The sequence below is a fragment of the Bacillus sp. JZ39 genome (genome assembly GCF_053903145.1).
Genome location: NZ_CP096389.1, coordinates 3651044 through 3708714, shown reverse-complemented (window position 1 = coordinate 3708714; position 57671 = coordinate 3651044). Strand labels below are relative to the sequence as shown.

Genomic DNA, 57671 nt, shown 5'->3' with positions numbered 1-57671 from the left:
GAATGCCGATTGCATCATGGGCGCTGAATGACGGTGGTAAGCGCAATGCTGATCAGTATCCGCAGCAAATTAAGGAGCTGACCATGTATTTGCATGATTTGGCGGATGACAAACACCGTTTTCCGAATCTGACCGCTGCGCCGCATATTTCAACGGCTCCGGATGTGTGGCTGCTCGGCTCATCTGGAGAAAGCGCGCTTCTCGCAGCTGAATCTGGCGCTGGCTATATGTTTGCCCATTTTATCAATGGAGAGGGCGGAGAGGGTACTGTCAGACAGTATAAGAGGCGATTCAAACCGTCTGTGTTAGGAGATACGCCTCGAGCGGCAGTTGCTGTTTTTGTTCTTTGTGCTGACACGGAGGAGAAGGCAGAGGAGCTTGGGGCTGTGCTTGATTTTACACTTTTGGCGGGAGAGCAGGGTATTCCTTTAGAGGGAGTTCCTTCGTATGAAGCTGTTCGGAAAAATACGTATTCTCCTTATGAACAGAGACGAATTGCTGATAATCGAAATCGAATGATTGTCGGTACGAAAGAACAGGTTAAGGAGCGGCTGTTAGCTTTGAGTAAAGCGTATGAAACAGAGGAAATCATGGTGGTGACCATCACGCATCATTTTGAAGATAAGCTCCGATCGTATCGATTATTGCACGAGGCGTTTGCTGACTGATCTTTAAAAAGCCCTGCCGAATCGGCAGGACTTTTTCTTATTCAACAGTGAAAGGTTCTTCGGTCAAAACCTGGCTTGACTTGCCTTTGTTCGCGGCATATGCGAGCAAGTAATACTCTCCGGCCGGAAGTTTGGTTCCGCCATTAATCGTGCCGTCCCAGTCAAAGTACTGGTAACCTTTATCTTGGTTTTTATAAATGCCGGCTTGGCCTGCGAAATCAAGGTTGCTGTCATAGACGAGGAACGCCAGCTCTTCCGCTCCCGCAGGAAGGTAGGTTTCAATTTGATAGGTACCTTGTACAGACCCTTCGCTGACAGAGACAGATGTGACTCTCGGATAATCGGGCTCTTTCACAATCAGCAATGTAGGTACCTTAGCGACCGTTTTTCCGCCTTCTCTGACGATAACCGTTCCTTCATAGGTGCCAGCTTTTGTTTTCTTCGTATTGACCTTTACTTTTGCAGTGGCTTTCCCGGTTTGATGTGCCGGAATCACAACACGGCTTGTGCCGGATGTGGAAATGCCGCTGCCATTAAATGAGTATTCAAGTGTGTATGACTTTCTAATGGAAGATTGATTTTCAATCGTAAACGTTTCATTTTTTGTTTCGTTTCCGTTTTCCTTCAAGAACGTGCCGTATGAATAGCTTCCAGGTGAGACGAGCGAATCGGCTTTGATTGCGTTCATGATTCTTGCGCTGCCTGCGCCTTGAGCGTTATGCGGATATACTTCCCCATCGCTATCCTTTAAAGTGACAGCGGTATTCATGATGGCGGCTTTAATCTGTTCAACGCTCCACTTTGGTTTGGCTTGTTTAATAACGGCAACCGCTCCGGCAATATGAGGCGATGCCATGCTTGTTCCTTGTTTTGATCCGTAGCCGTATGGATGGTCAGGATCGTGTGTTGGGATCGTGCTCACGATATTGACCCCTGGCGCGGAAATATCAGGCTTAATCATCCACGTATCCATAACAGGGCCGCGTGATGAGAAATCAGCGACTTGTTCACCGAGCGCTTTTGAGACCGTCAACTTGAATGTTGTTTTTGTCTCACCAGCTTTCAGGGCGCTGACGAGTTTTTCGCCGTCTTCTAATGAAAGCTTAATCGTTGGGACAGACATGCCTGGCACATTGGCTTCAATTTCTCCAGAGAGGTTGTTATACACAACCATGCCGATTGCACCGGCTTTTTTAGCGTTATCCGCTTTATCCACAAATGCAATGCTGCCTCGTTTGACAACGGCGACTTTGCCTGTCAGGTCTTTCCCTTCAAAATCCTTTGCTTCGCCGATTCCCGCTTCGACAAGCTCAACTTCTTTGTTATTGAGCGCTTTGACGTCGTCCTCTTTGTTGTAGCCCATCACTTTTGCTGAAGAGTAGGAGCCGAAAGTGACGGCGTATTCATTGAGCGGCAGCTGAGTCGCACCGACAGAAATCGCTTCTCTTGATGTGCCCGGCGATCCGACTGTCCAGCCGTTCGGTCCGCTGTTGCCGTTTGAGGTAACAGCGACAACGCCTTCTGACATGGCCCAGTCAAGCGCTGTGCTTGTCGCCCAGTCCGGGTTGTTTAAAGAGTTTCCGAGAGACAGGTTCATCACATCTGCCCCGTCCTGCACTGCACGTTCCACGCCCGCGATGACGTTTTCCGTTGTGCCGCTTCCGCCAGGCCCTAACACACGATAAGCAAGAAGTGTGGCATCAGGCGCTACGCCTTTAATCGTTCCGTTTGCAGCCACAGTTCCGGCTACGTGTGTGCCATGGTCAGTTGCCTCGCCCCTCGGATCGCCGGTTGGTGTTTCTTTTGGATCGTAATCATTGTCCACAAAATCGTATCCTTTATATTGTCCAAAGTTTTTCTTCAGATCTGGGTGATTGTATTCAACCCCAGTGTCAATAATCGCCACCTTAATCCCTTTTCCTGTGTAGCCTAAATCCCATGCATCGTTTGCTCCGATATAAGGCGCACTGTCATCCATTTGCGGAGATACGGCATCTTCGGAGATTGTGACGTCTTTATCCTTCATATTATCTGTTTTATATGTGACGTTCGGGTACACCGCCTTAACGTCTTTTACCGCGAGAAGTTTTGGAATCTCATTAGCTGGAAGCTTCATAGAGAAGCCTGAGAATACCTGCTCATATTCCCGGTTTACTTTTCCGTTTTTCACCGCTTTGATTGCTTTATTTTTTGCTTTGGTGCGAGCGGTTTTCAGCTTGCTTTTCGATTGGCTTTCTCCCGCTTCCTTCGCTTCTGCCAAGGATTTTTCTTTTAATTCCACTATAACGGTTGTTTTTTTGCTTGTCGTCATGTCGATATCACCGAATACCTCGGCTTTTTCCAAATCAGCCGACGTTTTTGAAAAAGCCGGAGCTGCCTGGACGCCCGTAATACCTGTGGATAACGCAAAAAATAAGACGAAACTGACAAGCAGAAAGCGAATGATCCCCTTTTTCAATGTGTTTCCCCCTTTGTATTTAGAAAAAATGTGAAAGATCTAGTATATATTTCTTGAAAATTCAAAAAAATCCTTGTGTCATTTGGACCATTTATTGGATTTTGTTTGTGTATAACGAAGGAGTTATACACAGAACCCTGTGTATAAGTGAATAAACCTGTGTATATATATAGTTAGGAATATACGTTCGTATACAAAATATAGATAGAGTTTGTGGACATGTGGATATCTCTTGTGATTAAGTTGTTCTTATCTTTGGGATAACTTGTGTATAAAGTTTTCAAAGCGGTTCTCCAATTTTCATTTCAATTCTTTCAGCTTTCAACAAAACTTCTAAAAACTAGTTGGTTTTTTCACTCATATTGTGACAAAGAATTCTCTTTCCACGGTCTATCATAGAGTCATGAGTTTTGCTAGAGCCGCTAGTTTGCGAGAAAAGAAATCGGCCGTCTTTTCTTGCGGGCTGCGGCTGAGAAAACGGGCTGCTAAAAAGGCTGCCTGCCAAAAAGAAGCGGAGGGATGTTTTTCTATGAAACGTTTGCTTGTATCTTTACGGGTGTGGATGGTCTTTTTGATGAACTGGGTGACGCCGGACAGAAAAACTGCGGCTGCCGCGGTCTATTCGGCTCAGCGTACATACCAAAGAAAGGCGGCTGTGCAGGCCGCAGGACTCGTTTCGTTTTATGAGTGGCGGATGGCTGTGAATGAGGAAGAAAAGCAGAAAGCGAAAGCCGCCGCGCTTTATAAAAGAAGATGTTTGCAAGCCTTCAAGGAATCGCCAAAGCAGGAGAGAGCGGGCCCGCATCTTTACATGGCGGTCAAAAGGAGGTAAAATCCCAGTCAAAAGCAAATTGGCGGGAGAGATAACCTCTTGAAAATCTATAAAGTATTAAACAACAATGCGGCTTTAATAAAAGAGGATGATCAGGAAAAAATCGTGATGGGACCGGGAATCGCTTTTCAAAAAAAGAAAAATGATCTCATCCCTATGAATAAAGTGGAAAAGATCTTTGTCGTGCGCGACGAGAATGAAAAGTTCAAACAAATCCTGCAAACACTGCCGGAGGAGCATATAGAAATAGCTGAGGATATCATCAGCTATGCGGAAGGAGAGCTCGCGGCGCCGCTGAGCGATCACATTCATATCGCGCTTTCCGACCATTTGTCCTTTGCGATCGAAAGGATTCAAAATGGGCTGCTTGTGCAGAATAAATTGCTGCATGAGATAAAGGCGCTCTATAAAAAAGAATATGAGATCGGCCTGTGGGCGATCGGACATGTAAAAGAGACATTGGGCGTGTCTCTGCCTGAAGATGAAGCGGGTTATATTGCCCTTCACATCCATACGGCGAAGATGGATGCGGAGAGCATGTATTCAGCGCTGAAGCATACGACCATGATCAAAGAAATGATAGAGAAAATAGAACAATACTTTAATCGAAAGGTGGATGAAAACAGCATTTCCTATCAACGCCTTGTCACGCATTTGCGATACGCGGTCAGCCGGTTGGAATCAAATGAAGCGCTCCATCGTATGGACGAGGAGATGCTTTATTTCATCCAAAAAAAGTATTCATTCGCCTATCAATGTGCGCTGGAGCTGGCGGAGTTTTTGAAAAATGAATATCAATTACATTTGCCGGAATCCGAGGCCGGCTATATCACGCTGCATGTCCAGCGTCTTCAAGATCTCTCGGAATAACCGCTTTGACTTGCAGGGAGTGATCTCTGGAAGTTTTTTTATTGATCAGGATTCAGTGTGTAGTACATCCAGCCCATCATAACTATTCCCGCGGTCAGATTGCCGAGCGTAACGGGGATTAAGTTTCTGACTGCTCCCATCAGTGTCACTGTATCAGGGTGCTCAATCAAAAGCGAGATGGCGAATGTGCACATATTGGCAATGCTGTGTTCAAAGCCGGAAATAAAGAAGCAGAAAACGAAAAGCATCATGGCAAACAGCTTTGCTCCTTCCCCTTTGAGAGACATTGGAATGAAAAAGGCGAGGCACACAAGCCAATTGCACAGCAATCCTCTGAAAAACAGTTCGGAAGCCGGCGGCTCCATTTTGTGCTCCGCCAGATGAATCAAAAAGGAATGTACAGAAGACTCCTCAAATAGTCCTGTCGCGCTGATCAGGATGGCAAACAGAATGGCGCCGATTAGATTGCCGGCATAGCTTGACATCCACAAGTACAGGGTGTCGCGCCAACGGATTTTTTTTCGGAGCGCGGTATAGGTGAAATAAAAGGTGTTGCCGGTAAATAAATCCCCGCCTCCGTAAGCAATCAGCACAATAGCAGCCCCGAAAGTGACAGCGGCTGCCGGAAAGGCAAACGGAGAATCAGCCATAAAGAAATAGCTGCCTGTTTTGCTTGCGGCTGTAATGCCAAAACCAATAAACATACTGGCCAAAATGGACCGAAGCACATAACGGATTTTGCTTGAAGCGAATATGTTTTGTTTTTTCAAAGCATACTGTTCAACCTTTTGTAATGCTTGAGTTTCCATTGTCTTTTCCTGCTTTCTTTCATGATTGAGCATAGTATAGCACGATATTGTGAAGTGTTTCACAATTAATTTTTACGAATTTTTGTCTACATGTTATATCAAACTATTTAACTAAAAAAATAGTTGACGAAAACGCTGTCATGATTTATGATGAAAGCGTATTCTTAATCTGAATAAGCGGGATTGTGACTGGTAAAGCAGGCAAGACCTAAAATTTGCGTAAATGAAAAAGGATCGCTGTGTCCTTTATTCGTTGGCGAATTTTAGGTCTTTTTTGTTTAAATAAAAGGGGGAGAAATAGATGGATTACAAAGAGACTGCAAAACGCCTCATTGAGCTTCTCGGAGGGAAAGAAAATATTATCAGCGCGGCTCATTGTGCAACAAGACTGCGTTTAGTGATGAAAGATGAATCAAAGATAGATCAAGCACAAGTAGAAGAGCTTGATGGCGTTAAAGGGGCTTTCAGCAGCTCTGGCCAGTACCAGATCATTTTCGGAACAGGCCTTGTGAATAAAGTATTCGATGCCTTTTCTAAAGAAGCTGATATCGAGCGTGAAGAACACGTCAATCATCAGGATGCGGCAAAAGAAAAGCTGAATCCCGCTGCGAGATTTGCGAAAACGCTTTCTAATATTTTTGTCCCAATTATCCCGGCTATTGTGGCCAGCGGCCTGTTAATGGGATTGCTGGGTATGATCAATGCGTTTCATTGGATGAGCAAGGATTCTGCAGTTTTTCAGCTGCTTGATATGTTTTCAAGTGCAGCATTCATTTTCTTGCCGATTCTAATCGGAGTAAGCGCTTCAAAAGAATTTGGCAGCAACCCGTACTTGGGAGCGGTCATTGGGGGAATCATGATTCATCCAAACCTTTTGAATCCATGGGGTTTGGCTGAAGCGACACCTGATTATATGCATCTTTTCGGATTTGATATCGCGCTTCTAGGCTATCAGGGAACTGTCATCCCTGTTCTGCTAGCGGTTTATGTAATGAGCAAGGTAGAGAAATGGACAAGAAAAGTGGTTCCGCATGCGGTAGACTTGCTTGTTACACCTTTTGTTACTGTAATTGTCACCGGGTTTGTTGCTTTTATCGCGATTGGCCCTCTGGGAAGAGCGCTTGGCTCCGGGATTACGGTTGCTTTAACTTATGTGTATGACCATGCCGGTTTTGTGGCAGGTTTGATTTTCGGGGGCACGTATTCACTCATCGTGCTGACAGGTGTTCATCACAGCTTCCATGCGATTGAGGCTGGGCTTATTGCAGATATAGGCAAAAACTACTTACTGCCGATCTGGTCAATGGCGAATGTCGCACAGGGCGGGGCAGGTCTTGCCGTCTTCTTTATGGCGAAAAAGGCGAAGACAAAAGAAATCGCGCTTCCGGCAGCATTTTCCGCTTTTCTCGGCATTACTGAGCCCGTCATATTCGGAGTCAATCTTCGCTACCGAAAACCGTTTATCGCTGCGATGATCGGAGGCGCATTGGGTGGGGCATATGTCGTCTTTACACATGTAGCTGCGAACGCTTACGGGTTAACGGGAATTCCGATGATCGCCATTGCGGCTCCGTTTGGCGTCAGCAACTTGATTCACTATCTGATTGGCATGGCGATTGCGGCAGTGTCAGCGTTCATTGCAGCATTTGTCATGAAGATTAATGAGGATGAGGAGAGGAAAAAATGACAGCACATGACCAGGAGCTTCGTCGCCGGGCTTATGAAGAAGTGGAGAAAAAAGAGCCCATCGCTAACAGCGATCCGCACCGCCAGCATTTTCACATCATGCCGCCGGTTGGGCTGCTGAATGACCCGAATGGCGTGATTTATTGGAAGGGCAGCTATCATGTATTCTTTCAGTGGCAGCCGTTTCAGACGGGGCACGGCGCAAAATTTTGGGGGCATTATACGACACAGGATGTTGTGAATTGGAAGCGGGAAGAGATTGCGCTGGCTCCGAGTGATTGGTTTGATAAAAACGGCTGCTACTCGGGCAGCGCTGTCACGAAAGACGATCGGCTCTATCTGTTTTACACAGGAAATGTCAGGGATCAGGATGGAAATCGGGAAACGTATCAATGCCTTGCTGTTTCTGACGACGGGCTGTCTTTTGAGAAAAAGGGTGTTGTCGCCCGCCTTCCGGAAGGATATACGGCGCATTTTCGCGATCCGAAGGTATGGGAGCATGAAGGCACATGGTATATGGTGATTGGTGCGCAAACAGAGAATTTGAAAGGGCAGGCTGTATTGTTTGCTTCTGATAACCTGAGTGAGTGGAGATTTCTTGGCCCGATAACCGGCGCGGGCTTCAACGGGCTGGACGATTTTGGATACATGTGGGAATGCCCTGATTTGTTTTCCCTTCAAGGATCGGACGTGCTGATTGTTTCGCCTCAAGGGCTTGAGGCTGACGGTTTCCGTTATCAGAACGTATATCAATCAGGTTATTTTGTCGGCCGTCTCGATTATAGCAAGCCTGAACTGAAGCATGGTGAATTTACGGAGCTTGATCAAGGTTTTGATTTTTACGCGCCGCAAACACTTGAAGACGATCAGGGAAGGCGGATTTTGTTTGCATGGATGGCGGTGCCTGATCAGGATGAAGGGTCTCATCCGACCATTGACTGCCACTGGATTCACTGCATGACGCTGCCGAGACAGCTGACGCTTTCAGGCCAGAAGCTGATTCAGCAGCCGCTGCCTGAGCTAAAAGCCATGCGTAGAAATGAGAAAAAAATACACATCAACATGCATGGATCATCTGGTGCGCTTCCAGTGGAAAAACCTGAAAGAGCTGAGATTCTGCTGGAAGACATTCATACGGAGTCTGGCTTTTCAATCAGTATCCGCGGAACGGCTACGTTTTCCTTCCATAAAGACGAGGGGATTGTTACGCTGGAACGAAAGAGCTTTGACGGAAAAAGAACAGAAGCGAGACATTGCCGCATCAAGGATTTGCATACCGTACACATGTTTCTCGACGCGTCATCTGTGGAAATCTTTATGAATAACGGAGAAGAGGTCTTTAGTGCGAGATATTTTCCTTTCCCGGGAAATCATGAAGTAACAGCCAGTGCGACCGGGAAATCTGAAATGAATGTCGGAATTTGGACACTTATGTAGTTTCTTTTTTGAAAAATTATAGACACAGGTTTCGAAAAAACCTGCCTAATTTTTAAAAGGCAGTTTTTTTATAAGAGCCTTATGTCAAGTTGAATAGTATCAAGATAATTTTTGATGACTACACTTAATGGAAAAATAAAGAGATTTATCTGTCACTTAAGATTAATTGTAATTAATCACTATATACAACATACATCTATATATTTACATATTAGATATATATTGTATAATAAATTCTAGATTTATAACTTAGGAGGGTTTAAAGTGAAGAAAATTTTAACTGGTTTCTTATTCGTCATTTGTCTGGTATGTTCACCTTCGTTAACACTTGCTAGTTCAATGGATTTTTCACCTCAAAGTTATGGGGATACGAAAGAGGTAGAGGTTAATCTGATTTATCAAAAAATTGAAGATGTCCGTCCTAATTTTTTGTATATTTCCAATAAAGGAGGATGCTGGTATGGAGTTTTGCCGTTATATTCAACCGAGATCCTTACAAATAATCAAATTAAAGCTACATATCACGGTACAGCCACTAATGGTAGTGTACCGTTAGGCACATTTTGTACTCCAGGACTAGTTAATTAAAACTGTTAAATTGTTTTAATCGTAAACTGGCAAATGTCTATTTAACTATATGGTATGTAATGAAAACCTGAATACAAAAAAGATAATGCTTCTTTATTAATTGGTGCTTTGTGGTCTCCTTGTTGTTCCGGAGGAATATAAAAATACTATGTTTTATGTCTTTTCTTGTACGGAACTGTTTTTTAAAGTAGAAAAATAAGAAATTTAGTAAGAAATAATCTAAATTAAATTATCCTTCTATTTTCTTATGTGAAATCTGAGCCATCTGTGCTATTCTTCAACGATAACCTACTATTTTTTTCTGTAAAAGGAGTTGTTTTCTTGAATATACATGAACAGAAGATAACACCGGAATGTTTGGAAAAGGCTGCTAACCAAGTTGAAGATAAGCGAGAAGAATATAAGGATGTGCTGCTTCTGCTGAAAAAAATGCTTGGCGGAACAACGCCGCACAGTGAAACGGCGGAAATTCTCACGCGGGCATATGAACAAATGAAGGAATATGCACTTTTTGTTCAGTCGATAGAAACATTTTTGAGGAAATCTGCAAACAATTTAAAAATCAAATAAACAGGCTGCCGATGGGATCGGCAGTTTTTTCTGTGAAAAGTCTTCGGTGATTTAAAAAGGGCTGCCTCTCTGTAAGGCAGCCCCTTTTTTTATGATTGTTGATTCAGGCGCAGTGCAGAATGCTTCGTAGGACCAACATACTGGTTTAGCGGGAAGGATTCTTTAATGGCAGCAGTGATGAATTCTTTTGCTGCGTAAATGGCTTCTTTGACTTCCGCACCTTTGGCAAGCTCCGCTGTCACGGCTGCTGAGAATGTACAGCCTGCGCCATGTGTATAAGGCGTATCGATCATTTCGCTTTCAAGGACTTCCGCTGTTTCTCCGTCATAGAGAACATCAACGGCTTTCTCGTGTTTGAGTTTGCCTCCGCCTGTAATGACGACATATTGAGCGCCGAGTGCGTGAATTTTTTTCGCGGCTTCGATCATATCGTCAACTGTTTTTAGTTCATCCATGCCGCTGAGCTGGCTGGCTTCAAACAAGTTTGGCGTAATGACAGTGGCTAGCGGAGCCAATTGCTCACGCAGGGCTTGGGCGTGCTCCGGATAAAGGACTTCATTAGCACCTTTGCAAACCATAACCGGGTCAATTACCACATTTTTTAATTGTTTTTCTTTGATCGTTTTTGCCGCAAGCTCGATAATATCAACGGTTGGCAGCATTCCTGTTTTCATGGCGTCCACGCCGATGCCGTCCGTAATTGTTGCAAGCTGGGCGCGGATTGTATCAGTATCGATCGGGAATACCTGATGGTCCCAGCTGTTGTTTGGGTCCATCGCAACGATCACCGTTAAGGCGGTCATCCCGTATACGTTTTTTTCTTGAAATGTTTTTAAATCAGCTTGAATCCCAGCACCGCCGCTGGAATCTGAGCCGGCAATGGTGAGTGCTTTATGCATAGACATGTCTTGAACCTCCATCGTGTTTTGTCTTTCATTATAGTTAGATTTTCTCTGTATCACAATATAGAAGATCTATAGGAATCATTTGACAATCTCAAGGTGCTTTCGTAAAATGCTACATAAGAAAACTAGGTAGGGGTTTTGAGATGTTAAATCGTGAGCTGGTTAAGGGAAGCACGGTTATATTGGTATTGACGCTTCTGAACGAGCGGCCGATGTACGGCTATGAGCTTGTAAAAGAAATGGGAAGCCGCAGCGGAAACGAACTGCAGATGAAAGAAGGGACCTTGTATCCTTCTCTTCACAAGCTTGAACGCCAAGGATATATTTCTTCCTACTGGGAGAAGCAGGAGAAAGGACCGGACCGCAAATATTACCGGATTACAGACGAAGGCAAAGAAGTGCTGGCGGAACGCACGAAGGAATGGAGCGTATTTTCAGCCATGATGGACCGAATACTGAAGTGGAGCGGACAAAATGGATAAAGAAACATATGTATCCGAAATCAAAAGCGGGCTTAAAGGGCTTCCTGAAGACGAGGCAATGATAGAAGAGATTGAGAGCCATATTGAACATCATCTGTTTTGCTCTTTTCAGGAAGGAAAGAGTGAGGAGGAAGCTATGCAGACTTTATTGCAGGCGTTTGGAACACCAACTGACATTGTTTCTTCGTTTAAGAAAATACAGCCAGTAACGTTCCGTGCGTTTTTGATGTTCCATCTTTTCTGTAACAGTGCCCTATTCGCTGTCGGCATTGCGATTACAATAATGCATGTATGGCTTGAATCACCGTTTGTTCAAGCAGTATGGAAAGGCATTTCTGTTTCTGTTTGGCTGATCTTAGCTGCATATATGATCTACTGGGTGCTGATTGGGTATCAAGGCGTGAAGGAGTTTGGAAAACGCGGAGAAAAGCTTGTTCTACATACGATTCTGATCTCAATGGTGCCAAACGTCATTTTTATGCTTGTTTTTCTATTCAATGTAATTCCTGCTGCGCTGTTTCAATCCTTGTTGACACCTTGGTTTGTTGGAACTTGTGCTTTTGCAACGCTGTTATTTCCGTTATTTGGCCGAATGGGCTGTTATATTGGCAGGCGTCAGCTTGTCTGATTTTTTAGGTGTATACATAGAATTTCTATGTAAAGGAGGTGTATGTCGTGAGGATTAGCTCTTGTTTATATGGTTTTGTAGCTCATGGGGCAGTATTTTTGTTTACTGGTGGCTGCATGCTCTTGGCTATGGCAGCCAGCTTGCCTTTTGTTTTTCTGCTTGATCGGCTGCCTGATGTCGTCTTTACAGCAGGTGCCATTCTTACGCTGCTATGTTCATATGCTTATGTCTGGTTTTGGGCGGTCCGATTTGCATATAACCAGAAAATGCGCCTGTTTGAGGTTCAATTGGGGTCCTTTGTGTTGCTAGCCCTCATGATATCTTTGTTTTTATTGGATGGATCTAGTATGAAAGACATCATGATGAATTGGGACGATGCAGGCTGTGCTTTTGTGCCGCCGGCTTTTACATTTTTGTGTCTTTCTTATGCACTGGTGCTGCTGCCGGTCTATCAATCTAAGCTGTGGCGTCTTATCCTTCCGAATGGCGTCCGCATGAAAGATATCTTTCATGTCTTTGGAGATCTGATACTGATCATGGTGCTTCTGATCGGAGCCACTTTGCTGTTTCTATCATTGTAGTATGCCGTTTCAGTAGGATATTCCCACTGATCTCCCGTCCAATATATGTTTTAATAGTACATGACTATGAAAATGAGAAGGAGAGCATCATGAAGATTTCTATCGTAATTGTGACCTATAATCGGATTCCGGCTTTGTGTGAGCTTTTGGAGTCGATTTCCCGCCAGACCTTGAAGCCGTATGAAATTATTATTGTGAATGATGCCGGGGAATCGGTCGTGCCGGTCAAAGCACTGTATCCGGAGCTGCCGATTGCTGTCATCAATTTAGAAAAGAACTCGGGGCATGTGGCTGCGAGAAATGCCGGTGTAAAAGAGGCGTCTGGCGATTGCATTATGCTGTGTGATGACGATGATTTCTTTACGCCAGGGCATATCGAGAAAATGGCAAAGGAAATAGAAACGGCAGACTTCGTTCATTCTGATGCGGAAATAGTTTCGTTTGAAGAGAAAAACGGAACAAGATATCCAGTGTCACGGAAATTGTTTGCTTACACCGCTGACTATGAGGATATGAGAGTGTTTTCTACATACGTGCCGTCGGGCAGCATGTACAGACGTTTTCTGCATGATGAAATCGGGTATTTCGATGCTGATGTGCACAATTACTGGGATTGGGATTTTTATCTGCGCGCGGCCAAGGATTACCGGGTGAAGCGTGTCCCTTGCGCCAGTGTGATTTATGCCTTCAGTGACGCGGGAGACAATCAGTCTGCGGACCTTGGCGCCAAGCGGAAGCAATATTTGGATCGTTTAAGTGAAAAGCACGGACTCGGGGAGCTGCCGACGAAAAACTTTGCCGTCCTGCTTGAAGAGCCTGAGATGAAGAGGCGGGAAGCAAAAAGTGAAATGGTTTGGGATGGCGAGCCTGTCTATTCCAGACTTCATCGTTCGTAAGGGGGCCTGAATCTTGAAACAGCTTTTACAAGACAGCTGGTGGAATCAGCTAAAGGAAGAGTTTGAGAAACCGTATTATCAAGAGCTCAGAGAAATGCTGAAGCGGGAATACGCGGAGCAAACGATTTATCCGGACAGCCGGGATATTTTCAATGCGCTGCATTATACATCATATGATGATGTCAAGGTCGTCATTCTGGGACAAGATCCGTATCACGGGCCGGGACAGGCTCAAGGTTTAAGCTTCTCTGTCAAGCCCGGTGTAAAGCAGCCGCCTTCGTTAAAAAATATTTTTCTTGAACTGCAGCAGGACATCGGGTGCAGCATCCCGAATCACGGGTCGCTTGTGAGCTGGGCAAAGCAAGGCGTTCTTTTGCTGAATACTGTGCTGACAGTAAGGCGCGGACAGGCGAATTCCCATAAGGGAAAAGGCTGGGAGCGACTGACGGACCGAATTATTGACGTGCTGAATGAAAGGGAGCAGCCGGTTATCTTTATTTTATGGGGACGGCATGCCCAAATGAAAAAAGAACGGATCGACACGTCCAAGCATTTTATCATTGAATCGACGCATCCCAGCCCGTTTTCGGCGAGAAACGGATTTTTCGGGAGCAGACCGTTTTCCCGGGCGAATGCCTATTTGGAGAAAATGGGAGAGGCGCCGATTGATTGGTGTATTAAGGATTTGTAAAAAGCGCAGGTGATCTGCGCTTTTTTATTTGAGTATTTTTCGAATCATTCGCAGCCCGTTTTTGGAGGAAGGATAACGAAATGCGAAGTCGAAGCGGTTCGTTTGTTTGACGACGCTTTTTTTGTGCGTGAATGTGTTAAAACTGTCAAACCCGTGATAGCTGCCGATGCCGCTTTCCCCCACGCCGCCGAATGGCAAATACGGCGTCGCCACATGCATTAACGTATCATTGACACAGCCCCCGCCAAACGACAGATTTCCTAAAACAGCGCGCTCAATTTCTTTGTTTGTGGTGAAGAGATACAGGGCGAGCGGCTTAGGGCGCGATTGGACTTTTTCAATGACTTCCCCGATATCGCGGTATGTAAAGAGCGGAAGAATCGGCCCGAAAATCTCCTCCTGCATCACTGGAGAGTCATCTCTCACTTGTTCGAGAATGGTCGGCGCAATTTTGTGATGATTGGGATCAGATTGTCCGCCTGTGAGTGGGATGCCGTCATTCAGAAAGCTGAGCAGCCGCTGATAGTGCCGTTCACTGACGATTTTGCCGTACTGCGGATTCCGTTCCGGCTGAGGGCCGTAAAATTCTCTGATCGCACGGTTCATTTCTTCTGTGAGCTTCGTTTTGATGTCCTCGTGGACAAATAAATAATCCGGTGCGATGCAGGTTTGTCCCGCATTTGTAAATTTCCCGAAGACGATGCGTTTGGCGGCAAGCTGAATGTCAGCATCTTTATGGACGATGCAGGGGCTTTTGCCGCCGAGCTCCAAGGTTACGGGAATTAATTGTTTGGCGGCGGCCTCCATGACGACTTTTCCCACGGCTACGCTGCCGGTAAAGAAAATGTAGTCAAAGGGCTGCTGTAATAATCCTGTGCTGACGTCGGGCCCGCCTTCTGCCATAGCGACATAATCGGTCGGAAAAACGCTGCTGATGAGTTTCGAAAGTGCAGCGGAAACAGCCGGCGTATATTCTGATGGCTTGAGAACGACCGTGTTCCCCGCCGCAATGGCTCCAATCAACGGAGAAAGCGCCAGCTGCAAGGGATAATTCCAAGGCGCAATCACCAAAACGGTTCCATACGGCTCAGGGATGATGATGCTTTTGGAGCCTAGATGAGTCAACGGCGTTTTGACTCGTTTCGGCTTGGACCATTTTCTCAGCCGTTTCATGACAAAGCTGATTTCCTCCAAGACGATTCCGATTTCTGTTGAGTATGCTTCTTGCTCGGATTTGTGGAGATCCTGGTAGAGAGCGGCTATGAGATCGGCTTCATGAGTTCTGACGGCTTGTTTCAGCTTTCGCAAAATGTTCAGTCTCGATTCAAGCGGTCTCGTATGTCCCGCCGCAAAATAGGCTTTATGCTTGCTGATGATAGAGGGGATGCTGTTCATTCCGTTTCTCCTTTTTGTAAGGTATGGTGATTTATTATGTGAAAAATCTCTTCTGCTTGTCAATCGCGCAAGGTTTGTCAGAAAAAATAACAAACTCATATCTGCGTTTACAGCAGGAATTTGATAAAATGCAGGAAGACAACATTTATTTTTTTGGAGGGTGCTTCATGAACATTCATATATCTGCATTAATTCAAAAGATGGAAGAGGAGCTGAAAAAAGCAAAAACAGCTGAACGGGATGAGGAGCTGAAGCGTTATGTAGCGGTTGTCCGTTCTCTGTGTGATGTCGTGCTTGATCAGCCGGAGAACGTGAGCGCGCCCCGCATACAGCCGAGCGTTACGCCAAGTCCTGCCGCGCCGCCATCGACAGACCAGCTGATGATGGAAAAAATGATGGGGAGCGCGGGATTAAACAAATTTCGAAAGCAAGAAAAAGAGAAGCAGGAAGAGGATGGAAACGGAGAGTCTTTATTTGATTTTTAAAGAGAGAGGTTGAGCTTACGTGAAATTGGTTCTTGGCGCGCTGCAATGGACAGCGTTTATCATTGCTGCGGCGATTGTTGTTCCGGTGGCGGTTGCCCAGTCGTTTCATCTGGATCACTCGGATTCTGCGAGATTGATTCAAAGCACTTTTTTTGTACTGGGAATTGCCGCCGTCATTCAGTGTTTGAAAGGCCACAGACTGCCGATCAATGAAAGCCCAGCCGGCTTGTGGTGGGGAGTGTATACGATTTACGCAGGGCTGACGGGAACTGTGTTTGCGACATATGGAGACACACTGCGGGGGTTGCAGGGAGCCCTTCTTGTAAGCGCTGTATGTTTCTTTTTGTTAAGTGTTTTCAAGGTCATTGACAGACTTGCAAAATTGTTTACTCCGGTTGTAACGGGCGTCTATTTATTGCTTCTTGTCATGCAGCTGAGTCAGCCCATTATAAAAGGAATTCTCGGAATCGGTTATCGACAGGACGGGGTGGACGGTCTTGTATTTGGCCTGGCGCTTGTTGTGATCGCTGCCGCCTTTATAATGACAAATTCGAACATCATGTTTTTTAAGCAATATTCTATTTTATTAGCCTTGTTCGGCGGATGGGTGCTGTTTGCGGCTGCCGGAGCGGCAAAGCCGATTGAAATGCCGGACCGGCTGTTTCAGCTGCCTTCCCTGTTTCCTTTTGGGACACCATTATTTAACAGCGGCCTGATCATCACTTCTATTTTTATTACCATCTTGCTGATCGTGAATATGCTGGCGAGCATGAAGGTCGTGGACATCGCCGTGAAAAAATTCAGCAAACAGCCTGATGGAAAGCATCATGAACGCCATGCCGGTTTTGCCGCTTCATTCAGCCATCTGCTTAGCGGTTTGACGGGAGCTATTGCCCCTGTTCCGATTTCGGGAGCCGCAGGTTTTATTGAAACGACCAAAATGCCTTCTAAAAAACCGTTTATGCTCGGCAGTATTCTGGTTATCGTGATCAGCGTGATCCCGTTTTTTATGAATACGTTTGCGAGCCTGCCTTCACCCGTTGGGTTTGCGGTGAATTTTGTTGTGTTCTCCGCAATGGGCGGTCTGGCCTTTGCCGAATTTGATTCATATGAGAAAGAAGAATCAAAAAGGGTGAGGTCTATCATCGGCATCTCGCTGCTCACAGGGGTCGGTATCATGTTTGTTCCTGAAACTGCGTTAAAGGGATTGCATCCGGTATTTATTTCTCTATTAAGCAACGGGCTCGTATTAGGGACGCTTGCTGCAATAGCGGCTGACCAGTTCCAGCTTTGGCGCAGGAGAAAATCCGACAATCTCGTGTCAACGGAGAACAAACATTGAATTTTGGTGCAGGTGCGATAAGATAAATGATATGAGTTTAACGAAAAGGCGGGAGAGATAGATGAAAGTTTTTATCATATTAGGGGCTATTAACGCCCTGCTTGCCGTGGGACTCGGAGCATTCGGCGCTCACGGATTAGAAGGGAAAATACCTGATAAATATCTTCAGGTTTGGCACACAGGCGTGCAGTATCATATGTATCACGCCCTTGGGTTATTCGTTGTCGCGTTTCTGGCTGATAAATTATCCGGCATAGGCAGTGTCACGACAGCCGGATTGCTGATGTTTGCGGGAATTGTGCTGTTTTCCGGAAGCTTATATATTCTAAGTGTGACGCAAATCTCCATTCTTGGAGCGATCACCCCGCTCGGCGGTGTGGCGTTTATTATTTCTTGGATTATGATCGTTGTCGCAGCCGTCAAATATCTATAAACAAAAAAGCCAATCCTCATCATATGAGTGATTGGCTTTTTTCTTATCTTGGCGAATAGGACGCCATGGAATATGGATACGTATAAGCAATTTCTTCATCAAATGTAATGTAATCGAGGTAGATTGTCAGGAGCAGGTAGCGTGTTCCTGATTTCGGGTCGCTGATAATAATGTGATCCCGGCCCGCAGCTTCGATGACGCCGCGAAAAATCTTCGAGCCCCATTCCTTGCTGTTTTCAAATGTCATATAAATGGTGGCCGTTTTTCCCCGATTCAGGCGCAAAATATTCTCGATGTAAGATTCCTCAACAGGCAGCATGCCGGGAACGCTTTGGCCCGGTCCTGACGGTGTAGGCCCCGATGGAATTTGAAAACCGCCGCCCTGCTGCTGGCCCGGGAATCCAAATCCCTGCTGTCCTTGTTGTCCTTGCTGTCCCTGCTGCATTGGCATCATTGGCTGCATCCCCATTGGCTGCATTTGTGAGCCTTGGCCTTGCTGCGGGTACGGGTTGGCGCCAAACTGAGGCTGATACCCCTGCATATTATCAAATGCCTGCATTTGCTGATATTGATTTTTTTTCGGTTTCATATCGTTCCTCCTTTTTATGAAAACCATTCAAAACATGTTCTGGATGTATAGGTGAACGCTCCGCGATGACTCACCTCCGATGGAAAACGATCTTAGTCGCTGGTGCGATTTTTATCTCTTTCACCTTATGAGGCTGATGCTTGGATTATGCTGAAAAAGAACAGCGGACCGATCAGATTTCGCTCTGGGCATCCGCTGTTTTTCAGAGACATACACAAACTTTTCGCATATTGGTTTGTATCCCTAGCGCAACTTGAGCATAAGCAACATAAGATAACGATAGTTTCAGGTGTGAAGTTCCAAGAAGGAGGTGTAGGATTTGCCGAAAGTATCAGTCATTATGACGAGCTATAACAAAAGCGATTATGTGGCAAAGTCCATTTCTAGCATACTCTCACAAACGTTTTCAGATTTTGAATTGTTTATTATGGATGACAACTCCAATGAAGAGACGCTGAATGTAATCCGTCCTTTTTTGAATGATAACCGAGTGCGTTTTTATCAAAGCGATGTATCTGGAGTGAAGGAAAGAACAGAAAAAACGAGATACGCGGCACTGATCAATCAGGCGATTGAGATGGCGGAGGGTGAATATATCACCTATGCGACGGATGACAACATCTATATGCCGGACCGCCTCCTGAAAATGGTGCGGGAGCTCGATACCCATCCTGAAAAGGCTGTGATTTACTCAGCCTCCAAAACCTATCATTTAAACGAGAATCGCGACATTGTAAAAGAAACGGTCAGGCCTGCCGCTCAAGTGACATGGAACGCACCGTGCGCAATTGATCATTGCTCGGTGATGCACAGGTATTCGGTGCTTGAGAAGGTAAAGGAGAAGTTTGGCTCCTATTGGGATGAAAGCCCGGCGTTTTACCGTATTGGAGATGCCCGGTTCTTTTGGAGAGTCAATCATTTTTATCCGTTTTACCCACTGGATGAGGAGCTGGACCTGAATTATATTACCGACCAATCGATTCACTTTCAGCTGTTTGAATCAGAAAAAAATGAATTTGTCAGGAACCTTCCTCCGCAGCGAAATTGCCGAGAGCTGCGTGAATCATTAAAAAAGCTTGGAATGGGGTGAGAGCTTGTCGGCCTATTTAAGCAATTATTGGGTGCTGTACCGGAAGTACGTGGAGCTTTTTGACAAACTTCGCTACAAAGGGATTCCGCTTGGGCTTATCAGTAATTTTTATCAATACATCAGCCCTGAGCTGAGGGTGATGATGGAAGAAGAACCGGAATTATTCGGATCGGTGGATCAGCATATCGATGAGGGACAGATTCAGCCGTTTTTTGAAGAAAGAATCCAAAACATCGTTAAAACAAATGACAAACCTGTTAAAGGGAAAGTCATTTTGCACTTTGATTACCTGCGTTTTTCAAACGAAAATTACTATCAATTTGATCCTGAAAAAACAGCTGTTTTGGCCAGATGGAGTTTGCCGCATTATTGTGATCTGCCTGTAATTAGCAAGCGGGAGATTGCGGATTCATGCCAAAAAGGCGATTCGAAGCAGTATCTCGAAACAGCCTGTTCGCTTCTCGCCCCTTATGATGATCACCCGGCATTTGGTGATCAAGCGTTTCGCGACCGGCTTTTCAAAGATATTCCTTTATTTATAGAGGCCATTGATACAGTTGATGCGCTGTTTGAACAGGAAAAGATTTCAGCTGTTATTGTCGGAACGGCAGAAGACATTTACAGCAGGGTGCTCGCTCTCATGTGTCAAAGAAAAGGGGCCGTCAGCATTTGTCTTCAGCATGGCGCATTGATGGGAGATGAAGCCTTCATTCCTGTTTTTACAACCTATCAAGCTGTTTTTGGTGCGTATGAAGCAGAGTGGTTCATACGAAAAGGCTGTAAACCCGAGCAGATTCTCGTAACGGGACATCCCCGCTTCGATCAGATTTTTAACAGAACGCCTATGGATATGTCCATATTCTATCGAAAACTTGCTTTTCAGCCGACTAAAAAAATTGTGCTCATTGCCACTCAGCCCTTTTCAGAAGACTTTTATTCCGGTGTGCTGCAGGGGCTTTCTGATCAGAAGCAGCTGCAGATTATTATCAAACCTCACCCGTGGGAAATCGGAAAAAACAAGCTTGATCTGTATCACGAGGCGGCGAAAAAACATAAAGCATGCAGAGTCATCAAAAAGGAGCTGGAGCTTTATGATTTGCTGCCGTATGCTGATGCCGCAGTGACGCAAACCTCGACAGTCGGTCTTGAAGCCATGCTGTTTCAAAAGCCTGTGCTGATCGGAAAATCGTCCGGAAATCGCTCGTATCCGTATTATGAGTCTCTTGGCGATTTTATGTTTGACCAGCCGGATGAACTAGCGCACACCTTAGTTGAAGTTCTTCGAAGGCCCGACGTGCATCAAAAAGCAGAAGAGGCGCGCCTGGCATTCATAGCGGCTAATTATCCGGTGGCAGAATCAACAAATGCTTTATTTGCGGAACTGAAAGCCAAAACAGGGGTTGATTACAGGCGGGAAGATACTGAATAAAATGATAGGAGCGCAAAGAAATGGTGCAAAAGAGAAATCATTTTCTCCCTTACTCATTGCCGTTAATCGGTAAGGAAGAAATTCAGGAGGTTACAGAAACGCTTGAATCGGGATGGCTCTCTAAAGGCCCGAAGGTTCAGCAGTTTGAAAAAGAGTTTGCCGCGTTTGTCGGGGCGAAGCACGCCGTGGCGGTGAATTCATGTACCGCAGCTTTATTTTTGGCTTTGAAAGCAAAAGGGATCGGGCCCGGGGACGAGGTCATTACCTCTCCGCTTACGTTCAGCTCGACCGCCAATACGATTATTCATACGGGAGCGACGCCTGTGTTTGCGGATATTGACGAAAACACGCTCAATATTGACCCGGTAAAGCTTGAGGCGGCCGTCACACCGCGAACGAAAGCAGTTGTGCCCGTCCACTTTGGCGGGCAGTCCTGCGATATGGATGCAATATTGGCTATTGCCCAAAATCATGGTTTATTCGTGCTGGAGGATGCGGCACATGCGGTATATACGACTTATAAGCAAAGAATGATTGGTTCTATCGGGGATGCAACGGCATTCAGCTTTTACGCCACCAAAAACCTCGCGACAGGGGAAGGCGGCATGCTGACGACTGATGATGAGGAGCTTGCTGATAAGATCCGGGTGCTAAGCCTTCACGGCATGAGTAAAGCCGCATGGAACCGTTATTCTTCAAATGGCAGCTGGTACTATGAAGTCGAATCGCCCGGCTATAAGATGAATATGTTTGATTTGCAGGCGGCCCTCGGACTTCATCAGCTGAAACGGCTGGATGATATGCAGAAACGGAGAGAAGGGATTGCCGGCCGCTATCAAACCGCTTTTCAGCAGATTCCTGGGCTGATCACGCCGTTTGTCCATGATGACGGCAGGCACGCCTGGCATCTATATGTTCTGCAAGTTGATGAAAAAAAGGCCGGGGTTACGCGCAGCGAAATGATTACGGCTTTAAAGGATGAATACAATATCGGCACTAGCGTTCATTTTATTCCAGTACACATTCATCCGTATTATCAAAAGCAATTTGGATATAAGGAAGCGGACTTTCCGAATGCCATGAATTACTATAAACGAACCCTTTCTCTCCCGCTCTATCCATCAATGTCTGACGACGATGTAGATGATGTCATTGAAGCTGTGCGGGATATCGTAAAAGGGGCTGATTAAGTGTATACGGTAAAAGAAAATGTCTCCAAAGAGGCAATTGAGGAATTTCTCCAAAGCAGAAAGCTTACATTGGATGTTCCGTATCAATTTTCCCTCGGCCTTTTTGAAAACAGCAGGCTCCAAGGCGTATTGCTTTACGAAGATTCTTTGTGGGAAAGCAAGGTGCTTCAGAAGAAAGTCATGAACGTCAAACTTCTTGCGGCAAATAGTACCGGGCAGCTAAAGAGGCTGTTTGAAGCTTTTTATACTGTACGCCAAATGGATGAAACGGATTTTATCTTTGCCCGTGTTCCGGCTGAAGATATCGGAGCCGCGCATGTGATACAACAGCAGCCATCCTCTTATTTTGTCGGGAGTTTGCTGAAGCTGGCGATGCCTCCGTCTTTTTATGACAAAACACCGCCATTTTTTGAACTGGGCCCGCCTGAGCCCGGAGACACAGAAGCGATATGTGAGCTGGCCCGAGACTCGTTTACAAAAAGCAGATATTTTCAGGATCCTCATCTCAGCCGCGATGCAGCAAACGAAATATTTCAGGAGTGGACACGAAACAATCTGAATGGAAGGGCGGCGGTCAATATTGTCGCTAAATACAATGGCGAGGTCATCGGCTATCTTCAGGGCTTATCAAGAGATGATGAGTGCATTCTCGATTTGATGGCTGTAAAGCCGGGATTTGAAGGGAAACGTATTGCGTTTCATTTATTGGCGAATCTCATAGAACAACCGGAGACCCAGAAGCATAGAACGGTAACAGCGGGGACGCAGCTTCACAATGTAAGGGCGATCCGCCTTTATGAACGAATGGGCTTCACCGCTGAACAATCGTATTACTATTATCATATTTGGCCAGGCAAGGAGGCGAAATAATGGCAGCGTTTCAGATCGCGAATAAAACTGTAGGCAAAGACGCTCCTGTTTTTATTATTGCTGAGGCGGGGATTAATCATGACGGGAAGCTTGATCAGGCTTTTGCGCTGATAGACGCCGCGGCGGAAGCGGGAGCGGATGCCGTGAAATTTCAAATGTTCCAAGCTGATAGGATGTACCAGAAAGATCCTGGTTTGTACAAGACGGCAGCGGGCAAGGACGTCTCTATTTTTTCTTTGGTTCAATCTATGGAAATGCCTGTTGAGTGGATTTTACCGCTATTGGATTACTGCCGCGAAAAGCAGGTGATCTTTTTAAGTACGGTATGTGACGAGAGGTCAGCTGATCTGCTTCAGTCTACCTCGCCGAGCGCTTTTAAAATCGCATCCTATGAAATTAACCATCTCCCGCTGCTCAAATATGTCGCCCGGCTGAACAGGCCGATGATTTTCTCGACAGCCGGAGCTGAAATCTCTGATGTTCACGAAGCTTGGCGCACCATCAGGGCAGAGGGAAACAATCAAATTGCCATAATGCATTGTGTGGCGAAATACCCAGCACCGCCGGAGTACAGCAACCTCAGCGTCATTCCGATGCTTGCCGCCGCTTTTCCTGAGGCGGTAATCGGCTTCTCCGATCATAGCGAGCATCCGACAGAAGCGCCGTGTGCCGCGGTTCGGCTCGGAGCAAAACTCATAGAAAAGCATTTTACGATCGATAAAAATCTGCCGGGTGCCGACCACTCGTTTGCATTAAATCCGGATGAATTGAAAGAAATGGTCGATGGCATCAGGAAAACGGAAGCTGAGCTGAAACAGGGGATCACAAAGCCGGTCTCTGAAAAACTGCTTGGCAGTTCATACAAAACAACGACCGCCATCGAAGGAGAAATCAGAAACTTTGCATATAGAGGCATTTTTACAACAGCTCCGATTCAAAAAGGTGAAGCCTTCAGTGAAGACAATATCGCAGTGCTTCGGCCCGGACAAAAGCCGCAGGGGCTGCACCCGAGATTTTTTGAACTGCTGACCAGCGGTGTTCGGGCTGTAAGAGACATTCCGGCCGACACAGGCATTGTCTGGGATGACATTTTACTGAAGGACAGCCCGTTTCATGAATGATATTCTCTTTATCATTCAAGCAAGAATGGGTTCAACAAGGCTTCCGGGAAAAGTGCTTCGACCGCTCGGATCGAATCGTTTACTTGATATTCTCGTTCACCGTGTCCGGCAAAGCGCATTTTACCAAAAGGATCGGGATAATCTTGTCATCGCCACGTCTGACAAAGAAACTGACGACATATTAGAGGCGCACTGTATCAAACAAGGCTTTCGTGTTTTCCGCGGGAGCGAAGAACGTGTCCTCGATAGGTTTGTGAAGGTCATAGAAGCTGTTAAACCGTCAGTCATCATCCGGTTAACGGGTGATAATCCGTTTGTCGATCCGGAGCTGCTCGATGTAATGATTAAGGCGCATTTTGATCAAGGGTCGGATTATACGTATATCCTGAATGCCCCATTAGGGATTTGCGGCGAAGTGGTCAACGCCAACCTGTTAATTGACATCAGCCGTATTCAGAATATGGAGGATCAATATCAGGAGCATGTCACGTTATATATAAGGAATCATCCAGCTCTTTATCGTGTTCAGTTTTTAGAGGCGCCGGAACGATTTCGCGCCCCTCAATATCGGCTGACCATTGATACAAAGGAAGACTATGAATCGATAAAGGCTCTCTATCAAAAAGCAGGCGAGCGCCCCGATGTATCCGCCTCAGAGCTTATCACCCTTCTGAACCGGAATCCCGATGCGGCAATCGAACGAGAGGCTGAATAGCCATGCATGTTGGGATCTTCGCAGACGGCGGCTATGAAAAGGGGATGGGCCATGTTGTCCGGATGAAGAGACTTGCGGAGGGGCTCAAACAGCGATGCTTGATTACGTTTTATACGAATCAGGATTCTGAAGCGTTTCTTCATGAAGAGCATTGGCAGGTCATCGTAAAGCCGGAGCTACAGCAGCACGAATTTATTCTCCGGGAAATAAAAAGCAAGAAGCTTGATTTGCTTTTGTTTGATATTCTAGGCGCGCCTGCAGAGCTGTTAAAGAAAATAAAGACGGAGACAGATGCGAAAATTGTTCTTTTTGAAGAGAAAAACGGTAAATCGATTCAATATAGTGACGCAGTCATTAACGGAATTTACGGTGACATCAGAAGCAGGGTGTACGTTCAGGGAAACACACGCATCTATGAAGGTCCGGACTATCTTATTCTTCACCCCGCCTTTCAGGCCGCAAGAGAGGATTACACACTTAAGAAAGACTGCCGCAATATCCTTGTTGCATTAGGAGGAAGTGATCCGAAGCAGCTTATTTTTAAAGTGCTGGCTGCCGCTGATCAAGTCCCCGACATAAAAGACAAAAACATAATGTTTGTGATGGGGAGCGCTTCACCGCATCAAGAGGCAGTCCGAAGGCGGATCGAAAAGAAGCCGCAGTACAAGATGATCGAACAGACAAATGATATGGCAGGTTTGATGAAACAAGCGGACGCAGCCATTGTCGCCGGCGGCATCTCTCTATATGAAGCCATTTGCATCGGCGTGCCGTGCCTTGTTCTTTCTCAGGTTGAGCATCAAACGGCTACAGCCAAAACATTTGCTGACCAAGGCGCCGCTCTTGATCTTGGATTGGGTGAGCTTGTACCGGATGAAACACTCATCTATCAGATGTCGCGCATTATGAGCAGCTATCCTCTTCGCCTTTCTTTGCATAAGGGAGGAAGGCCGCTCGTGGATGGCAAAGGCATTATGCGGGTAACAGCTATTCTTCAAGATTTATATGAACAAAAGATATAAAAATGCATGTAAGGAAGTGTTAATGTGAAAGGTGTTATTTTAGCCGGAGGAAACGGCTCACGCCTTATGCCCTTAACGAAAGCCGTCAACAAGCATTTGCTTCCTGTAGGCCCGTATCCGATGATATACTGGTCGATTATGAAGCTGGAGGAAGCCGGAATAAAAGACATTTTACTCATCAGCCAAAAAGAGCATATGCCGCAATTTTATAAACTGCTTGGAAACGGAGAAGAGCTTGGCGTTACTATCACTTATCAAGTACAGCCGGCAGCATCGGGCATTTCGGATGGGCTGTCTTATGCAAAGCGCTTTACGAAAAAAGAGTCTTTCATTTTATTATTAGGTGATAATATTTTTGAAGATTCATTAAAGCCTTATACAGAACGCTTTGAACAGCAGGGGAAAGGAGCAAAAGTGCTTCTGAAAGAAGTTGATGACCCAGAACGCTTCGGGATTGCTGAGATTGATGAGAAAAACAAGCGGATTCGTTCCATCATCGAAAAGCCCGAACAGCCACCGACCAACCTTTGTGTTACCGGCATTTATATGTATGATGCAGAGGTGTTTTCGTATATTGAACAAATATCACCATCAAAGCGCGGCGAGCTGGAAATCACCGATGTGAATAATCTATACATCGAAAACAGCCAGCTTACGTATGATGTGTTATCAGGCTGGTGGGTAGATGCCGGAACTCACGAATCGCTTTATCTCGCTTCCCAGCTTGTACACCAGGATTTACGGAAAGGACAGGACGAAAAGTGATGGCAAAATCATATTTAATTACAGGCGGGGCCGGCTTCATCGGGCTCACGTTTACAAAGCTCATGCTGAGGGAAACGGATGCGCGCATTACCGTTTTAGATAAACTGACGTACGCCAGCCACCCGGAGGAAATGGAAAAATTAAAGCAAAACAGCCGTTTTCGCTTTGTAAAAGGGGACATCAGCGTTCAGGAGGATATCGACCGCGCTTTTGAAGAGACCTACGATGGCGTCATTCACTTCGCAGCAGAATCGCATGTGGACAGAAGCATTTCCCAAGCGGAGCCGTTTATCACCACAAATGTCATGGGGACATACCGATTGGCGGAAGCGGTCTTGAAAGGAAAAGCCAAGAAGCTGATTCATATTTCAACAGATGAGGTATACGGGGATTTAAAAGCGGATGATCCCGCGTTTACAGAAACGACGCCGCTTTCTCCTAATAACCCATACTCAGCCAGCAAAGCAAGCTCTGATTTGCTCGTGTTGTCTTATGTGAAAACCCACAAGCTTCCGGCCATCATTACACGATGCAGCAACAATTACGGACCTTATCAGCACAGCGAAAAAATGATTCCGACGATTATCCGTCATGCGAAGCAGGGCCTGCCTGTTCCGCTGTATGGCGATGGACTCCAGATCCGAGACTGGCTGTTTGCGGAGGATCATTGCCGCGCGATCAAGCTGATTTTAGAAAAAGGGACCGACGGCGAGGTGTATAACATCGGAGGCGGAAATGAACGCACGAATAAAGAGCTGGCGAGTGCCATTTTGAAGCATCTGGGCTGTGAGGAATTGTTCGCCCACGTGGAAGACCGAAAAGGGCATGACCGGCGCTATGCGATCAATGCATCAAAGCTGAAAAACGAACTGGGCTGGCGGCAGGAAGTGACGTTTGAAGAAGGCATTGCGCGTACGATTCAGTGGTATACAGACAATGACCGATGAGAAGGTGATCTGATTGACAAAGGTATTGGTGACTGGGGCGGGAGGACAGCTTGGCATGGAACTATGCCGCCAGCTGAAGCAAGCCGGATATGAGGTCATTGCGTTAACAAAGAAGATGATGAACATTGCTGACCAGCGCTCAGTACGGCATTCGTTTGGCTATTATCAGCCGGATATCGTGGTCAATAGCGCCGCGTTTACGTCGGTTGATCAATGCGAGAAAGAGCTTGATAAAGCGTACTTGATTAACGGAATCGGCGCTTATTATACAGCGCTTGAGTCAACCCGCATCGGAGCTCAATATGTTCATATCAGCACGGACTATGTATTCAATGGGAAAGGAACCCAGCCATATAGGGAAGACGATCCCCTCGATCCGAAAACCATTTATGGCAAAAGCAAAAGGCTCGGAGAAGAACTGATACGATTAACGACAAAAGACAGCACGATCATCAGAACATCGTGGGTGTATGGACATGGCGGCAGTAATTTCGTTGAAACCATGCTGAAGCTTGCTGAAACGAAACAAGAGCTTCGGGTTGTCAGCGATCAAATTGGTTCGCCGACTTATACGAAGGATTTAGCAGAAGCGGTCATCAAACTGTTCAGCCATCCGCCGGGCATCTATCATGTCAGCAATTCAGGCATATGCAGCTGGTATGAGTTTGCGACGGCAATTATGGAAGAAAGCGGGCTGGAAACAGCCATTTTGCCTGTAACGACAGAGGAATACGGGAACAAAACGCCCCGTCCGGCTTACTCTGTGCTGAGCCATCGGGCCATTGAAGAAGCCGGCATCCGTCCCCGCCACTGGCGGGAAGCGTTACGGGAGTATTTGCAGGAAAGGAGCAGTGCGTGTGATTGATGGAGTCAAGGTAAAAAAATTGACGAAGCATAGCGATGACAGAGGCTTTTTTGCTGAGCTGGTCCGGGACGATGAGAATCTCCTTGAGCATTTTGGGCAGGCCTCTTGGTCGAAAAGCTATCCGGGTGTGATTAAGGCATTTCATTATCATGAGAAGCAGGATGATCTCTGGTTCTTCCCAACGGGCCACGCTCAGGTTGTCCTATACGATCTTCGAGAGGATTCAAAGACAAAAGGAGAAACGGACGTCTATTATATGGGCGAAGACAACCCGATGCTGTTATTAATCCCAAAAGGGGTGGCTCACGGATACAGAGTGCTGGGAGAGACGCCGCTGACAATTATCTATTTTACCACCATGTCGTATAACCCGGATCAGCCTGATGAAAAAAGAATTCCGTGGAATGATGAGACGATCGGTTTTAACTGGAACACTGAATTCAGATAAAAATAGGAACGTGATCAATCGAAGAGCAGAGGCATCTTCGACTTTTTTTGTCCTTTTTTAAAATAGGATAAAAGATAGGAAATGTCAGGCGGATGTTACTAGAAAAAGAGAGAGAAATCGTCCATTTGAACCTTGTATAAACAGGAAGGAATTCTCAATGAATTCCAAGTGTTAATATTCCTTAAAAAGCATTTACTTCCATGGAAAATGATGATAGATTAATTTTTAAGAAAAAGAACTGGTAATTCGCGAATTACGAAAAGGCGCTTTTTCTGCAGAGGACGCTCTGGCCAAATTTCAACAATCAATTAGGGGGAAATGTCATGTTAAAAAGAACTTCATTCGTATCTTCATTATTCATCAGTTCAGCTGTTTTACTATCAATCTTACTTCCTTCGGGCCAAGCTCATGCACAGTCTGCATCAATCGAGGCAAAAACAATTAACAGCACGAAAGAGTGGACCACTTCTGATATTGAAGTGACATATAAACCAAATGCGGTGCTTTCTCTCGGAGCGGTAGAATTTCAATTTCCTGACGGGTTTCATGCTACGACAAGAGATTCAGTGAATGGAAGAACACTGAAAGAAACACAGATTTTAAACGATGGAAAAACAGTCAGACTCCCGCTTACGCTTGATTTGTTAGGCGCATCCGAATTTGACCTCGTCATGGTGCGCAAAACCCTTCCGCGCGCAGGCACTTACACGATTAAAGGCGATGTAGTAAACGGTTTGGGAATCGGTAGTTTAAATGCTGAAACGCAGCTTGTGATTGACCCTCGTTAATAAATAGATTTTTAATCAGAGACTGAGATGTTTTCAGTCTCTTTTTTGTTGATTAAAAAAGCTGGTACGGATCTTGCATGATGATAAGGGTGAATCCAATGCAGAAAGGAATTGGCGGGCTGATTTTTTAAAGCGCTTACATTACAGCCGGCCAAAAAAACAATGAGGTGAAAAAGATGTCAGCAAAGCAAGTCTCGAAAGATGAAGAAAAAGAAGCTCTTAACTTATTTCTGTCTACCCAAACAATCATTAAGGAAGCCCTTCGGAAGCTGGGTTATCCGGGAGATATGTATGAACTCATGAAAGAGCCGCAGAGAATGCTCACTGTCCGCATTCCAGTCAAAATGGACAATGGGAGCGTCAAAGTGTTCACAGGCTACCGGTCACAGCACAATGATGCTGTCGGTCCGACAAAGGGGGGCGTACGTTTCCATCCAGAAGTCAATGAAGAGGAAGTAAAGGCGTTATCCATTTGGATGACGCTCAAATGCGGGATTGCCAATCTTCCTTACGGCGGCGGGAAGGGCGGTATTATTTGTGATCCGCGGACAATGTCATTTGGAGAACTGGAAAGGCTGAGCAGGGGGTATGTCCGTGCCATCAGCCAGATCGTCGGTCCGACAAAGGATATTCCAGCTCCAGATGTATACACAAATTCGCAGATTATGGCGTGGATGATGGATGAGTACAGCCGGCTGCGGGAATTCGATTCCCCGGGCTTTATTACAGGTAAACCGCTTGTTTTGGGAGGATCGCAAGGACGGGAAACGGCGACGGCACAGGGCGTCACGATTTGTATTGAAGAGGCGGTGAAGAAAAAAGGGATCAAGCTGCAAAACGCGCGCATCATCATACAGGGCTTTGGAAACGCAGGTAGCTTCCTGGCCAAATTCATGCACGATGCGGGCGCGAAGGTGATCGGGATTTCTGATGCCAATGGCGGGCTCTACAACCCGGACGGCATTGATATCCCTTATTTGCTCGATAAACGGGACAGCTTCGGTATGGTCACCAATTTATTTACTGACGTCATCACAAATGAGGAGCTGCTTGAAAAGGATTGCGATATTTTAGTGCCTGCTGCGATCTCCAATCAAATCACAGCCAAAAACGCACATAACATTCAGGCGTCAATTGTTGTCGAAGCGGCGAACGGCCCAACAACCATTGATGCCACTAAGATCCTGAATGAAAGAGGCGTGCTGCTTGTGCCGGATATCCTGGCGAGTGCCGGCGGCGTCACGGTTTCTTATTTTGAATGGGTGCAAAACAACCAAGGATATTATTGGTCGGAAGAAGAGGTTGCAGAAAAATTGAGAAGCGTCATGGTCAGCTCGTTCGAAACAATTTATCAGACAGCGGCAACACATAAAGTGGATATGCGTTTGGCGGCTTACATGACGGGCATCAGAAAATCGGCAGAAGCATCGCGATTCCGCGGATGGGTCTAATTTGAGAAGCCTCCGCAAAATAATTTTGCATTTGTTTTTTGCCTAAAGAGCAAAAATCGCAAAATAAATTTGCGTTCAAGATCGGAAATAGAGAAAGGTGATCACCTGTTAGACAAATTTCAGTTCGCTTCAACAAGTTTTTTCAGTAAAAGACAAGAAAATGGCATGATTCTTGCATTTTTATTCATATGCGAAGATATATTTCATAACACGAGGAGGACTACATATGACAGTCACATACGCGCACGAACCATTTACCGATTTTACGGAAGCAAAGAATAAAACTGCATTTGGGGAGTCATTGGCCTTTGTAAACACTCAGCTCGGCAAACATTATCCGCTTGTCATAAATGGAGAAAAAATTGAAACGGACCGCAAAATCATTTCCATTAACCCGGCAAATAAAGAAGAGATCATTGGGTACGCGTCTACAGCAGATCAAGAGCTTGCTGAAAAAGCAATGCAAGCCGCATTACAGGCATTTGATTCCTGGAAAAAACAAAGACCGGAGCACCGCGCGAATATTCTCTTTAAGGCAGCGGCTATTTTGCGCAGAAGAAAGCATGAATTTTCAAGCTATCTTGTGAAGGAAGCGGGAAAACCGTGGAAGGAAGCAGATGCGGACACGGCTGAAGCGATAGACTTTTTAGAGTTCTATGCGCGCCAAATGTTAAAGCTCAAGGAAGGGGCTCCGGTGAAGAGCCGTGCTGGCGAGTTCAATCAATATCATTACGAAGCGCTTGGCGTCGGCATCGTCATTTCTCCATTTAACTTCCCGCTCGCAATTATGGCGGGAACAGCGGCGGCAGCGATTGTGACAGGAAATACGATTCTCTTAAAACCGGCTGACGCAGCCCCGGTAGTGGCAGCAAAATTTGTCGAGGTCATGGAGGAAGCGGGCCTGCCAAACGGCGTTCTGAATTACATTCCGGGAGATGGAGCGGAGATCGGTGATTTCTTAGTTGAGCATCCGAAGACACGGTTTGTCTCATTTACAGGTTCCCGTGCAGTCGGCTGCCGGATTTATGAGCGAGCCGCCAAAGTGCAGCCGGGCCAAAAATGGCTCAAACGGGTAATTGCAGAAATGGGCGGAAAAGACACAGTGCTTGTTGACAAGGACGCCGATCTTGACCTTGCTGCATCCTCTATCGTGTATTCAGCATTTGGATATTCAGGGCAGAAGTGTTCTGCGGGCTCCCGCGCGGTCATTCATCAGGATGTTTATGATGAAGTGGTGGAAAAAGCTGTGGCGCTGACCAAAACGCTGACTGTCGGCAATCCAGAAGATCCTGATACGTATATGGGTCCCGTGATTCATGAAGCATCCTACAACAAAGTGATGAAATACATTGAAATCGGCAAATCTGAAGGCAAGCTATTGGCCGGCGGAGAAGGCGATGATTCAAAAGGCTACTTTATTCAGCCGACGATCTTTGCAGATGTTGATGAAAACGCCCGCTTGATGCAGGAAGAAATTTTCGGCCCGGTTGTTGCGATTTGCAAAGCGCGTGATTTCGATCATATGCTGGAGATTGCCAATAACACGGAATACGGATTAACAGGTGCGCTTCTGACGAAAAACCGTGCGCACATTGAACGGGCGCGCGAGGATTTCCATGTCGGAAACCTATATTTTAACAGAGGATGTACCGGAGCAATTGTCGGCTATCAGCCGTTCGGCGGTTTTAATATGTCAGGAACAGACTCAAAAGCAGGCGGTCCCGATTACTTAATTCTTCATATGCAAGCCAAAACAACGTCCGAAGCTTTTTGATTTGAGAGAAATAAAATCGTGCGATTCTTTAGCGGATCGCACGATTTCAACTTTTTGATCAGGAGGACAATTTATGCAGTATACAAAAATCAGTCACATGAATCCGGCTGAAAGAGTGGAGGCGCTGACAGCATCTCTGGTCAGCCTCAGCAGCGTGAACGGCACCGTAGGAGAAGGGACAAAAGCAGATTTCATCAAAGAAGTGATCACGAGCTATCCTTATTTTCAGGAAAACCCCAGTCATGTGTGGGAACAGGCCATTCCCAATGACCCATACAATCGCAAAAATATTTTTGCATTTATTGAAGGACATGGAGAAAGCCGAAATACAGTCATTTACCATGCCCATCTGGATACAGTCGGAATTGAAGATTTCGGCCCTTTAAAGGATATCGCTTTTGATTGTGAGAAATTGGCCGAGTATTTCAGCCGCTATGAGTTCGATCAGGATGTTCAGCGGGATGCCAAATCAGGCGAGTGGATGTTCGGAAGAGGATCTGTCGATATGCAAAGCGGCATCGCCGTGCATTTAGCCAATCTCCTGCATTTTTCGGAGAACCTTGAGACGTTGCCGGGAAATGTATTGTTTATGGCCAATCCCGATGAGGAGAGCCAGCATTCGGGCATTCTCGCCAGCATTTCAGAGCTGAACCGGCTAAAAAAAGAAAAACAGCTTCACTATTTGGCTGCTATTAATACGGACTTTATTACCCCGCTTTACGATGGTGATCAGACAAGATATATCTATACCGGAGCCGCGGGAAAACTGCTGCCGTGCTTTTACATCCACGGGCGGGAAGTCCATGTTGGCGATACACTGGCAGGGATTGACCCAAATTTCATTTCATCTGAAATCACAAGCCGTCTCCACAATAACATCCATCTGGCAGAAAAGGTTGAAGGGGAGTTGGTTCTGCCACCATCCTGTTTGTATCAGCGTGATAACAAGGAATCCTATAATGTGCAAACGGCTGTCAGCACCAGCTTGTATTTCAATTGTTTTATTTATGAAAGAACAGCAAAAGAAATGATGGATTTGCTTATTGAAGTCACTGAGGAAGCATGCCGAGAGACACAACAAAAATTATCAGATTATTATGAAGAATATGCAAAAAGAGCCAACCTGCCAAAGAAACATTTATCATGGGACATTCAAGTGTATAGCCTGGAGCAATATTTAGAAAAGCTGAGAAACCGGGGGATAGATCCCGAGCAGTGTATCGAGCAGACATTCAAAGCCAACGAGCACCTTGAACTTCGCATGAGATGCTTTCAGGCAATCGAAGAGCTTCAAAAGCTTGACCCCGATCAAGGCGCAAAAGTCATTCTATTTTACGCACCTCCTTACCTGCCGCATAACTATTTGAAAGAAGATAGCGCAAGAGATCAGCTTTTGCAGCATGTGATTAAAGAAGCGGCTGACAAAACCGCTGAATCGACAGGCGAAACATTTGTCTTCAAAAAGTTTTTCCCCTACTTGGCAGACGGCAGTTTTTTATCACTGCACGAAACCGATGGCGAAATTGATTCTTTTATCAGGAACTTTCCTGGGTGGAATATGATTGGGACCATTCCGTTCAAAGACATACGCAAGCTGAATATTCCATCCATTAATATGGGTGTGTACGGAAAAGACGGCCATAAATGGACAGAACGAGTCTATAAACCGTACACATTTCATGTATTGCCTCTCCTCATACAGCAAACCACCGTTCACCTTTTGCAGAGCTACCGGATGACCATCATGGCAAAAGAACCAAAGGGGGAAGGATGATGCAGAATCATAAAAATGAATTGCAGCGCAGCATGAAAAGCAGGCATTTGTTTATGATTGCTTTGGGAGGGGTGATTGGCACTGGGCTGTTTCTAGGCTCTGGCTTTACCATTAGCCAGGCGGGACCGCTCGGCGCCATTGCCGCTTATATCATCGGCGGATTTTTAATGTATCTCGTCATGCTTTGTTTAGGAGAATTGGCTGTTGCCATGCCGGTGGCCGGATCGTTTCAGGCCTACGCCACTAAATTTCTGGGACCGTCGACAGGCTTTATGATTGGCTGGCTGTATTGGTTCAGCTGGGCGAATACAGTGGGGTTAGAGCTGACGTCAGCAGGCATTTTGATGCAAAGGTGGCTGCCCTCTGTTCCGATCTGGATATGGTGCCTCGTGTTCGGCATCGTCATCTTTTTGATTAATGCGCTCTCTGTCAGAAGCTTTGCAGAAATGGAATTTTGGTTTTCAAGCATCAAAGTGGCGGCGATCATATTATTTATTGTGATTGGCGGAGCCGCTGTGTTTGGCTTGATTGACTTTAAAGGCGGACAGGAGACACCCTTTTTGTCTAACTTTATGACTGATAGAGGACTTTTCCCTAATGGGGTGCTGGCCGTTATGTTTACGCTGGTCATGGTGAACTTCTCCTTTCAGGGAACGGAGCTTGTCGGCATTGCGGCAGGGGAAAGTGAAAGTCCGGAAAAAACACTGCCAAAGTCCATTCGAAATGTCATTTGGCGCACGCTGTTTTTCTTTGTGCTCGCTATGTTCGTCTTGGTTGCCATCCTTCCGTACAAAACGGCGGGGGTGATTGAAAGCCCATTTGTAGCGGTACTCGATCAAATCGGCATCCCATTTTCGGCAGATATCATGAACTTTGTCATCTTAACAGCCATTTTATCTGTTGCTAATTCGGGGTTGTATGCGGCGTCTCGTATGATGTGGTCACTTTCATCAAATCAAATGGGTCCATCCTTTCTCACCAGACTGACAAAAAAAGGCGTGCCGATGAATGCCCTGCTGATTACGTTGGGCATTTCAGGCTGTTCGCTGCTGACAAGTGTCATGGCCGCAGAAACAGTGTATTTATGGTGTATCTCAATCTCGGGCATGGTGACAGTTGTCGCGTGGATGTCCATTTGTGCGTCGCAATTTTTCTTTCGCAGACGTTTCCTTGCTGAAGGCGGAAATGTGAATGACCTGGAGTTCAGAACGCCGCTTTATCCGCTAGTCCCGATGCTCGGATTTTGTTTATATGGCTGCGTGTTGATCAGCCTTATTTTCATTCCGGATCAAAGAATCGGCTTATACTGCGGTGTGCCGATCATTATTTTCTGCTATGCATACTATCATCTAAGCATCAAAAAGCGTATAAATCATGAACCGATTGAAAAAAAGCAGACAGAGGCGCAATAGAAAAAGCTCTCCGGGAGGCCGGAGAGCTTTTTCTACGTGTTACATCCTCATGTATTTTTAGAATGAAATATAGAAATATATAATGGGGTTTAAATGAAAATAATAAATGTTATAAAGATTTCGTTCGAATTGTAAATAATGAAAAAACAATGCTAAACTATAATACAACTTTTATGATAAGAAGATTATGGAAGAGGTGTTTGAGAAAGAATGAACAGCAATCAAAACAATGACACCAAAACAAAACATCATTTTCCGTTATTGTTGGCACTGGCTTTAACGATGGGGGTATTTGCAGCCGGATCTGAAGAGCTTGTGATCTCACCGCTGCTGCCGGATTTAGCAAAAGCCTTCAGCTCAGATGTCAGTGTCCTTGCATTATCTATCAGTATTTACGGCATTATGATTTTTATCGGTGCGCCGCTTTTGGTTCCATTAGGCGATAAATACTCCAGAGAACTGAGTTTATTGGCCGGGCTTATAATCTTTATCATAGGAACGGTGATATGCGCTTTGGCTCAAAATATTTTTTTCTTCTTTTTAGGCCGGGCGCTTTCGGGATTGGCTGCGGGAGCGTTTGTTCCGACCGCATACGCAGTTGTCGGTGATCGTGTTCCTTATACATACCGGGGCAAGGTGATGGGACTGATCGTTTCAAGCTGGTCGCTGGCGCTGATTTTCGGAGTGCCGCTCGGATCATTTATCGGCGGCGTCCTGCATTGGAGATGGACGTTTTGGATTTTCGCCTTGATGGGTGTTTTAGTTGTCCTGCTGATTCTCCTTGAAATGCGCCGCCATGCCCAACATAAAAACAGCGGCAAGGAAGAAATAGAAGAGCCGGCAGGAACATTCCGGGATGCGCTGAAAGTCCCTCGTGTACCTGTTTATATCACGATAACTTTTTGTAATATGATTGGTTTTTACGGTATGTATTCCTTTTTAGGCACCTATCTTCAAGACGTTTTTACCGGAGGAAACACGGCTGCGGGCTTATTTATCATGATTTATGGAATCGGGTTTTCCATGAGTGTGATTACAGGAAAGATAGCCGACCGCATCGGAAAAATGCGCTCCCTTTTGATTGCGCTGGGGGTCATCAGCGTTCTGCTGGCGTGTTTACCATATGCGCCGGCGTCAATGTTTCTGTTAATCGTCAGCCTATTTATTTGGGGATTAATGCAAAGTTTGACGGTGACGCTGCTCAGCACCATTTTGAGTGACTGCTCAGAGCGTCATCGCGGAAAAGTCATGGTGTTTTACAGCCTCGCCTCGAATCTGGCCGTGACATTAGGTTCTGCTTTAATGGGACCCGTCTATGTGGCATACGGCTATGCAGCTGTCGGATTGATTTGCGCAGCCATCACAGTCCTCGGATTTGTGCTCAGTATATTCGCATATAAAAAGTACGGCAAACTTGAGCAGAAGGCCGATCAGTCCTTATCTCAATAAACAAAGTTTCTAAATTCCTATAATTAAAAACCCTTTATAAAGGGTTTTTTTGTTTGTATGGGAATAATTATCAATATTTTCAAAAAACATTGACAGTTCAATTGCCGCTGGATAAAATTTACTTAAAATTTTAAAAGATTGGTTGGTGCTCATGATTATATTGGATAATAGCATTCAGACAAAAAAAAGAACTGATTCACTATCCAAACTCATTACAGTCAACACGCTCGGCCCTGAGGGGACAAGCAGTGAGTACGCAGCAAAGCATTTCATTTCCAATTTTACTCTTCTACAAGGGCTGAACAGTAAATTGTCCTTGCATGATACTTTTGAATCATGCATCGAAAGGACGCTCCAAAGCCCGCTGGAATATACCATCGTCCCACATGCTTACGATGGCATTAAGCATTTCTACATGAGGCCGGATTTGCAGCTATTGCAGATCTTCAGGTGCGATACACCGATGTACGGCCTGGCTGTTCGTCCTGATTTTGAATTCAGAGACGATATGCTTGATACATCTGTTATTGTTTCACATCCTTCACCTATTAATTTAATCAAATATTTTACCCGCAAAGATGTTCGTTTCAAACTAGTCAATTCAACCAGTCAAGCTGCAAGAAAAGTAAAAGAAGGTTTGTATGACATTGCCTTAACCAATGAGCTTGCACGGCAAAAGTACGGGCTAACCTTTGTAAAAACATTCAAAAGCATTCCAATGAGCTGGTCATTATTTGGAAAAGGAGACGTTGATGATGAAAACTAAAGAAGATATGCAGGAGCTTTATTTCCCGACACCGAAATTAATTGAATGGGAAAACGGAGTGAGGCAGTATTCAACCGTACGAGGGGATACTGAAGTATTAATGTCTTACGTCCCGCCGCATACCAATGTTGAACCCCATCAGCATAAGGAGGTCCAAATCGGCATGGTCGTTTCTGGCGAGCTGATGATGACTGTCGGAGATGTGACAAGAAAAATGACAGCCTTGGAATCTGCCTATATCGCGCCGCCGCATGTGCCTCACGGGGCAAGAAACGACACAGACCAAGAAGTGATTGCTATTGATATCAAGCGGCTGAAAGCTGATGAAACATATACAAGTCCTGAGGACTACTTTTTGGATATTTTCAAAACAAGAGACCTGCTGCCGGGCATGGAAGTCACGTTCTTTGTTGAGGATTGGGTAGAAATTATGCTTGCCAAAATCCCTGGAAATGGCGGAGAAATGCCTTTCCATAAACATCGGAATGAACAAATCGGCATCTGCATCGGCGGCGGCTATGACATGACGGTCGAAGGCTGCACAGTCGAGATGAAATTCGGCACAGCCTATTTCTGTGAGCCTCGTGAAGATCACGGTGCCATCAACCGTTCGGAAAAAGAATCAAAATCGATTAATATCTTCTTCCCGCCGCGCTACAACAGAGCAAAAGCAAAAAAAATGAAGGCGGATGAATGATCATGAACCTCACCGATAAAACCGTCCTCATAACAGGAGGCGCATCAGGCATTGGTTATGCTGCGGTTCAGGCTTTTTTGGGCCAGCAGGCCAATGTGGTTGTGGCGGATATTGATGAAGCGCAGGGAGAAGCAATGGTACGAAAAGAAAATAATGACAGGCTGCACTTTGTGCAAACGGACATCACAGACGAAGCTGCCTGCCAGCACGCAGTTGAATCGGCGGTTCATACATTTGGCGGACTCGATGTCTTGATTAATAATGCAGGCATCGAAATCGTGGCGCCCATTCACGAGATGGAGCTCAGCGATTGGAACAAGGTGCTGCAAGTCAATTTGACCGGCATGTTTTTAATGAGCAAACATGCACTCAAGCATATGCTGGCCGCCGGCAAGGGCAACATCATTAATACGTGCTCTGTCGGCGGACTCGTGGCATGGCCTGATATTCCTGCCTATAACGCCAGCAAAGGCGGGGTTTTGCAGCTGACTAAATCAATGGCCGTTGATTATGCGAAGCATCAAATTCGCGTGAACTGCGTATGCCCGGGGATCATCGACACACCGCTGAATGAAAAATCATTCCTTGAAAATAACGAAGGCACACTTGAAGAGATCAAAAAAGAAAAGGCGAAGGTAAATCCGCTGCTGAGGCTTGGGAAACCTGAAGAAATCGCAAACGTGATGCTGTTTTTAGCCTCGGATTTATCAAGCTATATGACCGGAAGCGCCATCACCGCAGACGGAGGATACACCGCACAATAGAGAAGGAGTGTTTTACATATGGAGAGAAAAACAGTATTGGTCATCGCTGATCTTGGAGGCTGCCCGCCGCACATGTTTTATAAAAGCGCTGCTGAAAAATATAACCTGGTCAGCTTTATTCCAAGACCTTTTGCAATTACAGCCTCCCATGCAGCATTGATTGAAAAATACTCGGTCGCGGTCATAAAAGATAAAGACTATTTTAAGAGTTTAGCTGATTTTGAGCATCCTGACTCCATTTATTGGGCGCATGAGGATCATAACAAGCCTGAGGAAGAGGTCGTCGAGCAAATCGTCAAGGTTGCCGAAATGTTTGGGGCGGATGCCATCACAACAAACAATGAATTATTCATTGCTCCGATGGCGAAAGCCTGTGAACGTCTGGGCTTGAGAGGTGCCGGCGTGCAGGCAGCCGAAAATGCCAGAGATAAAAATAAAATGAGGGACGCTTTTAATAAGGCCGGAGTCAAATCGATCAAAAACAAACGAGTCACAACTCTTGAAGATTTCCGTGCTGCTCTTGAAGAGATCGGCACACCTCTTATCTTAAAGCCTACATACTTAGCGAGTTCAATCGGTGTAACGCTGATTACGGACACTGAGACGGCAGAAGATGAATTTAACAGAGTCAATGACTATCTGAAATCAATTAACGTGCCAAAGGCGGTTACGTTTGAAGCGCCGTTTATCGCTGAAGAATTTTTACAGGGTGAGTACGGAGACTGGTATCAAACAGAAGGGTACTCCGACTATATCAGTATAGAAGGCATCATGGCTGACGGTGAGTATTTCCCGATCGCCATTCATGATAAAACGCCGCAAATCGGGTTTACAGAGACATCCCACATTACGCCGTCCATTCTGGATGAAGAGGCAAAAAAGAAAATTGTCGAAGCTGCCAAAAAGGCAAATGAAGGGCTTGGCCTGCAAAATTGCGCAACACATACAGAGATCAAGCTAATGAAAAACAGAGAACCGGGTTTAATTGAATCGGCAGCCAGATTTGCCGGCTGGAATATGATCCCTAACATTAAAAAGGTTTTCGGCCTTGATATGGCGCAATTATTATTAGATGTCCTCTGTTTCGGAAAAGACGCCGATCTGCCGGACGGATTATTGGATCAAGAGCCTTATTATGTTGCCGACTGCCATTTGTACCCGCAGCATTTCAAACAAAATGGCCAAATTCCTGAAACTGCTGAGGATTTGGTCATTGAAGCGATCGATATTCCGGACGGGCTTTTAAAAGGGGATACTGAAATCGTTTCTTTTTCGGCCGCAGCACCAGGCACTTCAGTTGATTTGACATTGTTTGAAGCTTTCAATTCCATTGCTGCATTTGAACTGAAAGGCAGTAATTCACAGGATGTGGCTGAATCAATCAGACAAATTCAGCAGCATGCAAAGCTGACGGCAAAGTATGTGCTGCCAGTATGAAACAGCTGAAACCCAACTCTAAATACTTGCTTTACGGGCAGGCGCTATCGTTCATGGGAGACTATTGTGTTCTCCCTGCCCTGCTCATTTTGTCTACATATTATCACGATTATTGGGTGACGTCCGGGGTCATCGTGGTCAGAAGCATTCCGATGGTGTTTCAGCCGTTTTTGGGGGTTCTGGTCGACCGGTTAGACAGAATTAAGATCATGCTGTGGACGGATATCATCAGAGGCATCATCTTTTTGGGGCTCACATTTCTTCCAAAAGGCGAGTATCCGCTGATTTTTCTGGCCCTGCTGTTTATTTCTTATGGAAGCGGCGTGTTTTTTAATCCCGCCCGTCTCGCTGTCATGTCGTCCTTGGAATCAGATATTAAAAGCATCAACACGTTATTTGCAAAAGCGACAACCATCTCCATTATCGTCGGGGCGGCTGCCGGAGGGCTCTTTCTGTTAGGGGGATCTGTAGAGCTGGCTGTTGCCTTTAACGGTGTGACATACCTGGTTTCGGCATTTTTTATCAGCCGTATCAAGCTGCAATTTGTGCCGATTCAATCTGAAAACATTAAAGAGGCCTTTCAGTCTTTTAAGGAAGGACTCAAGGAAATCAAAACCAATGCATTCGTATTAAACGCCATGTTTACGATGATTACAATGGCTTTGCTGTGGGGAGTTGTGTACAGCTATTTTCCGATTGTCAGCCGCTTTTTGGGTGACGGGGAAATCGGCAACTTTATTCTCACGTTCTGCATCGGTTTCGGCGGCTTTATCGGAGCGGCGCTTGTCGGCAAATGGGGCTTTAACAATAATAGAGGCCTGACGTACTTTACCGTTTTATCCATTGTCTCGCTGGCGCTGTTTTTATTCACGCCGATTTTCGCTGTTTCTGTCATCGCGGCGATCCTCTTTTTCATCGCGATGGAATACGGGGAAGTGCTTGCAAAAGTGAAGGTTCAGGAAAATGCGGCAAACCAGATTCAAGGGCGCATTTTTTCAGTGGCTGAAGCGTCTATCGGATTATGCATTTCTATTGGTTCAATGTTCATTAACATCCTCAGCGCTCCGGTCATTATGGGGCTGATTGTCGTGATCGTATGCGGTTTGTTTCTGCATACGAAGCTCGTCAACAAATCGTTTTTGGAACGGGATAACAAAACGGAGCAAAAAGGAGTCTTTTAGATGGAAATAACACCGTCCGATGTCATCAAGACACTTCCAAGGCAGGAGTTTTCTCTCGTTTTTCAAAAGGTAAAGGAATTGGAAAAAACGGGGGCCCATATCATTAATCTCGGACAGGGGAACCCTGACCTTCCCACTCCGCCGCATATTGTGGAGGCTTTGCGGGAGGCGTCCTTGAATCCTTCGTTTCATGGATACGGCCCTTTCAGGGGCTATCCTTTTTTGAAGGAAGCAATCGCTGCTTTCTATAAAAGAGAATACGGCGTGACAATCAATCCTGAAACGGAGGTCGCGCTTTTCGGAGGCGGGAAAGCCGGTTTGTATGTGCTGACACAATGCCTGCTCAATCCGGGAGACATCGCTTTAGTCCCGAATCCAGGCTACCCTGAATATTTATCAGGGATTACGATGGCGCGAGCTGAGCTTTACGAAATGCCGCTGTATGAAGAAAATGGCTATCTGCCGGATTTTGAAAAGATTGATCCAGCCGTGCTGGAAAAAGCGAAGCTTATGTTTTTAAACTATCCGAACAACCCCACTGGAGCTGTGGCTGATGCGGCTTTTTATGCAAGAGCTGCTGCTTTTGCAAAAGAGCATCATATCCATTTGATTCATGATTTTGCATACGGAGCGTTTGAATTCGATCAAAAACCGGCCAGCTTTCTTGAGGCAGAGGATGCCAAAATTGTCGGAGCAGAGCTTTATTCATTTTCAAAAACATTTAACATGGCCGGCTGGAGAATGGCGTTTGCGGTTGGGAACGAAAAGATCATTCAGGCCGTCAATGAATTTCAGGATCATGTATTTGTCGGCATGTTCGGCGGGCTGCAGCAGGCAGCGAGTGCGGCGCTTTCTGGAGATCCGGAGCATACGGAATCGTTGAAACGAATTTATAAGGAACGAATTGACTTTTTTACGGCGCTTTGCGAAAAGGAACTGGGCTGGAAGATGGAAAAGCCAAAAGGAACCTTTTACGTATGGGCTGAAATTCCGAATACGTTTGAGACATCTCACCAATTTTCCGATTACTTGCTGGAGAATGCCCATGTCGTAGTCACACCGGGCGAAATTTTTGGAAGCAACGGAAAAAGGCATGTCAGAATCTCAATGGTGTCGAAGCAGGAGGATCTGCGGGAATTTGTCACGCGGATTCAAAAGCTGAACCTGCCGTTCGGGTCATTACAAGAAACATCCCGCTAAAAAGCGGGATGTTTTTATATGCTTTTCATGCTGCCGCCGTCAGCGGAAATTTGTTGCCCCGTGATGTAGGAGGCTTCCTCAGAGGCAAGAAATGCGGCGAGCGCTGCGGTTTCTTCGGCTGATCCGACCCGTTTCATCGGAATCCCGGAAGCAATCTGTTCTTCTGCTTTCTGTTTGGATATGCTGTTCTTTTTCATCACATTTTCCACAAATTGATGATAACGGTCTGTAGCGATAAAACCAGGATTCAGACAGTTGACAGTAATGTTGTGAGGAGCAAGCTGGATGGAAATATTTTTACTGGCGTTAATTAAAGCGGCATTCATCATACTGTTTGTGAACATGTTGGCGCCGGGTTCCTTCCACAGATTTCCGACAATGTTGATGATTCTGCCAAACTCGTTTTGTTTCATCAGTGAGGAAGCACGCTTGATTGCGTCAATATAGGCAACGGTCTTTTGAGTGAACGTGGCCGTCATATCCTCTATATTGCAGTTATCAAATGTGTCAGGCGCGCCGCCCGGGATATTATTAATCAGAACATCAAGCCGTCCGCATTGAGATTCGATTGCCTGAAAAATGGCCGCTCTCGTATGCTGGTCAGACATATCGCCCGCAAGGACAATGACGCTCGCCTCAGGATGCTTGGCCAAAATGTCTTCTTTGACAGATTCAATATTATCCAAATTTCGCGAATTAATGACGAGGGAAAAGTGCTGGTCTGCTAATTTCAGAGCGATTGCTTTCCCAATCCCTTGACTGGCTCCCATAACAAATACGGTTCGTTTTGACAAATAACTGCACCCCTTTGAAAAAAATGGATTATTATCTACATCGTAAGAAAAAACGAAGAAAATAGCAAATTTTATTTAAATTCTGATAAAGGAGAATTGAAAAACTCCCGCCGGATAGGGCGGGAGGGGATATTATACATATAGGAATTGAGGAAGTGTATCAAGCGAAAGGTGATTGCCGACAAAGAATGAACCAAATTCGCCATAGCGAGCGCTGACTTCGTCAAAACGCATTTCGTACACTAGCTTCTTGAATTGAAGGACATCATCGCTGAATAATGTAACGCCCCACTCGTAATCGTCAAAGCCGACAGAGCCGGTGATGATCTGTTTGACTTTGCCCGCATAGCTGCGGCCGATTAAACCGTGGCTTCTCATCAAGTTTCTGCGTTCCTCCATTGAAAGCATATACCAGTTGTCGTTGCCGGATCTTCTTTTATCCATTGGATAGAAGCATACATATTTTGATTCCGGCAGTTCAGGGTAAAGGCGCGCGCGCACATGCGGATTTTCGTAAGGATCGCCGTCACCGCTTGCCAAGTAGTTGCTCAGCTCTACCACTGATACGTAGGAGTATGCCGGAATGGTGAATTCAGCAAGTCTTGATTTGTTGAATTCAAGCTCAATTTGATTTAATTCTTCCATTGTAGGACGAAGGATCATCAGCATAAAATCAGCTTTTTGGCCGACGATGCTGTAAAGAGTTTGCGATCCTTTTCCTTCTTTTTGGGCTACGCCCCATTTTTCAAGCAACCCGGTGAATTCATGTATGATAGATTGGCGCTCATCACTGGACAGAAGCTTCCAGGAAGCCCAATCCATTGTGCGGAAATCATGAAGCGCATACCAGCCGTCAAGCGTTTTTGCCGCTTCATTCGTCATTTGCTGTTCACTCATTTATCTTCACTCCCATTATCTTTTCATGATTGCCTTCACTATACCATAGTTTATCCGATTCTACTGTGGAGAAACCTTGAACATCCCTTCCGTATAACTCCAACAAAATAGAAGAACCTATAAAGGAAGATTGAGTCACTTAAATTAGTTAGAAAAATAAGATTTTTTTATGAAAGCGCTATAATGAAAGTTGGCTGTTTGAATTTGATTGGAAGAAGAGTATGCTAGTAAAAGAAAGCGTTTTTGTAACTTTTTGAGGAGGTTTTATTGTGGCAGATTTATTTTCAACAGTGCAAGAAAAAGTAGCTGGAAAAGACGTTAAAATTGTATTTCCTGAAGGCTTAGACGAGCGTATTTTAGAAGCGGTCAGCAAGCTTGCAGGAAACAAAGTGCTGAATCCGATTGTGATCGGCAATGAAAATGAGATCCAAGCAAAAGCAAAAGAATTGAACCTTACGCTGGACGGCGTTAAGATTTATGATCCTCATACATATGAAGGCATGGAAGACCTTGTACAAGCATTCGTAGAACGCCGCAAAGGCAAAGCGACTGAAGAACAGGCTCGTAAAGCATTATTAGACGAGAACTACTTCGGTACAATGCTGGTGTATAAAGGACTTGCAGACGGACTTGTAAGCGGAGCTGCTCACTCAACTGCTGACACTGTCCGCCCGGCTCTTCAAATCATCAAAACAAAAGAAGGCGTGAAAAAGACTTCCGGCGTGTTCATCATGGCTCGCGGAGAAGAGCAATACGTATTCGCAGATTGTGCGATCAACATTGCGCCTGACAGCCAAGATCTTGCCGAGATTGCGATCGAAAGTGCCAATACGGCAAAAATGTTCGACATTGAGCCTCGCGTGGCAATGCTCAGCTTCTCTACAAAAGGCTCAGCAAAATCTGATGAAACAGAAAAAGTAGCGGATGCAGTGAAAATCGCGAAAGAAAAAGCGCCTGAACTGACTCTTGATGGCGAATTCCAATTTGATGCTGCATTTGTTCCATCTGTAGCTGAGAAAAAAGCGCCGGATTCTGAGATCAAAGGGGACGCTAACGTATTCGTATTCCCAAGCCTTGAAGCAGGAAACATCGGCTATAAAATCGCTCAGCGTTTGGGCAACTTTGAAGCGGTAGGACCAATCCTGCAAGGTTTAAATATGCCTGTAAACGACCTTTCAAGAGGATGTAACGCTGAAGATGTTTACAATCTCGCATTAATTACAGCGGCGCAAGCACTGTAATAAAAATGAAGACGATGGCAGCTCTCGACCGAGGGCTGCCTTTTTGCGCTTCCGTATAGCCTTCTTTACCAAGACGGATGATATGAGTACAATAAAGAAAACTAATCATAACCATATATTTCATTAATGACAGGGGTGGGGTTTTTGTATTACGACGTGCTGAAAACGTTTATAGCGGTGGTAGAAGAAAAAAACTTCACAAAAGCGGCGGAAAAGCTGATGATCTCCCAGCCCAGCGTCAGTCTGCATATCAAAAATCTTGAGAAAGAATTTCAAACGGCTCTTCTGAACAGGTCGCCAAAACACTTTACGACAACACCGACAGGAGACATTTTATATCAAAGAGCAAAGCAAATGGTGTTTCTCTACGAACAAGCCAAGGCTGAAATCTATGCGCATCATCACTATGTGAAGGGTGAATTGAAAATAGCTGCAAGCTTTACAATCGGTGAGTATATTCTTCCGCCGCTATTGGCCCAGCTGCAAAAGCTGTATCCAGAGCTGAACCTCGATGTCATGATTGGCAATACAGAGGAGGTCAGCGAGCGTGTGCGGATGCTTCAGGCTGATATCGGGCTGATTGAAGGACATACAAACGAGAATGAGCTGGAAATTGAACCGTTCATGGAGGATGAAATGTGCATTGCCGCTCCAAATCAGCATCCGCTCGCCGGGCGGAAAGAGATTTCGATCAGCGATTTGCAGAACGAAGCGTGGGTGACAAGAGAGAAAGGCTCCGGGACGAGAGAATATCTCGATCATGTACTCAGTTCAAATGGACTTCGGCCGAAATCAATGTTCACCATCAGCAGCAATCAAGGTGTAAAGGAAGCGGTGATTAACGGCATGGGACTTTCTGTTCTATCCAGAAGCGTACTGCATAAGGATTTGATCCACCGCGAAATTTCAATTCTGCATATTAAAGATTTCTCGTTAAAGCGCAAGCTGTCTTACATTCATTCTCCTCTCATGGAGAATACAAAAAATAAAGAAATTTTTATTACGATGCTGAAAAGCAATTATCAATCACAGCTGCTGAAATGATATAATAGTTTTCGTTCAATAAGCCTAACATGAAAGGGTTTTACATAGATGGCAAACCAACCGATTGATTTACTGATGCAGCCGAAATGGAGAGTCATTGACCAATCCAGTCTCGGCCCTTTATTTGATGCGAAGCAATCCTTCGCAATGGATGATACGCTGTGCATGTCCGTCGGAAAAGGCGTGTCGCCGGCGACAGCGCGCTCATGGGTGCACCACGATACAATTGTCCTTGGAATACAGGATACACGCCTCCCGTTTTTGCAGGATGGCATCTCCTTGCTGGAGAGCGAAGGATACCGTGTGATCGTACGCAATTCCGGCGGTCTTGCCGTCGTATTGGATGACGGTGTTTTAAATATCTCTCTCATATTCGAGGACGAAAAGAAAGGCATCGATATAGACAAAGGATATGAAGCGATGGTCGAGCTGATGAGACGAATGCTGAGACCGTACAACGCAAAGATCGAAGCCTATGAAATTGAAGGGTCTTATTGTCCCGGCAGCTATGACCTCAGTATAAATGGCAAAAAGTTCGCCGGCATCTCTCAGAGACGCGTTCGCGGCGGAGTCGCTGTTCAAATTTATCTCTGTGCGGATAAAAGCGGCAGTGAAAGGGCCGACTTGATCAGACGATTCTATCAAGCGGCGCTGAAAGACAAACAAAACGATAAAAAAGGCGTCTATCCGGAAATACGTCCGGAAACGATGGCGTCCTTAAGTGAGCTTCTGCAAAAAGACATCTCCGTACAAGACTTAATGTTCGCTTTATTGACGGAATTAAAAGCGTTAAGCACTCATCTTTACTCTGCCGGACTGTCCACTGATGAGGAAATGGAATTTGAGAAAAACCTCGTCCGGATGGCTGAGCGGAATGCAAAGGTATTTGGGTGAACGTTCTTCGCATGCCGGCTGTATATGCCGGCATGCATTTTTTATCACAAGCGGCATTTTACCCCAATAATCTTATTTTCAGATAAATCCTTCTTACATACAGATAACCACAGCAAAAAGAAAAACGATAAAATGACATCAGCATCCATATTAAAGGGGAGAGGCAGATGAAAGGGAATATTTACAGCCTTTTTGTATTGATTGCGGCTTTTTTCTGGGGGACCACGGGAACCGTTCAGGCATTGGCTCCAGAAAGCGCCACACCGCTGGCATTTGGAGCGTTCAGGTTATTAATAGGAGGAAGCGCCATGCTGCTTGCGGTTTGGATCAGCCGGGAGCTTCACGTGAAAAATTGGTCATGGCCGCTCGTATTTTTAGCCGCTGTTTGTATGGCGTGTTACCAGCCGCTGTTTTTCACAGCGGTTAAAGAAACGGGAATTGCAGTGGGAACTGTGATTGCCATCGGCAGTGCGCCTATCATTGCCGGGACCCTCGAATGGGCTGTATTGAAGAAACGCCCGCGAAACTCCTGGTGGATTGCGACTGTGCTGGCTTTAACGGGTTGCTGGCTTCTGTTTTCCGACAGTTCCAATGTTCGGATTGATGTGGCTGGTGTTCTTATGGCGCTTGGAGCGGGTGCTTCTTTTGCAGGCTATACGCTCATCAGTAAAGCGATGATGAAAACCCAGCCTCCTCGAGCGACCTCTGCCGTTGTATTCATGCTCAGCGCCATCTTGCTGACGCCGCTATTATGGCAGTCAGATATCTCGTGGATATGGACCCCTAGAGGACTGGGAACAAGCCTTTACATCGGGTTAATTGCAACATGTGCCGCATACTTTTTGTTTGCGAAAGGGCTTACCGGGGTTCCGGCCTCGGCGGCGGTCACGCTGTCTTTAGCTGAACCGCTGACGGCTTCATTGCTTGGCGTGTTTTTCATAGGGGAAATGCTTTCGCCTTCCTCGTGGCTGGGCATTGCGCTTATGATGCTGGGGCTTTTGGTCATTTCTGCTGCGCCTCGAAAACAAAAAACGGCCGAGGCAGCTCACATGTCTTAATAGATTCACATAAGCTTGGCCTCATTTTACAAGAATAGCTGATCCGGCTGCAAAATGAGGAAATTCTCTTTTCTCAATAGAAAAGGGGATTTTGTACATGGCGAAAATCCCAAAACAGCTGCCCGTTTTGGGATTTTTCTATGTCATTCCGCTAATTTTTCTAAATTGCCGTTCCGGTCCATTTTGAAGGACGGAGAGGCATGTTCATCTTCTTCAAATAAAACTAGCTTTCTGGCTCTGTTCATAATTTTCACCAAGGTTTCATAATCTTCTTGGATCGTTTTTTGGTCTTTTTCAAGCTTTTGAACTTCTGCCTCTAGCTGCTCTGTTTTGTTTTGCAATTCCTGATTTTCTTTCTTTAAACGCTCGTTTTCCATTTTTAATGCTGATGATTGCTCGTTATTGCCTTCGTAATTCTGCAGGAAGCGGATCACATCATTCATCGTCATCTCAGGCGCAGCTGCAGGCGTTTGAGGAGACAATAAGTGTGATAGACTAGCTAACTCTTCCTTAAAGCTTTCATCAACAAAAGGCATATGTTCGCCAGACATTAAAGGTTGCTCATTTTCGACAGATGGTGTTTCCATTTTAACCGGCTCTTCTGCAGCGGTTTCTTGAATGATTTCAGGATCAACGGCAGGAGGCTGATATAATAATCTTTTTTTCGCGGGCTGCCCGTTTCCGAGCGCTCTCATCCGCTGTTTTCGTTGTTTCTTCGCAAGCTGGAGCGCTTTTTCATATTGATGGCGGACCACTGCGTTCCATCTGAATCCGCAGGCTGCGGATGTCCGGTTTAATTTATCGCCGACTTCTTCAAAGGCGTTCAGCTGAGTGCTGCCCTCCCTCACATGCCGAAGCACTGTTTCGGCTAAAAGCAGATCGTTTTCCTCTGACCAAGCGTCTTGTCGCTGTTTTGTCATTTATCTCAACTCCCATTTTTCTATTCATGGTATTAGAATGTCCAGGTTGGAAAATATTTATACAAATTGGCTGAAAGAATAGGAGATACGAAGGATGGAGCGGCTTGCAGGAACAGTCGAATCCTTGTAAAATGAAGAGTGATGTGATTTTTTTTTGAAACGTGATTTTAGGTTATTCACATAGATGAACATAGAAATGAAGGGAAGCGTACGTCATGGCTAATGAATTTCGAGTGTGTGATGATTGCCAAGCCACTAATATCAAAACATTGCTGCCGCGTTTGAAAGAAGTGGACCCAGACGCAAAGGTTGAGGTAGGATGCCAATCTTATTGCGGGCCCGGACGGAAAAAATCATTTGCTTTTGTGAACAATCGCCCGCTGTCAGCTCCGACAGAGGATGAGCTGATTGACAAAGTAAAAAAGAAAATAAAAAAGTAAAAACATATTTTTTCTTAGCCTCGGCCCTCAGGTCAGGCTTTTTTGCTTCACAAGATGTGTTTTTCATGAAGATGGAACAAATCGCCGGGCAAATTCAAGGATGTTTTCAAAGAATAGAGTCGATATAATAGAAACACGGCTAAAAAAAAGAGGGAATGACGATGGCGTATCCAAATGGAAAATTATCAGAAGAAAAAGTGTTTAAAGATCCGGTGCACCGCTATGTTCATGTTCGGGACAAGCTGATATGGGATTTAATCGGAACCCGTGAATTTCAGCGTCTCCGCAGAATTAAGCAGCTCGGAACGACCTATTTGACGTTCCATGGGGCTGAGCACAGCCGGTTCAACCATTCTCTCGGTGTCTATGAAATTGTCAGAAGAATGGTTGATGACGTCTTTAAAGGCCGCCCTGAATGGGATGACAGTGAGCGCGAACTCTGTTTGGCCGCGGCGCTGCTTCATGACCTCGGGCACGGGCCGTTCTCGCATTCATTTGAAAAGGTCTTTCACCTTGACCACGAGGATTTTACAAGAAGTATCATTTTGGGAGACACGGAGGTTAATCAGGTGCTCAGAAAGGTAAGCCCGGGTTTCCCTCAGGATGTTGCTGAAGTCATTGCCAAAACATATAAAAACAAGCAAGTGGTCAGCCTGATTTCGAGTCAGATTGACGCAGACCGCATGGATTACCTCCAGCGCGACGCATATTATACGGGCGTCAGCTACGGCCATTTTGATATGGAGCGGATTCTTCGGGTGATGCGGCCGCGCGAGGATCAGATCGTCATTAAAGAAAGCGGAATGCACGCTGTCGAAGACTATATCATGAGCCGTTACCAAATGTACTGGCAGGTCTACTTCCATCCTGTGACCAGAAGTGCAGAGGTCATTTTAACGAAGATTCTTCACAGGGCGAAGCAGCTGCACGATGAAGGCTATGTCTTCACTCACGCTCCGGTTCATTTCTATTCTATTTTTGAAGGGAAATTGACACTGGAGGATTATGTAAAGCTGGATGAATCTATTATTTTGTATTACTTCCAGGCCTGGGAGGATGAAGAAGACGCGATTTTATCCGACTTGTGCCGCAGATTCATTAACCGCCAGCTTTTCCAATACGTTGAATTCAATCCTAATGAAGAAATGTCGGCTTATTTTGAGCTGACTTCATTGTTCAAAGAGGCGGGGATCGATCCGAGCTATTATTTGGTCGTTGATTCTTCATCAGATCTGCCATACGATTTTTACCGACCAGGAGAGGAAGAGGAGCGTCTGCCGATCCATCTCTTGACGCAAAACGGCCAAATTAAAGAGCTGTCCAGGCAGTCGGCTATTGTGGAATCCATCTCAGGTAAACGGCGGACGGACCACAAGCTGTACTATCCAAAGGACTTGATTTGTGACGGCACTAAACATCCGGAAGCGAAAATGAAAATCCGGCAGCTGCTGGGACTGACATAGAAATTGGAAAGAAGGAAAAAGGAGATGTCGGGAATTTGTTGAAAGAACATGCAAAACTGATGAAGGTGTTCTCGGATTCTGGAGAAATCATCGGGCGAAAGAAGCTGCAGAAAATGATTTATATCGCCAAGAAAATGCAGTTTCCTTTCTATGAGAAATATGATTTTCACTTTTACGGACCATATTCAGAGGAACTGACGCTCCAGATTGAAGAGCTGTGCAACCTTGGATTTCTGCATGAGGTGAAGGAAAAAAAGGGCGGCTACTTTCAATATCGGTATTCTCTGACTGAGACAGGCTCCGCATTTTTAGACCATGCTGATCTGGACATGCCGGATATGAAAGGCTATATCGACAGTGTAAACAGCCGTTCATCACGGTTTTTAGAGCTGGTTTCCACGATCCTTTACTTTGACGGGCTTGAGGATGAGGAAAAGAAAGAAAAAGTCTTTACCATCAAAAGCAAGCAAAAATATACAAATGAAGAATATGACGAAGCGCTTCAATACATAGAGGAACTGAAGCAGATTTGTTAACCATACCAAGCAAAAGAAAGGAATCGTTTCTTTTGCTTTTTTTATTGACAAAAGCTGCTAAGAGATTCATTATGGATAATAGTTATCCATAATGAATCAGGAGTGAATAGGATGAAAATGAAATCAGGAATGGAGCAGGCGGTTTCTGTGCTGCTGTTACTGTCACGGCTGCCTGTACAGGCTTCTTTGACGTCAGAGGCTATAAGCCAGCGATTGCGCGTGTCTCCGTCTTACTTGAAGAAGCTGATGAGAACATTGGTTCAAGCCGGTTTGGCAGAATCCTTACCAGGGACGAAGGGCGGTTTTACCCTGACGAAGCCTTTGGCTGACATTACGCTTTATGATGTTTATCAAGCGGTCGAAGGCAGAGGTTCGATGTATCAGGGGAAAGGCCTGCTGCAATCTGTATTTGAGGGTGAAAGTCACTGTGTGCTGGAGACAGTCATGGGGGAAATCGAGGATAAATGGTCCAATCTCATGAAAGAAGAATCCTTGCAGCATGTCATGGACAGAGTCGGGGAATTGTATGATCTTGAAAAAATAGATGAGTGGGTAATCAAGCAAGTGAAAGGGCAATTGTAATGAAAAATAGCGGGTCTATACAAGAATCAACATCATCAACAGGCATATCCGTGCTGATCGTGCTCGCACTTGGTTTCCTCATGGCAACTCTTGATGTGACCGTTGTGAATGTGGCGATGGCTGATATGAAAAACACTCTTTCAATGTCACTTTCAGGTGTAACGTGGGTTGTGGACGGGTACATTCTTACTTTTGCGTCGCTTCTGCTGGCGGGCGGAGCCTTGGCTGACCGTTTCGGCTCGAAGACGATCTATATCTTGGGTCTAGCCGTTTTTGTTCTGGCCTCCTGTTTATGCGCTGCATCTATAAATGGGCAGATGCTGATTGCCGGACGTCTCATACAGGGAATTGGAGCAGCTTTGTTTATGCCAAGCTCACTCAGCCTTTTGGCTGCCTCTTACCCTGATGAGCGGGTGCGGGCGAGAATGTTTGGGCTGTGGGCCGCGCTTGTTTCCGCCGCTTCAGCCCTTGGGCCTTTTATCGGGGGCGTGCTGGTAGAGTTGGCGGGCTGGCAGAGTATTTTTCTAATCAATGTGCCAATAGGGGCTGCTGCGCTCATTTCAGCTTACCGAATCCTCAGCCGCGTTCCGGGAAAAAGCAGCCGCGTGAACATCATCGGGCATCTGCTTGGCATGATGGCTCTCGGGTTTCTTTCCTATGCTTTGATACAGGGGCCTTCAGCGGGCTGGCGCTCGCCAGTGATTCTTGCAGCATTTACTGCAGCGATTTTGGCATTTGTGCTGTTTTTGCTGCGGGAAATTTCTGCAAAAGCACCCATCCTGCCGACGTCCTTATACAAAAACGGCCGCTTCTCAGCTGCCCAATTTATCGGGTTTTTGCTGAATTTCGCCCTTTTTGGCGGCATGTTTATGCTCAGCCTTTTTTTGCAGGAAGCAGGAGGGGCAAGTTCCTTTATGGCTGGAGTGGAGCTGCTCCCGATGATGGCGGTCTTCGTGATCGGCAATCTGCTGTTTGCCCGTCTGGCGAATCGGTTTGAAGCCGGTCAGCTTATGTTTGTATCAATGTCGGTCAGCTGTATCATTGCATTGCTGTTGTTTGTGCTGATTTCTCCGGATTTTCCTTATTGGCAGCTGGCGGTGTTGATGTCTGTTATGAACCTCTGTACCGGTATTACAGTTCCTGCCATGACAACTGTGATCATGCAGGCTGCCGGGCAAAGACATGCGAATATCGCCGGTGCGGCGTTAAATGCAAACCGGCAAATCGGAGCCTTGGTCGGCGTAGCGATAACCGGGGTGATCATTCATCTGTCCGCCACTTGGTATGCTGGTGCCGGGTTTACGTTTTTGATGATGGGAGCGGCATACAGCCTCGCTGCATTACTTGTATGGCTGTTTCTGGCTGCCCATAACGGGACTGCCGCGTCAGAAAAAAATGTAAATCACTGATTGCGCTTTGTGGGAATATATAGTAAGATATAAAAAATTATTGAAACAACAGGCACTGATAAGGACACGAGATGCTTTTTACGGTTTCCAGAGAGGGAAGGACAGCTGAGATCTTCCTAACGCAGGGAAAGCAGCTTACCGCCTTTGAGCCGTATCGGGGAAAACAAGTATCTGATACCGTCATGCTGCGTTACAGCATCTTTAAGCCGATCACCATGTGTAATTGATCGGGAATTTGGGTGGAACCACGGATGATCAACACATTCGTCCCTTTTAGAGGGATGGGTGTGTTTTTTTATATGAACTACATAAATGCGTTGAAAAGGACACGAATGATAGTTACGGTTTTCAGAGAGGGAAGGTAAGGTGAGAGCTTCCCAGCTTAGGAATATCATTTACCGCCTTGGAGCAGCATTGGGGAACTGAAGTATCCAATGCCGTCTATGCTGCGTTACAGCACCGAGCCGACAATATAGTATTTGTCGGGAACTTGGGTGGAACCACGGGTTAATCACACACTCGTCCCTATCTGTGGGACGGGTGTGTTTTTTTATGAATTGAATACATGCGATGAAAAGGACATGAATGATAGTTACGGTTTTCAGAGAGGGAAGGTAAGGTGAGAGCTTCCCAGCTTAGGAATATCATTTACCGCCTTGGAGCAGCATTGGGGAACTGAAGTATCCAATGCCGTCTATGCTGCGTTACAGCACCGAGCCGACAATATAGTATTTGTCGGGAACTTGGGTGGAACCACGGGTTAATCACACACTCGTCCCTATCTGCGGGACGGGTGTGTTTTTTTATATAAAACAATGAATAAGGAGTGTTTTAAAATGAGTAAACATGTACACATTCAGCTTCCGGACGGACAGATCCAGGAATATCCGAAAGGCATCACAATCAAAGAAGCGGCTGGTTCTATCAGTTCCAGTCTGCAAAAGAAGGCGGCCGCAGGTCAGGTCAACGGCAAGCTTGTTGATCTCAGTTTCAAGCTGGAGGAGGATGCTGAGCTTTCGATTGTCACACTCGATTCACAAGAAGGCTTGCAGGTGCTTCGCCACACAACAGCGCACGTGCTGGCCCAAGCAGTAAAACGGCTGTACGGCGAAGTGTCATTGGGGGTAGGGCCTGTGATTGAAGACGGCTTCTACTATGACATGAAGCTGGGGAAAAGCTTGGCATCAGGAGACTTAGAGGCCATCGAAAAAGAAATGAAAAACATAATAAATGAGAACCTTGAAATCAAACGTATAGAGGTTTCTTACGAAGAAGCTGAAGAGCTGTTTGCACAAAAAGACGAGCGGTTCAAGCTTGAGATTTTAAAGGATATTCCGCGCGGGGAGGATATCACACTGTACCAGCAAGGGGAATTCGTTGACCTGTGCCGAGGGCCGCATCTTCCTTCTACAGGGATGATCAAGGCGTTCAAACTGACAAGAGTATCAGGCGCTTATTGGCGCGGAGACAGCAAAAATGAAGTCCTGCAGCGGGTGTACGGGGTTGCCTTTCAAAAGAAAAAAGATTTGGATGCGCACCTGCATATGCTGGAAGAAGCGGCAAAACGAGACCATCGCAAGCTCGGCAAACAGTTAGGGCTGTTTATGTTTTCTGAAGAAGCGCCGGGGATGCCGTTTTATTTGCCGAAAGGGCAGATTGTCCGTAATGAGCTGGAGCGCTTCTCGCGTGAGCTGCAAACAAATGCCGGCTACGATGAGGTGCGTACGCCGTTTATGATGAATCAGCGGTTATGGGAGCAGTCAGGCCATTGGGACCATTATCGCGACAATATGTACTTTTCAGAAGTGGATGATACAAGATTCGCAATGAAGCCGATGAATTGCCCCGGCCACATGCTCATTTTTAAAAACAGCCTGTATTCTTATCGGGATCTGCCAATTCGCATGGCGGAATTCGGACAGGTGCACCGCCATGAATACAGCGGCGCTTTAAACGGAATGCTTCGCGTTCGGACGTTCTGTCAGGATGACGCCCATATTTTCGTTCGGGAGGATCAGATTGAGAGTGAGATCAAAGAAGCGATTCGGCTGATTGATGAGGTATATCGGACATTTGGTTTCGAGTATTCTGTTGAGCTTTCGACTCGCCCGGAGGATTCATTAGGCGATGACAGCCTTTGGGAAGCGTCGGAACGTGCCTTAGCACGCGTCCTTGAGGAGCTTGGCCTCTCTTATGAGATCAATGAAGGCGATGGGGCGTTTTACGGGCCGAAAATTGATTTCCACATAAAAGATGCCCTGAAACGGAGCCACCAATGCGCGACAATTCAGCTTGATTTTCAAATGCCGGAAAAATTTGATTTAACATATATCAACGAACTCAATGAGAAGGTTCGTCCCGTTGTCATCCACAGAGCGGTTTTCGGCTCAATCGACCGTTTCTTCGGCATTTTGATCGAGCATTACGGCGGGGCTTTTCCAGTCTGGCTCGCACCGATCCAGGTTCAAATCATACCGGTTTCGCACGTTCACTTAGACTATTGCAGAAAGGTGCAGGCGGAGCTGAAGCAGGCGGGGATAAGAGCCGGCATTGATGAGCGCAATGAGAAGCTGGGCTATAAAATCAGAGAATCGCAGGTGCAAAAAATTCCGTACGTGCTGGTGCTTGGAGATCATGAGGAGCAGGAGGATGCGGTAAACGTCCGCCAATTCGGATATCAGCAGAATGAACAAGTTCCTTTTCAGACATTTAAAGATGAGCTTGTGAAACAGGTGGAAAATCGAGGCATGTAGGATAAAAGCTGTGAATTCATATTTTGCTTTTTTGACTTTCCCTATTCGGAATCAGTAAAATAATAAGTAAATCATATCGTTCGTATGTTATGAATGCATCTCGAAATGGGGAAATTGACATGGACCATGACAAACTGGAA

57 protein-coding genes and 3 other annotated features (2 of these 60 running past the window's edge) are annotated in these 57671 nt (G+C 45.8%); of the genes, 49 read left to right on the top strand and 8 right to left on the bottom strand.

The annotated features are described in order from the left end of the window. A protein-coding gene (locus M1D65_RS19010) for an LLM class flavin-dependent oxidoreductase (protein WP_064671804.1) crosses the window boundary here: on the top strand, positions 1–668 show its 3' portion. Its footprint begins 334 nt before the window's first position; only the last 668 of its 1002 coding nucleotides appear in the window; the start codon falls outside the window, past its left edge; its stop codon occupies positions 666–668. 37 nt (positions 669–705) lie between these two features. Here M1D65_RS19010 and vpr read toward each other — a convergent pair whose 3' ends face one another. Further along, positions 706–3126 carry a serine protease Vpr gene (vpr, locus tag M1D65_RS19005; protein WP_456270685.1) on the bottom strand — a complete coding sequence of 807 codons (2421 nt, stop codon included), beginning with the start codon at positions 3124–3126 and terminating at the stop codon, positions 706–708. 529 nt (positions 3127–3655) lie between these two features. Here vpr and M1D65_RS19000 point away from each other — a divergent pair. Together M1D65_RS19000 and sacT are read left to right on the top strand one after the other, a co-directional pair. After that, entirely contained in the window at positions 3656–3958 is a 303-nt protein-coding gene (locus tag M1D65_RS19000) for a hypothetical protein (RefSeq protein ID WP_003222155.1), read from the top strand. A 39-nt stretch (positions 3959–3997) separates the two neighbouring features. Further along, positions 3998–4828, top strand: a complete 831-nt coding sequence (gene sacT, locus M1D65_RS18995) for a sac operon transcriptional antiterminator SacT (RefSeq protein ID WP_003227423.1) — start codon at positions 3998–4000, stop codon at positions 4826–4828. 38 nt (positions 4829–4866) lie between these two features. Here the strand turns inward: sacT and M1D65_RS18990 are convergent, their stop codons facing one another. Beyond that, entirely contained in the window at positions 4867–5637 is a 771-nt protein-coding gene (locus tag M1D65_RS18990) for a formate/nitrite transporter family protein (RefSeq protein WP_064671807.1), read from the bottom strand. A gap of 301 nt (positions 5638–5938) precedes the next feature. Between M1D65_RS18990 and scrA the strand changes: the two genes are divergently transcribed. From scrA to M1D65_RS18970, 4 genes are all read left to right on the top strand, one after another. Then, entirely contained in the window at positions 5939–7324 is a 1386-nt protein-coding gene (scrA, locus tag M1D65_RS18985) for a PTS system sucrose transporter subunit IIBC (RefSeq protein WP_029318665.1), read from the top strand. Further along, the gene (gene sacA, locus M1D65_RS18980) at positions 7321–8760 is read left to right on the top strand and encodes a sucrose-6-phosphate hydrolase (protein WP_064671808.1); all 1440 of its coding nucleotides are present in this window, start codon (positions 7321–7323) and stop codon (positions 8758–8760) included. Before scrA ends, sacA begins: the two co-directional genes overlap by 4 nt. Before the next feature lie 264 nt (positions 8761–9024). After that, positions 9025–9348, top strand: a complete 324-nt coding sequence (locus tag M1D65_RS18975; RefSeq protein WP_064671809.1) for a hypothetical protein — start codon at positions 9025–9027, stop codon at positions 9346–9348. Positions 9349–9669: 321 nt separating this feature from the next. Next, positions 9670–9918 carry a hypothetical protein gene (locus M1D65_RS18970; RefSeq protein WP_041351290.1) on the top strand — a complete coding sequence of 83 codons (249 nt, stop codon included), beginning with the start codon at positions 9670–9672 and terminating at the stop codon, positions 9916–9918. An 89-nt stretch (positions 9919–10007) separates the two neighbouring features. Here the strand turns inward: M1D65_RS18970 and M1D65_RS18965 are convergent, their stop codons facing one another. Further along, positions 10008–10823 carry a bifunctional hydroxymethylpyrimidine kinase/phosphomethylpyrimidine kinase gene (locus tag M1D65_RS18965; protein ID WP_014665830.1) on the bottom strand — a complete coding sequence of 272 codons (816 nt, stop codon included), beginning with the start codon at positions 10821–10823 and terminating at the stop codon, positions 10008–10010. Positions 10824–10966: 143 nt separating this feature from the next. On the opposite strand from M1D65_RS18965, the gene M1D65_RS18960 reads away from it, so the two are divergent. The 5 genes from M1D65_RS18960 to M1D65_RS18940 all read left to right on the top strand — a co-directional run bounded on the left by M1D65_RS18960 (position 10967) and on the right by M1D65_RS18940 (position 14101). Continuing rightward, positions 10967–11305 carry a PadR family transcriptional regulator gene (locus M1D65_RS18960; protein ID WP_003227432.1) on the top strand — a complete coding sequence of 113 codons (339 nt, stop codon included), beginning with the start codon at positions 10967–10969 and terminating at the stop codon, positions 11303–11305. Beyond that, the gene (locus M1D65_RS18955) at positions 11298–11933 is read left to right on the top strand and encodes a permease prefix domain 1-containing protein (protein WP_041338319.1); all 636 of its coding nucleotides are present in this window, start codon (positions 11298–11300) and stop codon (positions 11931–11933) included. The genes M1D65_RS18960 and M1D65_RS18955 overlap by 8 nt, the downstream gene beginning before the upstream one ends. A 47-nt stretch (positions 11934–11980) precedes the next feature. Then, positions 11981–12514, top strand: a complete 534-nt coding sequence (locus tag M1D65_RS18950; protein WP_124072622.1) for a hypothetical protein — start codon at positions 11981–11983, stop codon at positions 12512–12514. An 89-nt stretch (positions 12515–12603) separates the two neighbouring features. Continuing rightward, complete coding sequence (locus tag M1D65_RS18945) at positions 12604–13410, top strand: glycosyltransferase family 2 protein (RefSeq protein ID WP_015250953.1); 807 nt, start codon at positions 12604–12606, stop codon at positions 13408–13410. 13 nt (positions 13411–13423) lie between these two features. After that, entirely contained in the window at positions 13424–14101 is a 678-nt protein-coding gene (locus M1D65_RS18940; protein ID WP_015384978.1) for a uracil-DNA glycosylase, read from the top strand. 24 nt (positions 14102–14125) lie between these two features. Here the strand turns inward: M1D65_RS18940 and M1D65_RS18935 are convergent, their stop codons facing one another. Beyond that, the gene (locus M1D65_RS18935) at positions 14126–15496 is read right to left on the bottom strand and encodes an aldehyde dehydrogenase (RefSeq protein ID WP_456270684.1); all 1371 of its coding nucleotides are present in this window, start codon (positions 15494–15496) and stop codon (positions 14126–14128) included. A gap of 167 nt (positions 15497–15663) precedes the next feature. On the opposite strand from M1D65_RS18935, the gene M1D65_RS18930 reads away from it, so the two are divergent. From M1D65_RS18930 to M1D65_RS18920, 3 genes are all read left to right on the top strand, one after another. Further along, the gene (locus M1D65_RS18930) at positions 15664–15981 is read left to right on the top strand and encodes a YwdI family protein (RefSeq protein WP_014481255.1); all 318 of its coding nucleotides are present in this window, start codon (positions 15664–15666) and stop codon (positions 15979–15981) included. Positions 15982–16000: 19 nt separating this feature from the next. Next, positions 16001–17323: a purine/pyrimidine permease gene (locus tag M1D65_RS18925; protein ID WP_015384975.1), complete on the top strand. Its 1323-nt coding sequence runs from the start codon at positions 16001–16003 to the stop codon at positions 17321–17323. 61 nt (positions 17324–17384) lie between these two features. After that, positions 17385–17756, top strand: coding sequence for a DUF423 domain-containing protein (locus tag M1D65_RS18920; RefSeq protein WP_456270683.1), 372 nt, complete (start codon positions 17385–17387; stop codon positions 17754–17756). A gap of 43 nt (positions 17757–17799) precedes the next feature. Here the strand turns inward: M1D65_RS18920 and gerQ are convergent, their stop codons facing one another. Continuing rightward, on the bottom strand, positions 17800–18345 hold the full coding sequence (gene gerQ, locus M1D65_RS18915) for a spore coat protein GerQ (protein ID WP_014481253.1): 546 nt from the start codon (positions 18343–18345) through the stop codon (positions 17800–17802). A 319-nt stretch (positions 18346–18664) separates the two neighbouring features. On the opposite strand from gerQ, the gene spsA reads away from it, so the two are divergent. From spsA to bacF, 23 genes are all read left to right on the top strand, one after another. Next, complete coding sequence (gene spsA, locus M1D65_RS18910; RefSeq protein WP_029946239.1) at positions 18665–19435, top strand: spore coat dTDP-glycosyltransferase SpsA; 771 nt, start codon at positions 18665–18667, stop codon at positions 19433–19435. A 4-nt stretch (positions 19436–19439) separates the two neighbouring features. After that, positions 19440–20864 (top strand): CDP-glycerol glycerophosphotransferase family protein, encoded by a 1425-nt coding sequence (locus M1D65_RS18905; RefSeq protein WP_161621771.1) that lies wholly within the window; start codon positions 19440–19442, stop codon positions 20862–20864. Between the two features lie 20 nt (positions 20865–20884). Further along, positions 20885–22054, top strand: coding sequence for a DegT/DnrJ/EryC1/StrS family aminotransferase (locus M1D65_RS18900; RefSeq protein WP_456270682.1), 1170 nt, complete (start codon positions 20885–20887; stop codon positions 22052–22054). Beyond that, the gene (locus tag M1D65_RS18895; protein ID WP_456270681.1) at positions 22055–22924 is read left to right on the top strand and encodes an N-acetyltransferase family protein; all 870 of its coding nucleotides are present in this window, start codon (positions 22055–22057) and stop codon (positions 22922–22924) included. After that, complete coding sequence (locus M1D65_RS18890) at positions 22924–24045, top strand: N-acetylneuraminate synthase family protein (RefSeq protein ID WP_064671814.1); 1122 nt, start codon at positions 22924–22926, stop codon at positions 24043–24045. Before M1D65_RS18895 ends, M1D65_RS18890 begins: the two co-directional genes overlap by 1 nt. Further along, a complete protein-coding gene (locus tag M1D65_RS18885; RefSeq protein WP_032725144.1) occupies positions 24038–24760 on the top strand; it encodes a glycosyltransferase family protein in 723 nt (240 codons plus the stop codon). The genes M1D65_RS18890 and M1D65_RS18885 overlap by 8 nt, the downstream gene beginning before the upstream one ends. Before the next feature lie 2 nt (positions 24761–24762). Further along, positions 24763–25782: a PseG/SpsG family protein gene (locus M1D65_RS18880; RefSeq protein WP_021480915.1), complete on the top strand. Its 1020-nt coding sequence runs from the start codon at positions 24763–24765 to the stop codon at positions 25780–25782. A gap of 24 nt (positions 25783–25806) precedes the next feature. Then, the gene (locus M1D65_RS18875) at positions 25807–26547 is read left to right on the top strand and encodes a sugar phosphate nucleotidyltransferase (protein WP_017696230.1); all 741 of its coding nucleotides are present in this window, start codon (positions 25807–25809) and stop codon (positions 26545–26547) included. Continuing rightward, positions 26547–27494: a dTDP-glucose 4,6-dehydratase gene (gene rfbB / locus M1D65_RS18870; protein WP_021480913.1), complete on the top strand. Its 948-nt coding sequence runs from the start codon at positions 26547–26549 to the stop codon at positions 27492–27494. The genes M1D65_RS18875 and rfbB overlap by 1 nt, the downstream gene beginning before the upstream one ends. A 13-nt stretch (positions 27495–27507) precedes the next feature. Continuing rightward, the gene (rfbD, locus tag M1D65_RS18865; protein ID WP_031315432.1) at positions 27508–28359 is read left to right on the top strand and encodes a dTDP-4-dehydrorhamnose reductase; all 852 of its coding nucleotides are present in this window, start codon (positions 27508–27510) and stop codon (positions 28357–28359) included. Next, a complete protein-coding gene (locus M1D65_RS18860) occupies positions 28352–28807 on the top strand; it encodes a dTDP-4-dehydrorhamnose 3,5-epimerase family protein (protein WP_003222100.1) in 456 nt (151 codons plus the stop codon). Before rfbD ends, M1D65_RS18860 begins: the two co-directional genes overlap by 8 nt. A 323-nt stretch (positions 28808–29130) precedes the next feature. Next, complete coding sequence (bslB, locus tag M1D65_RS18855; RefSeq protein WP_014478326.1) at positions 29131–29595, top strand: biofilm surface layer hydrophobin BslB; 465 nt, start codon at positions 29131–29133, stop codon at positions 29593–29595. 176 nt (positions 29596–29771) lie between these two features. Next, on the top strand, positions 29772–31046 hold the full coding sequence (gene rocG, locus M1D65_RS18850) for a glutamate dehydrogenase (RefSeq protein ID WP_153257102.1): 1275 nt from the start codon (positions 29772–29774) through the stop codon (positions 31044–31046). Between the two features lie 226 nt (positions 31047–31272). Beyond that, positions 31273–32820 (top strand): L-glutamate gamma-semialdehyde dehydrogenase, encoded by a 1548-nt coding sequence (gene pruA, locus M1D65_RS18845; protein ID WP_014478322.1) that lies wholly within the window; start codon positions 31273–31275, stop codon positions 32818–32820. A gap of 73 nt (positions 32821–32893) precedes the next feature. After that, positions 32894–34594, top strand: coding sequence for a M20 family metallopeptidase (locus M1D65_RS18840; protein ID WP_276354281.1), 1701 nt, complete (start codon positions 32894–32896; stop codon positions 34592–34594). Then, positions 34594–36006, top strand: a complete 1413-nt coding sequence (locus M1D65_RS18835) for an amino acid permease (RefSeq protein ID WP_021480909.1) — start codon at positions 34594–34596, stop codon at positions 36004–36006. Before M1D65_RS18840 ends, M1D65_RS18835 begins: the two co-directional genes overlap by 1 nt. A 210-nt stretch (positions 36007–36216) precedes the next feature. Beyond that, positions 36217–37455: an MFS transporter gene (locus M1D65_RS18830; RefSeq protein WP_101502523.1), complete on the top strand. Its 1239-nt coding sequence runs from the start codon at positions 36217–36219 to the stop codon at positions 37453–37455. Positions 37456–37606: 151 nt separating this feature from the next. After that, positions 37607–38221, top strand: a complete 615-nt coding sequence (gene bacA, locus M1D65_RS18825) for a prephenate decarboxylase (RefSeq protein WP_009968341.1) — start codon at positions 37607–37609, stop codon at positions 38219–38221. Beyond that, positions 38211–38918 carry a 3-((4R)-4-hydroxycyclohexa-1,5-dien-1-yl)-2-oxopropanoate isomerase gene (gene bacB, locus M1D65_RS18820; RefSeq protein ID WP_003244300.1) on the top strand — a complete coding sequence of 236 codons (708 nt, stop codon included), beginning with the start codon at positions 38211–38213 and terminating at the stop codon, positions 38916–38918. Before bacA ends, bacB begins: the two co-directional genes overlap by 11 nt. 2 nt (positions 38919–38920) lie before the next feature. Beyond that, a complete protein-coding gene (bacC, locus tag M1D65_RS18815) occupies positions 38921–39682 on the top strand; it encodes a dihydroanticapsin 7-dehydrogenase (protein WP_003243359.1) in 762 nt (253 codons plus the stop codon). Positions 39683–39700: 18 nt separating this feature from the next. Next, positions 39701–41119: an alanine--anticapsin ligase gene (bacD, locus tag M1D65_RS18810; RefSeq protein ID WP_003242921.1), complete on the top strand. Its 1419-nt coding sequence runs from the start codon at positions 39701–39703 to the stop codon at positions 41117–41119. Next, positions 41116–42300 carry a bacilysin exporter BacE gene (gene bacE / locus M1D65_RS18805; RefSeq protein ID WP_019712823.1) on the top strand — a complete coding sequence of 395 codons (1185 nt, stop codon included), beginning with the start codon at positions 41116–41118 and terminating at the stop codon, positions 42298–42300. The genes bacD and bacE overlap by 4 nt, the downstream gene beginning before the upstream one ends. Beyond that, positions 42301–43500 carry a transaminase BacF gene (gene bacF, locus M1D65_RS18800; protein ID WP_015714909.1) on the top strand — a complete coding sequence of 400 codons (1200 nt, stop codon included), beginning with the start codon at positions 42301–42303 and terminating at the stop codon, positions 43498–43500. Between the two features lie 14 nt (positions 43501–43514). Here bacF and bacG read toward each other — a convergent pair whose 3' ends face one another. Beyond that, positions 43515–44294, bottom strand: coding sequence for an NADPH-dependent reductase BacG (bacG, locus tag M1D65_RS18795; RefSeq protein WP_161621149.1), 780 nt, complete (start codon positions 44292–44294; stop codon positions 43515–43517). A gap of 132 nt (positions 44295–44426) precedes the next feature. Further along, positions 44427–45191, bottom strand: coding sequence for a hydrogen peroxide-dependent heme synthase (hemQ, locus tag M1D65_RS18790; protein WP_003242896.1), 765 nt, complete (start codon positions 45189–45191; stop codon positions 44427–44429). A 269-nt stretch (positions 45192–45460) separates the two neighbouring features. On the opposite strand from hemQ, the gene pta reads away from it, so the two are divergent. The 4 genes from pta (at position 45461) to M1D65_RS18770 (ending at position 49428) form a co-directional block, all read left to right on the top strand. Beyond that, positions 45461–46432, top strand: coding sequence for a phosphate acetyltransferase (pta, locus tag M1D65_RS18785; protein WP_003235941.1), 972 nt, complete (start codon positions 45461–45463; stop codon positions 46430–46432). 144 nt (positions 46433–46576) lie between these two features. Then, a complete protein-coding gene (gene cysL / locus M1D65_RS18780; RefSeq protein WP_014481233.1) occupies positions 46577–47476 on the top strand; it encodes a cysJI operon transcriptional regulator CysL in 900 nt (299 codons plus the stop codon). 48 nt (positions 47477–47524) lie between these two features. Further along, on the top strand, positions 47525–48370 hold the full coding sequence (gene ywfL, locus M1D65_RS18775; protein WP_021480904.1) for an octanoyl-[GcvH]:protein N-octanoyltransferase: 846 nt from the start codon (positions 47525–47527) through the stop codon (positions 48368–48370). A 167-nt stretch (positions 48371–48537) separates the two neighbouring features. Next, positions 48538–49428 carry a carboxylate/amino acid/amine transporter gene (locus M1D65_RS18770; RefSeq protein WP_038829804.1) on the top strand — a complete coding sequence of 297 codons (891 nt, stop codon included), beginning with the start codon at positions 48538–48540 and terminating at the stop codon, positions 49426–49428. Positions 49429–49571: 143 nt separating this feature from the next. On the opposite strand, the gene rsfA is transcribed toward M1D65_RS18770, so the two are convergent. Continuing rightward, the gene (rsfA, locus tag M1D65_RS18765) at positions 49572–50348 is read right to left on the bottom strand and encodes a prespore-specific transcription regulator RsfA (protein WP_019712820.1); all 777 of its coding nucleotides are present in this window, start codon (positions 50346–50348) and stop codon (positions 49572–49574) included. Between the two features lie 215 nt (positions 50349–50563). Here rsfA and M1D65_RS18760 point away from each other — a divergent pair, with 215 nt between their 5' ends. From M1D65_RS18760 to M1D65_RS18730, 7 genes are all read left to right on the top strand, one after another. Further along, the gene (locus M1D65_RS18760; RefSeq protein WP_003222050.1) at positions 50564–50788 is read left to right on the top strand and encodes a DUF1450 domain-containing protein; all 225 of its coding nucleotides are present in this window, start codon (positions 50564–50566) and stop codon (positions 50786–50788) included. Between the two features lie 161 nt (positions 50789–50949). Continuing rightward, positions 50950–52251 carry an HD domain-containing protein gene (locus M1D65_RS18755; RefSeq protein WP_276354269.1) on the top strand — a complete coding sequence of 434 codons (1302 nt, stop codon included), beginning with the start codon at positions 50950–50952 and terminating at the stop codon, positions 52249–52251. A gap of 35 nt (positions 52252–52286) precedes the next feature. Then, the gene (locus M1D65_RS18750; protein ID WP_003227524.1) at positions 52287–52787 is read left to right on the top strand and encodes a YwgA family protein; all 501 of its coding nucleotides are present in this window, start codon (positions 52287–52289) and stop codon (positions 52785–52787) included. Positions 52788–52898: 111 nt separating this feature from the next. Next, complete coding sequence (locus M1D65_RS18745) at positions 52899–53369, top strand: Rrf2 family transcriptional regulator (protein WP_021480899.1); 471 nt, start codon at positions 52899–52901, stop codon at positions 53367–53369. Then, positions 53369–54778, top strand: coding sequence for an MFS transporter (locus M1D65_RS18740; RefSeq protein WP_125121074.1), 1410 nt, complete (start codon positions 53369–53371; stop codon positions 54776–54778). The genes M1D65_RS18745 and M1D65_RS18740 overlap by 1 nt, the downstream gene beginning before the upstream one ends. Before the next feature lie 46 nt (positions 54779–54824). Continuing rightward, positions 54825–55053, top strand: a binding site (T-box leader). 33 nt (positions 55054–55086) lie between these two features. Further along, positions 55087–55308 (top strand) — a binding site (T-box leader). A 31-nt stretch (positions 55309–55339) separates the two neighbouring features. Further along, positions 55340–55561, top strand: a binding site (T-box leader). Between the two features lie 53 nt (positions 55562–55614). Then, positions 55615–57531 carry a threonine--tRNA ligase gene (gene thrS, locus M1D65_RS18735; RefSeq protein WP_032727078.1) on the top strand — a complete coding sequence of 639 codons (1917 nt, stop codon included), beginning with the start codon at positions 55615–55617 and terminating at the stop codon, positions 57529–57531. Between the two features lie 119 nt (positions 57532–57650). Continuing rightward, positions 57651–57671, top strand: the beginning of a protein-coding gene (locus M1D65_RS18730; protein WP_003227535.1) for a MarR family transcriptional regulator. It continues 399 nt past the right edge of the window; 21 of the gene's 420 nt are visible here — the first part of the coding sequence; its start codon is at positions 57651–57653; the stop codon falls past the right edge of the window.

Bases quoted from the DNA above. Each gene is read 5' to 3' on its own strand.
- M1D65_RS19000 (WP_003222155.1), top strand. From the start codon at position 3,656: ATGAAACGTTTGCTTGTATCTTTACGGGTGTGGATGGTCTTTTTGATG.
- M1D65_RS18990 (WP_064671807.1), bottom strand. From the start codon at position 5,637: ATGGAAACTCAAGCATTACAAAAGGTTGAACAGTATGCTTTGAAAAAA.
- scrA (WP_029318665.1), top strand. From the start codon at position 5,939: ATGGATTACAAAGAGACTGCAAAACGCCTCATTGAGCTTCTCGGAGGG.
- sacA (WP_064671808.1), top strand. From the start codon at position 7,321: ATGACAGCACATGACCAGGAGCTTCGTCGCCGGGCTTATGAAGAAGTG.
- M1D65_RS18965 (WP_014665830.1), bottom strand. From the start codon at position 10,823: ATGTCTATGCATAAAGCACTCACCATTGCCGGCTCAGATTCCAGCGGC.
- M1D65_RS18960 (WP_003227432.1), top strand. From the start codon at position 10,967: ATGTTAAATCGTGAGCTGGTTAAGGGAAGCACGGTTATATTGGTATTG.
- M1D65_RS18955 (WP_041338319.1), top strand. From the start codon at position 11,298: ATGGATAAAGAAACATATGTATCCGAAATCAAAAGCGGGCTTAAAGGG.
- M1D65_RS18945 (WP_015250953.1), top strand. From the start codon at position 12,604: ATGAAGATTTCTATCGTAATTGTGACCTATAATCGGATTCCGGCTTTG.
- M1D65_RS18935 (WP_456270684.1), bottom strand. From the start codon at position 15,496: ATGAACAGCATCCCCTCTATCATCAGCAAGCATAAAGCCTATTTTGCG.
- M1D65_RS18930 (WP_014481255.1), top strand. From the start codon at position 15,664: ATGAACATTCATATATCTGCATTAATTCAAAAGATGGAAGAGGAGCTG.
- M1D65_RS18920 (WP_456270683.1), top strand. From the start codon at position 17,385: ATGAAAGTTTTTATCATATTAGGGGCTATTAACGCCCTGCTTGCCGTG.
- gerQ (WP_014481253.1), bottom strand. From the start codon at position 18,345: ATGAAACCGAAAAAAAATCAATATCAGCAAATGCAGGCATTTGATAAT.
- M1D65_RS18900 (WP_456270682.1), top strand. From the start codon at position 20,885: ATGGTGCAAAAGAGAAATCATTTTCTCCCTTACTCATTGCCGTTAATC.
- M1D65_RS18890 (WP_064671814.1), top strand. From the start codon at position 22,924: ATGGCAGCGTTTCAGATCGCGAATAAAACTGTAGGCAAAGACGCTCCT.
- M1D65_RS18885 (WP_032725144.1), top strand. From the start codon at position 24,038: ATGAATGATATTCTCTTTATCATTCAAGCAAGAATGGGTTCAACAAGG.
- M1D65_RS18880 (WP_021480915.1), top strand. From the start codon at position 24,763: ATGCATGTTGGGATCTTCGCAGACGGCGGCTATGAAAAGGGGATGGGC.
- rfbB (WP_021480913.1), top strand. From the start codon at position 26,547: ATGGCAAAATCATATTTAATTACAGGCGGGGCCGGCTTCATCGGGCTC.
- bslB (WP_014478326.1), top strand. From the start codon at position 29,131: ATGTTAAAAAGAACTTCATTCGTATCTTCATTATTCATCAGTTCAGCT.
- rocG (WP_153257102.1), top strand. From the start codon at position 29,772: ATGTCAGCAAAGCAAGTCTCGAAAGATGAAGAAAAAGAAGCTCTTAAC.
- pruA (WP_014478322.1), top strand. From the start codon at position 31,273: ATGACAGTCACATACGCGCACGAACCATTTACCGATTTTACGGAAGCA.
- M1D65_RS18840 (WP_276354281.1), top strand. From the start codon at position 32,894: ATGCAGTATACAAAAATCAGTCACATGAATCCGGCTGAAAGAGTGGAG.
- M1D65_RS18835 (WP_021480909.1), top strand. From the start codon at position 34,594: ATGCAGAATCATAAAAATGAATTGCAGCGCAGCATGAAAAGCAGGCAT.
- M1D65_RS18830 (WP_101502523.1), top strand. From the start codon at position 36,217: ATGAACAGCAATCAAAACAATGACACCAAAACAAAACATCATTTTCCG.
- bacA (WP_009968341.1), top strand. From the start codon at position 37,607: ATGATTATATTGGATAATAGCATTCAGACAAAAAAAAGAACTGATTCA.
- bacB (WP_003244300.1), top strand. From the start codon at position 38,211: ATGAAAACTAAAGAAGATATGCAGGAGCTTTATTTCCCGACACCGAAA.
- bacC (WP_003243359.1), top strand. From the start codon at position 38,921: ATGAACCTCACCGATAAAACCGTCCTCATAACAGGAGGCGCATCAGGC.
- bacD (WP_003242921.1), top strand. From the start codon at position 39,701: ATGGAGAGAAAAACAGTATTGGTCATCGCTGATCTTGGAGGCTGCCCG.
- bacE (WP_019712823.1), top strand. From the start codon at position 41,116: ATGAAACAGCTGAAACCCAACTCTAAATACTTGCTTTACGGGCAGGCG.
- bacF (WP_015714909.1), top strand. From the start codon at position 42,301: ATGGAAATAACACCGTCCGATGTCATCAAGACACTTCCAAGGCAGGAG.
- hemQ (WP_003242896.1), bottom strand. From the start codon at position 45,191: ATGAGTGAACAGCAAATGACGAATGAAGCGGCAAAAACGCTTGACGGC.
- ywfL (WP_021480904.1), top strand. From the start codon at position 47,525: ATGGCAAACCAACCGATTGATTTACTGATGCAGCCGAAATGGAGAGTC.
- M1D65_RS18770 (WP_038829804.1), top strand. From the start codon at position 48,538: ATGAAAGGGAATATTTACAGCCTTTTTGTATTGATTGCGGCTTTTTTC.
- rsfA (WP_019712820.1), bottom strand. From the start codon at position 50,348: ATGACAAAACAGCGACAAGACGCTTGGTCAGAGGAAAACGATCTGCTT.
- M1D65_RS18760 (WP_003222050.1), top strand. From the start codon at position 50,564: ATGGCTAATGAATTTCGAGTGTGTGATGATTGCCAAGCCACTAATATC.
- M1D65_RS18755 (WP_276354269.1), top strand. From the start codon at position 50,950: ATGGCGTATCCAAATGGAAAATTATCAGAAGAAAAAGTGTTTAAAGAT.
- M1D65_RS18745 (WP_021480899.1), top strand. From the start codon at position 52,899: ATGAAAATGAAATCAGGAATGGAGCAGGCGGTTTCTGTGCTGCTGTTA.
- M1D65_RS18740 (WP_125121074.1), top strand. From the start codon at position 53,369: ATGAAAAATAGCGGGTCTATACAAGAATCAACATCATCAACAGGCATA.
- thrS (WP_032727078.1), top strand. From the start codon at position 55,615: ATGAGTAAACATGTACACATTCAGCTTCCGGACGGACAGATCCAGGAA.